This window comes from Pedococcus sp. P5_B7 (assembly GCF_054049895.1).
The window spans coordinates 1-56,732 of the sequence record NZ_JBFULM010000003.1; the positions used below are offsets into that span (position 1 = coordinate 1).

The 56,732-nt window shown below is 71.0% G+C and carries 47 protein-coding genes and 3 tRNA genes (1 of these 50 running past the window's edge); 21 read left to right on the top strand and 29 right to left on the bottom strand.

Annotation, left to right across the window (positions count from 1 at the left end; genetic code table 11):
* Positions 1-519, top strand: a 519-nt coding sequence (locus tag ACXJKD_RS09055; protein ID WP_457254179.1) for a phosphoenolpyruvate carboxykinase domain-containing protein, incomplete at its 5' end; no start/stop codon positions are given.
* An 81-nt stretch (positions 520-600) separates the two neighbouring features.
* Here the strand turns inward: ACXJKD_RS09055 and ACXJKD_RS09060 are convergent.
* Together ACXJKD_RS09060 and ACXJKD_RS09065 are read right to left on the bottom strand one after the other, a co-directional pair.
* Positions 601-1,395: a DinB family protein gene (locus ACXJKD_RS09060; RefSeq protein WP_457254180.1), complete on the bottom strand. Its 795-nt coding sequence runs from the start codon at positions 1,393-1,395 to the stop codon at positions 601-603.
* Positions 1,392-2,015 carry a mycothiol transferase gene (locus ACXJKD_RS09065; protein ID WP_457254181.1) on the bottom strand — a complete coding sequence of 208 codons (624 nt, stop codon included), beginning with the start codon at positions 2,013-2,015 and terminating at the stop codon, positions 1,392-1,394. The genes ACXJKD_RS09060 and ACXJKD_RS09065 overlap by 4 nt, the downstream gene beginning before the upstream one ends.
* A gap of 61 nt (positions 2,016-2,076) precedes the next feature.
* Here ACXJKD_RS09065 and ACXJKD_RS09070 point away from each other — a divergent pair, with 61 nt between their 5' ends.
* On the top strand, positions 2,077-3,033 hold the full coding sequence (locus tag ACXJKD_RS09070) for a helix-turn-helix transcriptional regulator (protein ID WP_457254182.1): 957 nt from the start codon (positions 2,077-2,079) through the stop codon (positions 3,031-3,033).
* A 51-nt stretch (positions 3,034-3,084) separates the two neighbouring features.
* The gene (locus ACXJKD_RS09075; protein WP_457254184.1) at positions 3,085-4,569 is read left to right on the top strand and encodes a hypothetical protein; all 1,485 of its coding nucleotides are present in this window, start codon (positions 3,085-3,087) and stop codon (positions 4,567-4,569) included.
* 160 nt (positions 4,570-4,729) lie between these two features.
* Here ACXJKD_RS09075 and ACXJKD_RS09080 read toward each other — a convergent pair whose 3' ends face one another.
* Genes ACXJKD_RS09080 through ACXJKD_RS09095 form a run of 4 tightly spaced genes read right to left on the bottom strand, consistent with a single transcriptional unit; the run spans position 4,730 to position 8,095 of the window.
* Positions 4,730-5,137: a universal stress protein gene (locus ACXJKD_RS09080; protein WP_457254186.1), complete on the bottom strand. Its 408-nt coding sequence runs from the start codon at positions 5,135-5,137 to the stop codon at positions 4,730-4,732.
* The gene (locus ACXJKD_RS09085) at positions 5,134-5,967 is read right to left on the bottom strand and encodes an ATP-binding cassette domain-containing protein (RefSeq protein ID WP_457254187.1); all 834 of its coding nucleotides are present in this window, start codon (positions 5,965-5,967) and stop codon (positions 5,134-5,136) included. The genes ACXJKD_RS09080 and ACXJKD_RS09085 overlap by 4 nt, the downstream gene beginning before the upstream one ends.
* The gene (locus ACXJKD_RS09090) at positions 5,964-6,986 is read right to left on the bottom strand and encodes an ABC transporter permease (RefSeq protein WP_457254188.1); all 1,023 of its coding nucleotides are present in this window, start codon (positions 6,984-6,986) and stop codon (positions 5,964-5,966) included. The genes ACXJKD_RS09085 and ACXJKD_RS09090 overlap by 4 nt, the downstream gene beginning before the upstream one ends.
* 2 nt (positions 6,987-6,988) lie before the next feature.
* Positions 6,989-8,095, bottom strand: coding sequence for a substrate-binding domain-containing protein (locus ACXJKD_RS09095; RefSeq protein WP_457254189.1), 1,107 nt, complete (start codon positions 8,093-8,095; stop codon positions 6,989-6,991).
* 156 nt (positions 8,096-8,251) lie between these two features.
* Between ACXJKD_RS09095 and ACXJKD_RS09100 the strand changes: the two genes are divergently transcribed.
* Positions 8,252-9,244 carry a LacI family DNA-binding transcriptional regulator gene (locus ACXJKD_RS09100; protein ID WP_457254190.1) on the top strand — a complete coding sequence of 331 codons (993 nt, stop codon included), beginning with the start codon at positions 8,252-8,254 and terminating at the stop codon, positions 9,242-9,244.
* 2 nt (positions 9,245-9,246) lie between these two features.
* Here the strand turns inward: ACXJKD_RS09100 and ACXJKD_RS09105 are convergent, their stop codons facing one another.
* A complete protein-coding gene (locus ACXJKD_RS09105) occupies positions 9,247-9,432 on the bottom strand; it encodes a hypothetical protein (protein ID WP_457254191.1) in 186 nt (61 codons plus the stop codon).
* Positions 9,429-9,923 carry a hypothetical protein gene (locus ACXJKD_RS09110; protein ID WP_457254192.1) on the bottom strand — a complete coding sequence of 165 codons (495 nt, stop codon included), beginning with the start codon at positions 9,921-9,923 and terminating at the stop codon, positions 9,429-9,431. Before ACXJKD_RS09110 ends, ACXJKD_RS09105 begins: the two co-directional genes overlap by 4 nt.
* Before the next feature lie 169 nt (positions 9,924-10,092).
* Between ACXJKD_RS09110 and ACXJKD_RS09115 the strand changes: the two genes are divergently transcribed.
* The 4 genes from ACXJKD_RS09115 (at position 10,093) to ACXJKD_RS09130 (ending at position 15,740) form a co-directional block, all read left to right on the top strand.
* Entirely contained in the window at positions 10,093-10,827 is a 735-nt protein-coding gene (locus ACXJKD_RS09115) for a response regulator transcription factor (protein WP_457254193.1), read from the top strand.
* Complete coding sequence (locus ACXJKD_RS09120; RefSeq protein ID WP_457254194.1) at positions 10,824-12,290, top strand: HAMP domain-containing sensor histidine kinase; 1,467 nt, start codon at positions 10,824-10,826, stop codon at positions 12,288-12,290. Before ACXJKD_RS09115 ends, ACXJKD_RS09120 begins: the two co-directional genes overlap by 4 nt.
* 88 nt (positions 12,291-12,378) lie before the next feature.
* Complete coding sequence (locus ACXJKD_RS09125) at positions 12,379-14,451, top strand: ArnT family glycosyltransferase (RefSeq protein WP_457254195.1); 2,073 nt, start codon at positions 12,379-12,381, stop codon at positions 14,449-14,451.
* Positions 14,452-14,462: 11 nt separating this feature from the next.
* Positions 14,463-15,740 carry a glycosyltransferase gene (locus ACXJKD_RS09130; RefSeq protein WP_457254196.1) on the top strand — a complete coding sequence of 426 codons (1,278 nt, stop codon included), beginning with the start codon at positions 14,463-14,465 and terminating at the stop codon, positions 15,738-15,740.
* Here ACXJKD_RS09130 and ACXJKD_RS09135 read toward each other — a convergent pair.
* From ACXJKD_RS09135 to ACXJKD_RS09145, 3 genes are all read right to left on the bottom strand, one after another.
* A complete protein-coding gene (locus tag ACXJKD_RS09135; RefSeq protein WP_457254197.1) occupies positions 15,635-16,231 on the bottom strand; it encodes a hypothetical protein in 597 nt (198 codons plus the stop codon). The genes ACXJKD_RS09130 and ACXJKD_RS09135 overlap by 106 nt on opposite strands.
* Positions 16,232-16,403: 172 nt before the next feature.
* Positions 16,404-16,496, bottom strand: a tRNA-Ser gene (locus tag ACXJKD_RS09140).
* A 102-nt stretch (positions 16,497-16,598) separates the two neighbouring features.
* Positions 16,599-18,194, bottom strand: a complete 1,596-nt coding sequence (locus ACXJKD_RS09145) for an LCP family protein (RefSeq protein ID WP_457254198.1) — start codon at positions 18,192-18,194, stop codon at positions 16,599-16,601.
* Between the two features lie 191 nt (positions 18,195-18,385).
* Here ACXJKD_RS09145 and ACXJKD_RS09150 point away from each other — a divergent pair, with 191 nt between their 5' ends.
* Positions 18,386-20,311 (top strand): penicillin-binding transpeptidase domain-containing protein, encoded by a 1,926-nt coding sequence (locus ACXJKD_RS09150; RefSeq protein ID WP_457254199.1) that lies wholly within the window; start codon positions 18,386-18,388, stop codon positions 20,309-20,311.
* 163 nt (positions 20,312-20,474) lie between these two features.
* On the opposite strand, the gene ACXJKD_RS09155 is transcribed toward ACXJKD_RS09150, so the two are convergent.
* Positions 20,475-20,678 carry a cold-shock protein gene (locus tag ACXJKD_RS09155; protein ID WP_056882965.1) on the bottom strand — a complete coding sequence of 68 codons (204 nt, stop codon included), beginning with the start codon at positions 20,676-20,678 and terminating at the stop codon, positions 20,475-20,477.
* Positions 20,679-21,165: 487 nt separating this feature from the next.
* Here ACXJKD_RS09155 and ACXJKD_RS09160 point away from each other — a divergent pair, with 487 nt between their 5' ends.
* Positions 21,166-24,102, top strand: coding sequence for an HYR domain-containing protein (locus tag ACXJKD_RS09160; protein ID WP_457254200.1), 2,937 nt, complete (start codon positions 21,166-21,168; stop codon positions 24,100-24,102).
* A gap of 93 nt (positions 24,103-24,195) precedes the next feature.
* Here the strand turns inward: ACXJKD_RS09160 and folP are convergent, their stop codons facing one another.
* Entirely contained in the window at positions 24,196-25,113 is a 918-nt protein-coding gene (folP, locus tag ACXJKD_RS09165) for a dihydropteroate synthase (protein WP_457254201.1), read from the bottom strand.
* A 108-nt stretch (positions 25,114-25,221) separates the two neighbouring features.
* Between folP and ACXJKD_RS09170 the strand changes: the two genes are divergently transcribed.
* Complete coding sequence (locus ACXJKD_RS09170) at positions 25,222-26,007, top strand: hypothetical protein (RefSeq protein WP_457254202.1); 786 nt, start codon at positions 25,222-25,224, stop codon at positions 26,005-26,007.
* 83 nt (positions 26,008-26,090) lie between these two features.
* On the opposite strand, the gene ACXJKD_RS09175 is transcribed toward ACXJKD_RS09170, so the two are convergent.
* From ACXJKD_RS09175 to ACXJKD_RS09185, 3 genes are read right to left on the bottom strand one after another with little or no spacing between them, the layout of a single operon-like run.
* Positions 26,091-27,473, bottom strand: a complete 1,383-nt coding sequence (locus ACXJKD_RS09175) for an NAD(P)/FAD-dependent oxidoreductase (RefSeq protein ID WP_457254203.1) — start codon at positions 27,471-27,473, stop codon at positions 26,091-26,093.
* Positions 27,474-27,478: 5 nt separating this feature from the next.
* The gene (locus ACXJKD_RS09180) at positions 27,479-28,861 is read right to left on the bottom strand and encodes an aminotransferase class III-fold pyridoxal phosphate-dependent enzyme (protein ID WP_457254204.1); all 1,383 of its coding nucleotides are present in this window, start codon (positions 28,859-28,861) and stop codon (positions 27,479-27,481) included.
* A 48-nt stretch (positions 28,862-28,909) separates the two neighbouring features.
* Positions 28,910-30,400 carry a CoA-acylating methylmalonate-semialdehyde dehydrogenase gene (locus tag ACXJKD_RS09185; RefSeq protein ID WP_457254206.1) on the bottom strand — a complete coding sequence of 497 codons (1,491 nt, stop codon included), beginning with the start codon at positions 30,398-30,400 and terminating at the stop codon, positions 28,910-28,912.
* A gap of 60 nt (positions 30,401-30,460) precedes the next feature.
* Here ACXJKD_RS09185 and ACXJKD_RS09190 point away from each other — a divergent pair, with 60 nt between their 5' ends.
* The 7 genes from ACXJKD_RS09190 to ACXJKD_RS09220 all read left to right on the top strand — a co-directional run bounded on the left by ACXJKD_RS09190 (position 30,461) and on the right by ACXJKD_RS09220 (position 38,565).
* Positions 30,461-31,822: an aminotransferase class I/II-fold pyridoxal phosphate-dependent enzyme gene (locus tag ACXJKD_RS09190; RefSeq protein ID WP_457254207.1), complete on the top strand. Its 1,362-nt coding sequence runs from the start codon at positions 30,461-30,463 to the stop codon at positions 31,820-31,822.
* A gap of 335 nt (positions 31,823-32,157) precedes the next feature.
* Positions 32,158-32,245, top strand: a tRNA-Ser gene (locus ACXJKD_RS09195).
* A gap of 208 nt (positions 32,246-32,453) precedes the next feature.
* Complete coding sequence (locus ACXJKD_RS09200; protein ID WP_457254208.1) at positions 32,454-32,786, top strand: YtxH domain-containing protein; 333 nt, start codon at positions 32,454-32,456, stop codon at positions 32,784-32,786.
* Between the two features lie 499 nt (positions 32,787-33,285).
* Complete coding sequence (locus ACXJKD_RS09205; RefSeq protein WP_457254209.1) at positions 33,286-34,908, top strand: S8 family serine peptidase; 1,623 nt, start codon at positions 33,286-33,288, stop codon at positions 34,906-34,908.
* On the top strand, positions 34,908-35,501 hold the full coding sequence (locus ACXJKD_RS09210) for an RNA polymerase sigma factor (RefSeq protein WP_457254210.1): 594 nt from the start codon (positions 34,908-34,910) through the stop codon (positions 35,499-35,501). Before ACXJKD_RS09205 ends, ACXJKD_RS09210 begins: the two co-directional genes overlap by 1 nt.
* Complete coding sequence (locus ACXJKD_RS09215) at positions 35,498-35,998, top strand: hypothetical protein (protein ID WP_457254211.1); 501 nt, start codon at positions 35,498-35,500, stop codon at positions 35,996-35,998. The genes ACXJKD_RS09210 and ACXJKD_RS09215 overlap by 4 nt, the downstream gene beginning before the upstream one ends.
* Before the next feature lie 146 nt (positions 35,999-36,144).
* Positions 36,145-38,565 (top strand): CHAT domain-containing protein, encoded by a 2,421-nt coding sequence (locus tag ACXJKD_RS09220; protein ID WP_457254212.1) that lies wholly within the window; start codon positions 36,145-36,147, stop codon positions 38,563-38,565.
* On the opposite strand, the gene cysE is transcribed toward ACXJKD_RS09220, so the two are convergent.
* Together cysE and cysK are read right to left on the bottom strand one after the other, a co-directional pair.
* Positions 38,526-39,125 (bottom strand): serine O-acetyltransferase, encoded by a 600-nt coding sequence (gene cysE, locus ACXJKD_RS09225; RefSeq protein ID WP_457254213.1) that lies wholly within the window; start codon positions 39,123-39,125, stop codon positions 38,526-38,528. The genes ACXJKD_RS09220 and cysE overlap by 40 nt on opposite strands.
* Before the next feature lie 44 nt (positions 39,126-39,169).
* Positions 39,170-40,096, bottom strand: a complete 927-nt coding sequence (gene cysK, locus ACXJKD_RS09230) for a cysteine synthase A (protein WP_457254214.1) — start codon at positions 40,094-40,096, stop codon at positions 39,170-39,172.
* Between the two features lie 285 nt (positions 40,097-40,381).
* Between cysK and ACXJKD_RS09235 the strand changes: the two genes are divergently transcribed.
* Positions 40,382-42,727, top strand: a complete 2,346-nt coding sequence (locus ACXJKD_RS09235) for a (Fe-S)-binding protein (protein ID WP_457254215.1) — start codon at positions 40,382-40,384, stop codon at positions 42,725-42,727.
* Here the strand turns inward: ACXJKD_RS09235 and ACXJKD_RS09240 are convergent.
* The 6 genes from ACXJKD_RS09240 to ACXJKD_RS09265 all read right to left on the bottom strand — a co-directional run bounded on the left by ACXJKD_RS09240 (position 42,724) and on the right by ACXJKD_RS09265 (position 49,752).
* Positions 42,724-43,485, bottom strand: coding sequence for a lysophospholipid acyltransferase family protein (locus ACXJKD_RS09240; RefSeq protein WP_457254217.1), 762 nt, complete (start codon positions 43,483-43,485; stop codon positions 42,724-42,726). The two genes, ACXJKD_RS09235 and ACXJKD_RS09240, sit on opposite strands and share 4 nt — an antisense overlap.
* 37 nt (positions 43,486-43,522) lie before the next feature.
* Complete coding sequence (locus ACXJKD_RS09245; RefSeq protein ID WP_457254218.1) at positions 43,523-45,955, bottom strand: LuxR C-terminal-related transcriptional regulator; 2,433 nt, start codon at positions 45,953-45,955, stop codon at positions 43,523-43,525.
* Between the two features lie 296 nt (positions 45,956-46,251).
* Positions 46,252-47,181, bottom strand: a complete 930-nt coding sequence (locus ACXJKD_RS09250; RefSeq protein ID WP_457254219.1) for an ABC transporter substrate-binding protein — start codon at positions 47,179-47,181, stop codon at positions 46,252-46,254.
* 20 nt (positions 47,182-47,201) lie between these two features.
* Positions 47,202-47,993: an ABC transporter permease gene (locus ACXJKD_RS09255; protein ID WP_457254220.1), complete on the bottom strand. Its 792-nt coding sequence runs from the start codon at positions 47,991-47,993 to the stop codon at positions 47,202-47,204.
* Positions 47,990-48,637, bottom strand: coding sequence for an ABC transporter permease (locus tag ACXJKD_RS09260; RefSeq protein ID WP_457254221.1), 648 nt, complete (start codon positions 48,635-48,637; stop codon positions 47,990-47,992). The genes ACXJKD_RS09255 and ACXJKD_RS09260 overlap by 4 nt, the downstream gene beginning before the upstream one ends.
* Positions 48,634-49,752, bottom strand: a complete 1,119-nt coding sequence (locus ACXJKD_RS09265) for an ATP-binding cassette domain-containing protein (protein WP_457254222.1) — start codon at positions 49,750-49,752, stop codon at positions 48,634-48,636. The genes ACXJKD_RS09260 and ACXJKD_RS09265 overlap by 4 nt, the downstream gene beginning before the upstream one ends.
* Here ACXJKD_RS09265 and ACXJKD_RS09270 point away from each other — a divergent pair.
* Positions 49,751-51,268 carry an aromatic amino acid ammonia-lyase gene (locus ACXJKD_RS09270; protein ID WP_457254223.1) on the top strand — a complete coding sequence of 506 codons (1,518 nt, stop codon included), beginning with the start codon at positions 49,751-49,753 and terminating at the stop codon, positions 51,266-51,268. The two genes, ACXJKD_RS09265 and ACXJKD_RS09270, sit on opposite strands and share 2 nt — an antisense overlap.
* A 31-nt stretch (positions 51,269-51,299) precedes the next feature.
* On the opposite strand, the gene ACXJKD_RS09275 is transcribed toward ACXJKD_RS09270, so the two are convergent.
* The 4 genes from ACXJKD_RS09275 to dcd all read right to left on the bottom strand — a co-directional run bounded on the left by ACXJKD_RS09275 (position 51,300) and on the right by dcd (position 54,264).
* Positions 51,300-51,881 carry a dienelactone hydrolase family protein gene (locus ACXJKD_RS09275; RefSeq protein WP_457254224.1) on the bottom strand — a complete coding sequence of 194 codons (582 nt, stop codon included), beginning with the start codon at positions 51,879-51,881 and terminating at the stop codon, positions 51,300-51,302.
* Positions 51,882-51,935: 54 nt separating this feature from the next.
* Positions 51,936-52,577, bottom strand: coding sequence for an alpha/beta hydrolase family protein (locus ACXJKD_RS09280; RefSeq protein ID WP_457254226.1), 642 nt, complete (start codon positions 52,575-52,577; stop codon positions 51,936-51,938).
* A gap of 89 nt (positions 52,578-52,666) precedes the next feature.
* A complete protein-coding gene (locus tag ACXJKD_RS09285; protein WP_457254227.1) occupies positions 52,667-53,617 on the bottom strand; it encodes an aldo/keto reductase in 951 nt (316 codons plus the stop codon).
* A gap of 71 nt (positions 53,618-53,688) precedes the next feature.
* Positions 53,689-54,264, bottom strand: coding sequence for a dCTP deaminase (gene dcd, locus ACXJKD_RS09290; RefSeq protein WP_457254228.1), 576 nt, complete (start codon positions 54,262-54,264; stop codon positions 53,689-53,691).
* Between the two features lie 115 nt (positions 54,265-54,379).
* On the opposite strand from dcd, the gene ACXJKD_RS09295 reads away from it, so the two are divergent.
* Positions 54,380-54,453: transfer RNA gene (locus ACXJKD_RS09295), tRNA-Gly, on the top strand.
* 76 nt (positions 54,454-54,529) lie between these two features.
* On the opposite strand, the gene ACXJKD_RS09300 is transcribed toward ACXJKD_RS09295, so the two are convergent.
* Positions 54,530-56,732 carry the 3' portion of an Ig-like domain repeat protein gene (locus ACXJKD_RS09300; protein WP_457254229.1) on the bottom strand. It continues 926 nt past the right edge of the window, so the window shows 2,203 of its 3,129 coding nt (coding positions 927-3,129); the start codon falls outside the window, past its right edge — the gene reads right to left on this strand; the stop codon is at positions 54,530-54,532.

A 56,732-nucleotide genomic window follows, 5' to 3' on the forward strand; every position in this document is an offset into this window, starting at 1 on the left:
GGCACCTTCATGGGCGCCACGCTCTCGTCCGAGACCACCGCCGCCGCGACCGGCGCGGTGGGCGTCGTCCGCCGCGACCCGATGGCGATGCTGCCGTTCATCGGCTACAACGCCGGCGACTACTTCCAGCACTGGGTCAACCTCGGCAAGGACGCCGACGCGTCCAAGCTGCCGAAGATCTTCTACGTCAACTGGTTCCGTCGCGACGAGGACGGTGGCTTCCTGTGGCCGGGCTTCGGCGAGAACAGCCGCGTCCTCAAGTGGGCCATCGAGCGCATCGAGGGCAAGGCCGCCGCGGTCGAGACCCCGATCGGCCACGTGCCGACCCCCGAGTCGCTCGACACCGACGGCCTCGAGATGAGCGACGCCGAGCTCGAGCAGGCCCTCGCCGTCGACGCCGACGAGTGGAAGGCCGAGATCCCACAGATCGAGGAGTGGTTCGCCAAGTTCGGCGACACCCTTCCGACCCAGCTCCAGGTCGAGCTCGACGGCCTCAAGGCCCGCCTCGGCGTCGAGTGACGGTGAGCTAGCCCGTATGCCGCCCGCGCGGCATACGTCGAAAGGCCCGGAACCCCTGTGGTTCCGGGCCTTTCGCGTCGGTCAGGCTGACCCGCGAGCCTCGAGGACGGCGAGGTCCCGGATGGCGTACTGGTGGTGGTACCACTCCTCGTTGACGATGCAGCCCACGACGTCGGCGACGAGGAAGTCCCGCGACTCGGGGTAGCCGGGCTCGGCCACCGCGGCCGTCCGGCTCTCGACCTGGTCGTCGGTCAGCCCGTCGACGACCTCGCGCATCGTGGCCATCCGGTCACGACGCAGCTCGAGCACCTCGTCGAGCGACGGACGTGCCGTCTGGTCTCGGGGCACCGACGGGATGTCGGCCATGTCGTCGTGGGGCAGGTCGAGCGGGCTCCACGGCGAGGGATCACCCAGCAGGGCCCGACGGATCCACGCGTCGGTCGCGAAGACCAGGTGGCGCTGCGTCTCGATGAACGACCACTCACCGTCGACCCGTTCGTGGAGCCGCTCCGGGTCCAGGCGACGGGCCCGCTCGATCGTCTCGGACCACCGTCGCTCGAGGATGTCCCAGGCCTCCTGGAACTCCGCCGGCGTCCGCGGCCGCATCTTGGCGCGGTCCGGCTCCCGACGGTCGAGCTCGGACTCGACGAAGTCGGTGACGTCGACGCCGTTGACGGTGAGGCGCTCCACCTCACCCGTGATGTCGACGTCGACGACCTGCGAGCCGGTGATCCTCGCGCCCTTGAGGGCGACGTTCTTGAACCGTGCGCCGACCAGGTAGGTGTCGTCGAAGACGGCGTCGGTGAAGTCGAACCGGCGGAAGGTCTCGCCACGGTGGGTCGCGTCGAACCCGGGGTGCTCGTCGTGGTCGCTCATCGGGCGGGCCAGGTCCACGCGCCCGACACCGGCTGCCACCCGGGCGGCGGGTCCTCGCCGACCCGGCCGTCGACCGCCTCGCGGAGCAGGTCGGCGTGACCGGTGTGGCGGCCGTACTCCTCGACCATGTCGAGCAGCAGCCGTCGGAGGTTGGCGTGGTTGCCGTGCTCATCCTTCGCCTCGACCATGTGGTCGAGGCCCACGGCCAAGCCCGCATCGTGCAGGGCCTCGGCGACCCTGGCCCGCGACCGCCCGACCGCTGCGTCGTAGAGGGCGTAGAGCTTCTCGGGGGAATCCTGCGCCGCGGAGGCGAACTCCCAGTCATCGTCGTCATCCCACCCGTTGTCGTCCCACACGGCCTCCATCGGGGCGCCGCTCAGCTTGACCGTGAACTTGTGGTCCTCTGCGACAGCGAGGTGCTTGAGCAGCCCGCCGAGGGTCAGCGAGGACGCGCCGATCCGCGTGGTCAGACCGGTCGCGTCGAGGCCGTCGGCCTTGTAGCGGAAGGTCGCGCGCAGCCGTTCGAGCGCGCCGAGCACGGCCTCGGTCTCGTTGCCGGCCAGCGGGGGCTCCCAGGGGGCGTCGGTGACGGGGTCACTCGAGCTGTCTGTCGTAGCCATGTCTGCACGCTAGGGCTTGTTCCGGACGTTTGGCTTCCGCATGTCGTCCTACGCTGTCGCCATGCCGCCCACCGACACGAGCCCGACCGCTCGCGCGCTGCTGGCGCTCGAGCTCATCCAAGGCAGCCCCGGCATCAGCGCGGGCCGGCTGGCCGACCGCCTCGGGGTCACCGAGCGGGCCGCCCGACGCTACGTCGCGATCCTGCGCGAGGCCGGCATCCCTCTGGAGTCCCAGCGCGGCCCCTACGGCGGCTACCGCGTCGGGCGGGGGCTGCGGCTCCCGCCGTTGATGTTCGAGGCATCCGAGGCGCTGGCCCTCGTCATGGCCGTGCTCGACGGCCACCACGAGGCCGCGGACCCCGCCGACCCGGCCGGCAGCGCGCTGGGCAAGATCATCCGCGCGCTCCCCCAGCCCGTCGCCGCGCAGGCCGAAGCCGTCCGACGCGCCGCCGCACCGGCCCCCGACCGCGCCGCCGCCCGACCGAACCCGCAGACCACCACCGCCCTCGTCCAGGCGAGCATCGACCGCTCCCGCGTCCGCATCGGCTACCGCACCGAGGCAGGGCGTGAGTGGTCTCAGGAGGTCGACCCGTGGGCCGTGGTGGTGCGCCACGGCCGGTGGTACCTGCTGTGCTGGAGCCACGCCGCGAGCGCCCGTCGCGCGTTCCGCATCGACCGGGTCTCCGCGGTCGACCCACTCGCCGAACGGTTCGAGCCCCCGGCGGGCCTCGACCCCGTCGCCGAGCTCGAGACCCATCTGTCGGCCGGGTGGGAGTACGCCACCGACGTCGTCGTGCAGGCGCCCGTCGAGGCGGTGACGCGGCTGCTGCCGCGCGGGCTCGGCCGGCTCGAGGAGGGGCCCGAGGGCACCACCCGGTTGGTCGGCAGCACCAGCGCCCCTGACTGGTATGCCGCCCAGCTGGCTGCGCTCCCCGTCCCCTTCCGCGTCGTGAACGGCCCCGAGCTGCGCTCGGCCGTGGAGCAGATCGCGCGTCGCCTGTCTGACGCCGCGAGCTGACGCCCCCGGCGGCTCGTCGCGCTGCGATGCCACACGGCATACTCGCGGAGCATGGCGCAGAGCGACTCCCACCAACCGCACGGCGTGGTCTTCCCCGAGGTCGACGGCAAGCGCAGCACCTCCGCGCTCGGACGCGCGGTCGTGGCGGACGCGCTCCGGCCGGTCGACCCGGTCGGGGCCCAGGCTGCTGAGCGGGAGACCAACTGGCGGCAGGGCTACCTGACGCACTTCAGGCGGATGGTCGAGGCCGGCCTGCTGCGGGACGGCGAGGCGGCGGTCGACGTCGCCCGCGCGGGTCTCGACTCGCTGCACGGGCGGATGCGCGCCACGACTGCCGACGGCGAGGTGGCGCTCGACGAGGCGTTCACCGCCGGTGGCGGCACACCCCTGGGGACCGCCACGGTGCGGGGCACCGGAGCGCGGGCGACCGAGCTCAGCCTCCCGCTGCACGGCCAGCGCCTGCGCGGCGACGCCCTCCGACGGCAGCTCGACGACTGGACCACCCGGGGCATCATCGAGCCGTCCGCCGCCGAGGCGGTCCGCACCGTGCTGGCCAACCCCGACTGGCTCGACCTCAGCGACCAGCGGGTCGTCGTGCTCGGCGCCGGCGCGGAGATGGGCCCGCTGCGCTCGATCCTGTCGTGGGGTGGGCACGTCGTGGGGGTCGACCTGCCCCGCCCCGACATCTGGAAGCGCGTGCTCGACGTCGCCGCCGCGAGCGCCGGCACCCTCCACATGCCGGTGGCCGCGGACGCACCGTGGTCGGCCGGCGACCTCGCCGCCCACGCCGGCGCCGACCTGCTGCACGGGCTCCCGGCCGTCGCCGACTGGCTGACCGAGGTCGAGGGACCGCTCGTCCTCGGCAACTACGTGTATGCCGACGGGGCGACGAACGTGCGCGTCTCCACCGCCGTGGACGCCCTCAGCGTCGAGCTGATGAGGCGGCGGGCCGACGTGGCGCTCGCCTTCCTGGCCACCCCGACGGACGTCTTCGCGGTGCCGGGTGAGGCGGTCGAGCACTCCACCCGCAGCTACCGCGGCCCGTCGACGCCGATGCGGCTGGTGCGACCGGCGCTGCGGACGGTGAGCGGCGGGCGCCTGCTGCGACGCAACTACGCGCCGGGCACCGACCCCGGTCTCAACGACAGCCTGGTGCCGCAACAGGGGCCCAACTACGCGCTGGCCAAGCGGCTGCAACGCTGGCGGGCCACCGTCGCTCGCCGCGACGGCCGCACCGTGTCGCTCAACGTCGCCCCGCCCACCCGCACCCGCTCGGTGGTCAAGAACCGCGCCCTCGCGAGCGCGTACGCCGGTGCGCACCGGTTCGGCATCGAGGTCTTCGAGCCGGCCACGAGCAACACCCTGATGGCCGCCCTCCTCGTCCACGACCTGCGCACTGCACCGCACGCACCCACGACGCCGTGGCGCGAGGAAGCGGATGGCGCGGTGCACGGCGGGCTGTGGCGCACGGCCTACGACCCGCGCAGCGCGCTCGGCATCGCCGTCGTCCTGGGCCTGGGCTCGGCGCGCACCTGAACCCCGCCTCCCCCGCCTCCCCCGCCTCCCCTCCTAACCTTTGCTAGCAAGGTTCCTCGTTGAGGACGTCGGCAGACGGACGAGCGGCGCCCCTCCTTGTCGGAGGGACGCCGCTCGCGTGGGGGCTGGCCCGGTCAGGGGGTCCGGGTCAGGGTCTTGGTCAGCCGGCCTTTGCCGCCTTCACGGCGAGCACCGGGCAGTGCGCGTCGAGCAGCACCTGTTGCGAGGTGCTGCCGAGGAAGAGCTTCCCGACGGGGGTCCGACGTCGGACCCCGATCACGATGAGCCGCGCATCCCTCTCCTCGGCGACCCGCAGGATCGCCTCGGCGGGCGCCAGCTCGTCGGTCGACTGGACCACCTCGTGGGCGATCCCCGCGCCGCTGAGCTCGACATCGATCGCGTCGATGTCCGCGGGGCTCGCGAACGTCGAGCCCGCGAAGTTGCCGCTCTGGCCGGTGTTGACCACGACGAGCGTAGAGCCGTCGATCACGACCTCGTCCTTGGCCTTTTCGAAGGCGGCGATGCCCTCGGGCGTCGGGATGTAGCCCACGACGACCACGCCGCTCACGACGAACCGTCCACGCGCTTGGCACCGGTCATGATGGCCACGCCCTCACCCATGTCGTGCGTCTGCGGGGTGATGACACCGGCCCGGCCACCGAGCCGCTGGATGTGGATGCGGTCGGCGACCTCCCAGACGTGCGGCATGTTGTGGCTGATCAGGATGACCGACAGGCCACGGTCGCGCAGCTGCTTGACCATGTCGAGCACCATCCCGGACTCCTTGACGCCCAGGGCGGCGGTCGGCTCGTCGAGGACGACGACCTTGCTCCCGAACGCCGCCGCGCGGGCGACGGCCACGGCCTGGCGCTGGCCACCCGAGAGGGTCTCCACCGCCTGGCTCATGTTCTGGATGGTCTGGATGCCCAGGCTCTGCACCGACTGGCCGGCCCGCTTCTCCATGCCGTTCTTGTCGAGCATCCGCAGCACCGACCCGAGCAGGCCCTTGCGGCGCTCCTCGCGGGCGAGGTAGAGGTTGCTCGCGATGTCGAGGGCGGGGATGACGGCCAGCTGCTGGTAGACCGTCTCGATGCCCGCCTCGCGGGCGTCCTGCGGCTTCTTGAAGTGGACCGGCTGCCCGTTCAGCGTGATGTCGCCGGAGTCGGGGACGTACGCCCCGGTCAGGCACTTGATCAGTGTCGACTTGCCGGCACCGTTGTCGCCGATGACCGCGAGGACCTCTCCGGGGTAGAGGTCGAGGTCGACCCCGTCGAGGCCGACGACGCGGCCGAACGTGATGACGAGCTTGCGGGCCGAGAGGACGGGATCCTGGGCATAGATGCCCTCCTTGCCCGACGGGATGCCACCGTGGGCGACCTCCAGCGTGCTGGTGCTCATGCCTTCACCTTCCTGATCCACTGGTCGATGCCGACGGCCACGATGACGAGGACGCCTGTCGCCATGACGCGCCACTGCTGGTTGACGCCCATCTGGGACAGACCGAAGGCGAACGTCTGGACGATGAGGGCACCGATGAGGGTGCCGATGAGGCGACCCCGGCCACCGAAGAGGCTGGTGCCGCCGATGACGACCGCGGTGATGCTGGCCAGGTTGGCGTCGGGTGCCGCGTTGGGGGTGGCGGCTCCGGCTCGTCCGATGAGGATCCAGCCGGCGATGCCGTAGACCAGGCCGGCCACCGTGTAGACGGCGAGCAGGATCCGCTTGCTCGGCACACCCGAGAGGCGGGCCGACTCGGCGTCGTCACCGACCGCGTAGACGTAGCGTCCCCACGCGGTCTGCGAGAGCACGAACCCCATCACGGCGTAGATGAGGATGACCACCACGATGCCCCAGGTGAGCCGGAACTGGCCGATCGCGAACCCCTCGCCCAGGAAGTTGAGCAGCCGTGGCAGGTGGTCGGCCTGGATGCTCTCACCGCCGGAGTAGAGCAACGCAACGGCCGTGAAGATGCTCAGCGTGCCGAGGGTGACGATGAACGGCGGGAGGTTGATCCGCGTCACGAGCAGGCCGTTGAGGAAGCCGGCTCCCGTCGCGAGGACGACCCCGATCGCCAGCGCCAGGACGGCCGGCATGCCGCCGTCCTTGGCGAGCGTGGCTGTCACCATCATCGAGAGCACCATGATCGCGCCGACCGACAGGTCGATGCCGGCCGTCAGGATGACCAGCGTCTGGCCCACCGCGAGCGCCGCCACCACTGCCGTCTGCTGGAGCAGGATGCCCATCGAGTTGGCGGTCAGGAACGTGGGCGTCGCGATGAAGAACACCAGGAACGTCACGAGCAGCAGGAAGAGCGGGCTCAGCCACGGCTTGCCGTGCAGCTGGTGCTGCACGCGCTGGAGGGGGGACTGCTGCCGCCGAGCGAACTCGGCGGCAGCAGAGGTGACCTGGGTCGACATGGTCAGTTGCCCCAGCAGATCTTGGCGCCCTCGTCAGAGGTGATGCTGTCGACACCGTCAGCCTTCTTGTCGGTGACGAGCGCGACGCCGGTGTCGAAGAAGTCGAGGCCGGGGGAGACCTGCGGCTTCTCGCCACCGCGGGCGATCTTGGCGATGGCCTCCATACCCAGCGTGGCCATCTTCAGCGGGTACTGCTGGGCCGTGGCACCGATCACGCCGCTCTTGACACTGCCGACGCCGGCGCAGCCACCGTCGACCGAGACGATCAGCGCGGTCTTGCCGGCCGCCTTGAGGGCCGCGTTGGCACCGACCGCGGTCGGCTCGTTGATCGTGTAGACCACGTTGATGTTCGGGTTCTTGGCCAGGCACTTCTCCATGGCCGAGCGCCCACCGTCCTCGGCGCCCTGTCCGGCCTCGTTGCAGGCGATCGTGTAGTCGCCGCCCTTGCCGCCGGAGTACTTGCCGGTCTTGGCCTCGTCGCCGTTCTTCTTGCCGTCGGCCACGTCGATGCCCATGCCCTCGAGGAAGCCCTGGTCACGGTTGTAGTCGACCGAGACGATCTTGTCGTCGAACAGGTCGAGCAGCGCGATGACCGCAGGCTTGCCGTCGAGCTGCGCCGCGGCCCACTGGCCGTCGAGCTTGCCGGCGTTGCGGTTGTTGGTCGCGAAGGTGATGTCGACGGTGTCGGCCGGGTCGGGCGGGGTGTCGAGGGCGATGACGAACAGCTTGGCGTCGCGCGCCTTCTTCATGGCGGCGTTGACGCCGGTGCTCATCGGCGTGATGAGGATGCCCTTGTCGCCGCGGGCGATGGCGTCCTCGATCGCCGTGATCTGGCCCTGGTCGTCACCCTCCTGCTTGCCGGACGCGACCGTCAGCTTGACGTTGTTCTTGGCGGCGTCGGCCTTGGCGCCCTTCTGCATGGCGACGAAGAACGGGTTCGTGGAGTCCTTGGTGATGAGCGTGACGCCGACGGCGGCCTCACCGCCGCCACCTCCGCCGGTGTCGGCGCCGCCACGGTTGCACGCGCCGAGGGCGAGGGCAGTCGAGGCGGCGAGGGTGACCGCAAGGGTGCGGCGGAAGGTGGGGGTCTGCAGAGTGCTGTGACGCATGGTGTCTCCCATCTCGTGCGGCGCCGGTGCCGCGTGACAACGTTGTCAAGAGCGTTTCTAGTCTTCAGTTGTGCTTTTGTCAACAGTTCCTGTACAACTGCAGACGTGATCGTGACATCGTTGTCAAAGGGAGATACTCGACGTCCCCGTGCCACCATGCGCGAAGTGGCGGCTCTCGCGGGCGTGAGCCTCAAGACGGTGTCACGCGTCGTCAACCGCGAGTCCGGCGTCTCGGCCGACGTCGTGACGAGGGTGGAACGGGCCGTCGCCCAGCTCGGCTACCGGCACAACCTCGCAGCGAGCAACCTGCGCCGCGGACACGGCAAGACGGCCATGGTCGGCGCGCTCCTGCAGGACGTCAGCAACTCGTTCTCGTCCAGCCTCCTGCGCAGCCTCGAGGACGAGGCCCGCGACCGCGACGTGGTCATCGTGGCGTCGAGCCTCGATGAGGAGCCCGAGCGCGAGCGCGCGCTGGTCGAGGGCCTGGTGCGCCGACGGGTCGACGGCCTGCTCCTCATGCCCGCGACCGATCGTCACGACTACCTCGCCGACGACCTGCGCAGCGGTCTGCCCATCGTGTTCGTGGACCGCACCCCCAACGGCATCGACACCGACTCTGTCACGATCGACAACGCCCGTGGCTCGCGGCTCGCGGTCTACCACCTGGTCGCCCATGGACACCGGCGGATCGCGTTCCTCGGCGACCTGCCGACCATCCAGACGGCGCGCACCCGGCACGAGGGCTTCGAGGCCGCGATGCGCGCGCGACACATCCCGCTCGACCCGTCGAGGATCATCACGTCGCTGCGCTCGGCGGAGGACGCGGAGGCTGCTGTCCACCGGCTCCTCGACAGCACCGAGCCCCCGACCGCGATCTTCGCTGCGCGAAACTCGTTGGCAGTCGGCACGATTCGAGCACTGCACAGGCTCGGCAAGGCAGGTCAGATCGCCCTGGTCGGTTTCGACGACTTCCCGTTGGCTGACATCGTCGACCCGCCGCTGACCGTGATCCGACAGAACGTCGGCGCGATCGGGGCCGAGGTGGCCCAGCGCCTCTTCGCCCGGATCGACGGCGACACCTCACCCCCTCGTCACGTGGTGCTGGCTCCCGAGCTGGTCGAGCGCGGCTCGGGCGAGATCCGCCCCTGACGTCAGAGCCGCTGGCTGAGCTGGCGCTGCGAGGCCGAGGGCCGCACCGACCCACAGACCGGCACCATGCTGAAGTCCTTGCGCGCCAACGGTTCCACGTTCCGGTATGCCGTGCTCGCGGCCGTCGTGGTCCGCCGTCGCACCCAGCGCGCCACGGCACTGCCCGGCAGGACGGCCACGTGGATCATGGCGTGCCCGCGTTCGGGTCAGTGGACGCCTGCTGCACCGAGCCCGAGCCGCCCTGGCCGGGACCCTGCGGCAGCTGGGTGCCCTGCTGGGTGCCCTGCTGAGTGCCCTGCTGAGTGCCCTGCTGGGGGAAGCCGCCCGGCTGGCGCCCTCCCGGCCCGAAGCCACCCTGCTGGACCGGGCCGCCGCTCTGGGTGGTTCCTGGCGGGATCGCGGCAGCGGCGGCCACCGCGCCCATCGAGGAGAAGCCGATGGCGAGCGCCGCGGCGATCGCGGTCTTGCGACCACTCCAGGTGGGCGGGTTGAGGGCAGGTGCGGTGTCCGGTGCTCCAGGCGACTCGACCGGCTCGGCGTCGGCCGGGCCGGCCACGGCGGGCGCGGGGGGCGCGGGGGCGGTGGGCGCCACGGCCGGCTCCCGCGCGGCATACGGGAGGGTCTGGGTCTGCGCCCACACGAGCTGCGGGGCGGTGTCGTCGGTGCGCGGGGTCGTCATCGGTTCTCCAACGTCGATGGGAAGGTGGTCGGATCCGACTCTCGGTAGCGACGCTGTGGCGATGCTGTGGAACGGGTATCGGACGGCTGAGCATCCGGCACAGAGGGCTCACAGGATTCGCACAGGAGATCCGAGGGCGCCGCACATCGTTCCGGTGTTTCCTAGGACCATGAACACGAAGCAGTCAGCCTCCGCCAAGCTCCAGCGCCTCGACGGCTCCCCCGTCCGCGTCCTCGTCGTGGACGACGAGAACAACCTCACCGAGCTGCTGGGGATGGCGCTGCGCTACGAGGGCTGGGAGGTCCGCACGGCGGCCACCGGTGTCGCGGCGGTCCGGGCAGCCCGGGAGTTCCAGCCCGATGCGGTCGCCCTCGACATGATGCTCCCCGACTTCGACGGACTCGAGGTGCTGCGCCGGATGCGTGGCGACAACCCGAACGTGCCCGTGCTCTTCCTGACGGCCAAGGACGCCGTGGAGGACCGCGTGGCCGGCCTGACCGCGGGCGGCGACGACTACGTCACCAAGCCGTTCAGCCTGGAGGAGGTGGTGGCTCGGCTGCGCGCCCTGATGCGCCGCACCGCCGTCGTCACCGACGAGTCCGACTCCGTGCTGGTGGTGGGTGACCTCAGCATGGACGAGGACAGCCACGAGGTGACCCGGGCCGGCGAGCCGATCAACCTCACGGCCACCGAGTTCGAGCTGCTCCGCTACCTGATGCGCAACCCCAAGCGGGTGCTCTCCAAGGCACAGATCCTCGACCGCGTGTGGAACTACGACTTCGGCGGCCAGGCCAACGTCGTCGAGCTCTACATCTCCTACCTGCGCAAGAAGATCGACGCGGGTCGCGAGCCGATGATCCACACCATGCGTGGCGTCGGGTACGTCCTCAAGCCCGCAGCATGAGCCCTGCCGCCGCGGTCGGCTCTGCTCGATCGAGCCTCAACCCGGCCACCTGGACCCTGAGCAGGAAGCTGGTCGCCACGGTGGTCGGGCTGTTCCTCGCCATCACCCTCGCCACGTCGTCCCTGACCGTGGTGCTGCTGCACGACTTCCTCGTCGGCCGTCTCGACCAGGACCTCCAGTCGACCCTCGTCCGGGCCGGCGGTCCCCGCTCCAACGACGGGCGGGGACCCGGCCCCGGCGGAGGAGGCCCCCTCCCCGGCGGCGGCGGCCAATCCCTCACCCTGGTGGTCCGGGACAGCCTCGTCAGCGTCAACCGGGTCGAGCACGACGAGACGACCGGCACGCTGACCACTGCGCAGGTCAGCGCCCTGCTGGCCGCCGGCATCGGCACGAACCCGAAGACGGTCGAGATCGAGGGGCTGGGCACCTACCGCTTGGCGTCGGCCCACGAGAGTGATGGCGACACGGTCATCTCGGGGCTGCCCACGGGCGGCGTCACCGCGACCATCAACCAGGTCATCACGCTGATGGTGGGTGGCACCGTCATCGGCTTCATCCTGGTGTCGGCCGGCGGGCTGTGGCTGGTGCGGCGCAACCTGGCTCCCCTCCAACGGGTCGCCCACACCGCGACCAAGGTCTCCAACCTCAAGCTCGACTCCGGCGACGTCGCCCTCGCCGAGCGGCTCGCCGACACCGACACCGACCCCCGCACCGAGGTCGGCCAGGTCGGCCTCGCGCTCAACAACATGCTCGACAACGTCGAGGGCGCGCTGCAGGCACGGCACGACAGCGAGCAGCGGGTGCGACAGTTCGTCGCCGACGCGTCGCACGAGCTGCGCACTCCCCTCGCCTCCATCCGCGGGTATGCCGAGCTGTCCCGGCGCGAGCGCGAGCCGGTGCCCGCGTCGGTCACGCACGCGCTGTCGCGCGTCGAGTCCGAGGCGTTGCGCATGCAGGGACTCGTCGAGGACCTCCTGCTGCTGGCCCGGCTGGACGCCGGCCGACCCCTGGACCGCGAGCCCGTCGACCTGTCGCTCCTCGCGATGGACGCGGTGAGCGACGCCCACGCCGCCTCCCCCGACCACCGCTGGGAGCTCGACCTGCCCGACCAGCCCGTCGAGGTGACCGGCGACTCGGCTCGTCTGCACCAGGTCGTCGCGAACCTCCTGGCCAACGCGCGCACCCACACCCCTGCGGGCACCCGCGTGATCATGTCGGTCAAGCCCGACGGGCAGTGGATCAGGCTCAGCGTGTCGGACGATGGCCCCGGCGTGCCGGAGGCGTTGCAGCGCAACGTCTTCCAACGCTTCACCCGAGGCGACGACTCGCGCAACCGGGCGTCCGGCTCGAGCGGCCTCGGGCTCTCGATCGTCGACGCCGTCGCCAAGTCGCACGGCGGCAACGTCGAGCTGTCCTCGAGCCCCGGCGACACCACCTTCACGGTCGCCCTACCTCGAGGCTGAGTCGGGCGGTCCGCAACCAGGCCGGACTCATCACCGGGACTCAGGAGCACCACAGGGCTCGCACAGGGCCCGGCCCGACCGTAGGGGCATGGACACGATGACCCTCCACCGCGACGCCGCCGGCCAGCCCGAGCTGCCCGCGCGCCCCACCACCCCCGTGCAGGCTGGCCCGGCCGAGCCGACGACGCCGCGTTGGATCCAGCGCCTCTGGCGCGGCCCCGACAGCGACCCGTCCTGGGCCCGCCCTGCACTCCTCGGCCTGCCCCTCGCGACGGCCCTCTTCTACTTCGCCAACCTCACCTCGAACGGCTACGCGAACTCGTTCTACTCCGCCGCGGTGCAGGCCGGCAGCGACAGCTGGAGGGCGTTCTTCTTCGGCTCGTCTGACGCGGGCAACTCGATCACCGTCGACAAGCCGCCCGCCTCGTTGTGGGTGATGGCCCTGTCGGTGCGGGTGCTCGGGCTCAGCTCCTTCAGCATCCTCATGCCCGAGGTGCTGATGGGCGTTGCCACGGTCGGCGTCGTCTACGCGACGGTGAAGCGCCACTTCGGCGCTGCCGCCGGGCTCATCGGTGGCGCGGTCATGGCGCTGACGCCGGTGGCCGTCCTGATGTTCCGGTTCAACAACCCCGACGCGCTGCTCGTCCTCCTCATGGCGCTCGGGGCCTGGGCCACGATGAAGTCGATCGAGCAGGGCTCGGCCAAGTGGTTCGCCATCGTCGGCGTCTTCATCGGCCTCGGCTTCCTGACCAAGGCGCTGCAGGTCCTCCTCGTCGTCCCGGCCTTCGGCCTCGCCTACGTCCTGTTCGCCGACACCACCCTCCGCCGTCGCATCACCGGTGCCCTCATCGGGAGCGCGGCCATGGTCCTGTCCGCGGCCTGGTGGGTGGCGATCGTCGAGCTCATCCCCGCGAGCCTGCGCCCCTACATCGGCGGGTCGCAGGACAACTCGTTCCTGTCGCTCACCTTCGGCTACAACGGCCTCGGCCGGATCAGCGGCAACGAGACCGGGTCGGTCGGCGGCGGCAACGGCTGGGGCGCGACCGGCCTGGGGCGCATGTTCAGCTCGTCCATCGGCGGCCAGATCTCCTGGCTCATCCCGTCGGCCCTCATCCTCCTGGCCATCGGCCTCTACCTGCGGGGCCGGGCCCCGCGCACGGATGCCCGCCGCGCGGCATACGTGGTCTGGGGCGGTTGGCTGCTCGTCACGATGGTGACGTTCTCGCTGATGGCCGGCATCTTCCACGAGTACTACACGGTCGCCCTCGCGCCCGCCATCGCCGCCCTGGTCGGCATGGGTGCCGCGGAGGCCTGGGAGCATCGACACAGCTCGGTCGGGTCGATCGCCCTCGCAGTGGCGACCGCCGCGGCCGCCACCTGGTCGTTCATCCTGCTCTCGCGGACCGACTGGCAGGGCTGGCTGCGGATCTTCGTCCTCGCGCTCGGCCTCGCCAGCGCCCTCCTGCTCCTCGCCATCACGCAGCTGCACCGCCGGTTCGTGCCGGTGGTGATCGCCGGTGCCCTCGTGGCGGCGCTCGCCGGGCCGGCCGCCTACAGCGTCCAGACCGTCGGCACCGCGCACACCGGGTCGATCGTCACGGCGGGTCCGGCGGTGGCCGGCGGCCGAGGCGGCGGTATGCCGGGCGGTGGCCCGGGCGGCTTGGGTGCACCTCCGCAGGGCATCACCGGCGGGCCACAGGCCGGCACCGGCACGACGGGTGGCACGCGCGCCGGTGGCATGGGCGGCCTGCTCAGCGCCTCGACGCCGAACACCGAGGTCGTCTCGGCCCTCTCGGCCGGCGCCAGCTCCTACCGCTGGGTCGCCGCCGCCATCGGGTCGCAGAACGCGGCCGGCCTGCAGCTCGGGACCGGCCTGCCGGTGATGGCCATCGGTGGCTTCAACGGCAGTGACCCAAGCCCGACCCTGGCGCAGTTCCAGCAGTACGTCGCCGACGGCGACGTCCACTACTTCGCCAGTGGGGGGTCCGGCGGTGGCCGCGGTGGCGGGCTGGGCAGCTCGGGCACCGGCACGCAGATCTCGGAGTGGGTGGCGGCCAACTTCACCCAGGTCAGTATCGGCGGATCCACCTTCTACGACCTGACTCAGCCGTTGGCCTCCAGCGCTGGTTCAGCGACCACCAGCACCACGCAGACCACCTGAGGAGAGCCGAGATGACCGCCCCCGTGCTCGACGTCGTCATCCCCGTCCACAACGAGCAGCACACGGTCGCCGCCAGCGTCCGCCGGCTGCACGCCCACCTGGCCGAGACGTTCCCCTACCCGTACCGGATCACGGTGGCGGACAACGCCAGCACCGACGCGACGGTCGCCGTCGCGTCGGGGCTCGCGGCGGAGCTCCCGGGCGTGGCCCTGGCGCGTCTGGCGGAGAAGGGACGGGGGCGCGCGCTCAAGCAGGTGTGGCTCGCCTCCGACGCACCGATCCTCGCCTACATGGACGTCGACCTGTCCACCGACCTCGACGCCCTGTGGCCGCTGGTCGCGCCACTCATGTCGGGGCACTCCGACCTGGCCATCGGGTCACGCCTGGCCCGGGGCTCACGGGTCGTCCGGGGAGCCAAGCGCGAGGTGATCTCGCGCTGCTACAACCTCGTCCTCAAGGCTGCGCTCGGGGCCGGGTTCACCGATGCCCAGTGCGGGTTCAAGGCGATCAGGGGCGACGTGGCAGCCGAGTTGCTGCCGCTGGTCGAGGACCCCACGTGGTTCTTCGACACCGAGCTGCTCGTGCTCGCCCAACGCTCGGGCCTGCGCATCCACGAAGTGCCCGTGGACTGGTTCGACGACCCCGACTCGCGGGTCGACGTCGTCACCACGGCGCTCGACGACCTGCGCGGCGTGCTCAGGCTGCGCCGGGGCCTGGCGTCCGGACGACTTCCCGTCGCGGACATCGCCGCACGGATCGGCCGCCACGACCCGTCCGCCGGGACGTGGCGGCAGGTCAGCCGGTTCGCGGCGGTGGGACTCGTGTCGACGGTCATCCACCTCGGCTTGTTCGCGTCGCTCGCGTCGGTGGCGTCCTCGACCCAGACGGCCAACCTGGTCGCCCTGCTCGTGGCGACCGTCGCCAACACCGCCCTCAACCGACGGTGGACCTTCGGCATCCGCGGCGCCGGTCGGCTCCGGTCACAGCTGCAGGGGATGGCCGTCTTCGGCATCACCTGGCTGATGACCGCGGGCGCGCTGGCGCTCCTGCACGCAGCGGTCAGTGCGCCGTCGACCGCCGTGGCGACCTTCGTCGTCGGCGCTGCGACGGCCGCCTCGACGGTCGTGCGGTTCGTGGCGATGCGGTCGTGGATCTTCCGCCGGGAGCCGCGGTCCCCGCAGGGTCAGTACTCGGTGACGATGAACGAGCCCGCGTCGTCCTCGAACACCACGATGCCGGTCCAGTCGAAGCCGTCCACGGAGCCGTGGCAGACGGTGACCAGCCCCTGACCGACCTGGGAGCGCTCGGGACACACGATCTCGTCGACGGACCCGCCGTCGTCCTCGATCGCGGCGACGAGCGAGTCCTGGAGAGCCGAGTAGCTCGCGCCCTTGTCGACGACGGTCACCTCGCCGGTGAGGACGTAGCCACCGCCGGACATGACCGGCCCGACGAAGAAGAACGCGGCCATCGCCACGACAGCCAGCAAGGCGAGCCCACTCATCACGAGCGCCGTGACCGCCAGCCCGTTGCCGCCCTTGGGAGCCGGCGTGAACGGTGCGTACTGCCCGGGCCCGGGTCCCTGCGCGGCATACCCCGTCTGGTGGACCGGTGCCCACGCCTGGGGGTTGGGCGGCTGGGACTGCGGTGGGTAGTCCGGCTGGGGCTGGTACGCCGGCTGGGACTGGTACGCCGGCTGGGACTGGTACGCCGGCTGGGACTGGGGCTCCGGCTGGGACTGGTGGCCGGGCGGGCCGAACGGGTTGGACGGGTACGACATGACGCTCCTTGGCTCGGTCGCCCACAGGATGCCCGAGCCCGGCGGATCTCGCCTGCGGATCGCGGCAAACGGGGCCGGACGCACGGGCGTTCACTTCGAACGGTCGACGGACTCCCCGTCGGGCACACCCGAAGCAAGGCCCGACGAAAAGCGTGTCGGGCCTTGCTTCGGGTGGCGGAGACGGAGGGATTTGAACCCTCGATGGGCGATAAACCCAAACCGCATTAGCAGTGCGGCGCCATAGACCGGACTAGGCGACGTCTCCTCGCCCGGTCGATGGAGCAACCGAGCCCGCACAGGGTATCTGCACCCCCTCGACGGGAGCAAAGCGACCCTGTGCGGAAGCCGCTGGGCTGCGCTGGCTAGGTCAGCTGCAGATGTCCTGGTCTGCGGTGCGCGCCTTGATGGTCTCGCTCGGGCCGGTGCTCGGCGTGGCAGACACCGTCGGCTTGGGGAGCGGTTGGGTGCCGAGGCGGTTGGGGATCTCGACGGCCTTGGGCGAGCCGACACCCATGCTCAGCTCGAGCGTCGTGCTCAGGCTGTCGTCCTCGCGCAGCTGCGCCCCCGGGTAGACGGCCGCGACGGTGCGCGCCGCTTCCTTCTGCCCCGGGCCGTAGCGGACCACGACACCGTCGGTGCTCTTGTTGCCGGTGATGTACGACGAGACGTTGAAACCCTGCACCTGGAGCTCCGCGGCTGACTGCTTGGCCAGCCCCGCGATGCCCGAGTCGTTGCTGACCCGCACGTTGATCCGGTCCGGGGAGACGGTCAGCGCGGGCCCGGTCGTGGTGGGCGACCCGGTGGCCGTGGTGGTGCTCGAGGGCACCTTCGTACCGGGCAGCGGCTTGTCCGTGCGGAGCGCCTTCCAGATGGTGTCGGCGCTGGAGGTCCACTGGACGCGGTTCGGGTCGGGGGCGTAGGCCTCGGTCGGGAGCTTCACGAACCGGATCTGGTCGGTGCCGATCCTCTGCACGCTCTGCGCGATGTCCTTCATCTCACCGACGTTCAAGCCGTTGTCGGTCGTCATCGCCGAGGTGGTGGCGTTGAGGAAGCGGAAGAGCTTGTCGGGGCGCAGCAGCAGCGACGACTTGGTCGCCTCCTGGATCACCGACGACAGGAACGCCTGCTGGCGGTCGATCCGACCCAGGTCCGACCCGTCACCGATGTTGTGGCGCAACCGCACGTAGGCCAGCGCGTTCTTGCCGTTGACCCTGCTCTTGCCTGCCGGGAGGTCGAGGAAGCTCTGGCGGTCCTTGACCGCCTCGGGGAGGCAGACCGTCACGCCCCCGAGGGCGTCGACCATGCTCTGGAACCCGCGGAAGTCGATCACGACGAAGTGGTCGATGAAGACGCCCGTGAGTCCCTCGAACGTGCGGATGGTGCAGGCCGGCCCGCCGAGCGTGAAGTTCTGGTTCCACTGCCGGACGACGCCGTTCTCGACCTTGTCGTTCTTGTTCTTGCAGTCGCGCGGCGCCATCGTCATCGAGTCACGCGGGATCGACACGACGATCGCCGACTTGCGGTCGGCGGAGAGGTGGACGATGAGGTTGGTGTCGGAGCGGCTGCCTGCCATGCCGTACTCGGTCTGTCCCTTGCCGAGGTTGGTGCCCTCACGGCTGTCCGAACCCATCACGAAGATGTTCAGCGGGGCCAGGTTGGTCTGCGCGTCCGTGGTGGCCTGCGGCTTCGGACGGTCACCGAGCGCACTGCTGATGTCGAGGCGGTGGATGTTGCCGTTGAGCTTGACGTAGGCGGCGACGCCGAGGACGAGAGACACCACGAGGAGGCCGGCGACGCCGAAGGCAGCGCGACGCAGCCACGGGTGACGATGGTGCTTGGCGGTGTGGCGGTCGGACCGACGCCGGGGGACGTCGGTGGTGCTGCGCGTGCCGTCGGCGGGGGCACCCGTGCTCTGGCCGGGGATGTCGTCGCCGGGCGCAGAGCCGTTGGTGGGCTCGCTCACGTATACCTCTCTGATTCCTGAAAAGGCCACCCCTGCAGGTGGCCGGGCGACGAATCGCCCCCGTGAGTGTACGGGCGCTTCCTGAGTGTTCGGCCTTCTGCGTCCTGTCCCCCAGACGCCACACCAGCCCGCTGGGTTGTCCAGGGGTGACAAATGGGACGAAGCAGCAACAGGTGAGGTTGGATGGACGCATGAGGCAACGCGCAGTCGTGGGGGGAATCACCGCCGTCGTCCTGGTCGCAGCAGCGGCCGGGGCTGGTCTGTGGTGGCGGCACACCGAGGCGGAGAAGGCGCTCGACGCCGCCGCCAAGGAGGAGGTGGCGGCCTTCGCCACGTCGTGGGCGGGGCGCTCGTTCACCAAGCCGGGCATCCTCTTCACCGGCACCACCAGCGACGTCGTCCAGGCGGAGTTCACCAAGGCCACCGCCGGTCTGGGCACCGGCCCGGTCAAGGTCACCGCCGACGGGGTGCGGCGCACCGGCGACCGCGCGACGGCCACGGCGCACGTCTCGTGGACCCTGGCCGGGGGCGTCGTCTGGTCGTACGACGTGCCGGTCACCGCCGAGCGCGCCGCGACCGGCGGACGCCGCTGGGCGATCACCCTGCCGAAGGACCACTCGCAGTGGCACCCGCAGCTCAAGACCGGCGCCACCCTGACCGCCAACCGCACGTGGGGCGAGCGCGGCACCCTGCGCGACCGTGACGGGCAGGCCCTGACCCCGATCGGGAAGGTCTACCCGGTGCAGATCGACCCGTCCCGGGCGACCGCCGCCACCGTGCGCGAGCTCGAGCAGATCGTCGACGAGCCGGCCGGGTCGCTCGTGGCCAAGCTGGCCGCCGCGACGAAGGCCGGCAGCAAGGCTCCGATCCCCGTCATCACCTACCGCCAGTCCGACTTCGACGAGCGCAAGGCCGCCCTCGACGCGCTCAAGGGCGTGATCTACCCCGCCCGCGAGCAGCCGCTGGCCAAGACGCGCACCTTCGGCCAGCCGTTGCTCGGCTCCTTCGGCGCCGTGAGCGCCGAGCTGATCGCCAAGTCCAAGGGCCGGTATGCCGCGGGCGACTACGCCGGGGTCAGTGGCCTCCAGGGGCAGTACGACGCGGTGCTCGGTGGCACCGCGGGAGTGCAGGTCACCTCGAGCGCCGAGCCGGACACGGCCTTGTTCGCCAAGGACGCCGTGCCCGGCAAGGACGTGTCGACCACCCTCTCCCCCAGGGTGCAGGACGCCGCCGAGAACGCGATCGCCTCGACCGGCGACGTCCCCTCGGCGCTCGTCGCGGTCGACGTGAAGACCGGTGACGTCCTGGCCTCGGCCAACTCCCCGGCCCTCGGGTTCGACCGGGCCATGACCGGTCACTACCCGCCCGGGTCGGCGTTCAAGATCGCCACGACCTACTCGCTCCTGAGCTCGGGCAAGGTCACGCCGGGGACCTCGGTCACGTGCCCCAAGACCTTCGTGGTCGACGGCAGGTCCTACAAGAACTTCGAGGGCGAGTCACTCGGGACCCCCGACTTCACCACCGACTTCGCGCACTCCTGCAACACCGCCTTCGTGCAGCTGTCGACCAAGCTGGGCAACGACGACCTGGCCAAGGCCGCGGCGACCCTCGGCCTCACGGGGTGGGCCAAGACCCTCGGTGTCGCCAACGCGTTCGACGCGAGCATCCCCGACAACAACGGCAAGACCGACAAGGCGGCGGCCGCCATCGGACAGGGTCGCAACGTCACGTCGCCGCTGGCCCTGGCGGTCCTCGCCGCCAACGTCGCGCGTGGGTCGACCATCGCCCCCGCCCTCGTCACGGACCCGGCCGTCGACGGTGCCGACCGGACCGCCAAGCCCCTCGACGCGAAGGTCGTGGGCCAGCTCCGGACGCTGATGGGTGAGGTCGTGAGCAGTGGCACCGCGACGGTGCTCAAGGGGACGCCCGGCGGCATCGTCCGCGGCAAGACCGGCACCGCGGAGTTCGGCGCCAAGAACCCGCCGGAGACGCACGCGTGGTTCGTCGGCTACCAGGGCGACGTCGCGTTCGCGGTGCTCGTCGAGAAGGGCGCCAGCGGTGGCAGCGTCGCCGCGCCGGTGGCCAAGGACTTCCTCACCGCCCTCGCCGCCGGCTAGCCCCAGCGTCGCAGATTCATGCAAAAGGCGAGTTAGCGCCGGGCGACGCGGCGCTAACTCGCCTTTTGCATGGGATGGCGCCACGCGGCATACCGGGACGCGACAAGGCCCCCACCGGTGGTGGGGGCCTTGTCGGAAGACTGTGGGTTGAGCAGTCCTCGGGTCAGATCGGGCGAACGGCGTCAGCCTGGGGACCCTTGGGTCCCTGGGTGACCTCGAACTCCACGCGCTGCGCCTCGTCCAACGAGCGGTAGCCCGAGGACTCGATCGCCGAGTAGTGGACGAACACGTCCGGGCCGCCGCCGTCCTGGGCGATGAAGCCGAAGCCCTTCTCAGCGTTGAACCACTTAACGGTTCCCTGTGCCATGGGGTAACTCTTTCTTTTGTAGCCATTGGGAATCCGCACTTCGCGGAACCCAGGCTGCCGTACACACCCCCACGGACGAGACATGCCCGCCCTCAGACCAACTGCCACCTAAGAAGGCGAATGCCCGCTCTGATGGTGCTAGGGCGGGCACTTCGTCGACCTTGCGAGGAACTGCTTGATGCAACCCTGAGAAACGCTAGCACGCAGGATGGGGACCGCGTGAGGTCCTCCGAGGTCAAATTCTCGTCAGATCACCAACTCACGCTACCTCCCCAACTCACGCTCAGCCGGGGCGCTTCCACGGCCAGCTGCATCCAAACCGAGGCCTCGGAAAGCCACCTCAACGAACGTGTCAGCCGTTTGGACTTATTGTGGTTCGGGGGTATTTGCGCAGGTCAGCGGTGGTGCCATCGTTCGATCACTACTCGCGCTCTGCTTCGTTCGTTCTTGGGGGACGTCCATGTCACTGTCTGCACCATCACGTCTGATGGCGGTCTTCGCTGCCGCCAGCCTCACCTTCTTCTCGGCCGGGTCGGCCCACGCCGACGTGGTCACGCCCGATGGCGATACGGTCGCCTCGGCCACAACCGATCTCGTCGCCACCGCGTGCACGCTCCCGGTCACCAGGTCGGGCCTCGTCGAGGTGAAGCGCACTGGCGGGTCGAACACGTCCCACTACCTGCCCGGGGAGACGCTGACCATCGCGATCACCGACGGCAGCAGCCAGGTCACGACCACCCTCGTAGGCGACCCCGTGGTCGTCCCCGACGGGTTCACCGCCAACGGCGCGAGGCAGGCATTCACCTTCCCCGTCAGCACCACCATCTCCTCCGGGGCGGCGACCGGCAACACGACGGTGTCGGTCAAGGTCACGTCCAACGCCTACCCGGCCGGCGACACCGGCACGTTCGGGGTCTCCTGGAACTGCGCGAGCAACCTCGCACCCGTGATGACGCTGGCCGGTGTCACGGCAGGCGGCAGCTACGAGTTCGGTTCCGCGCCGACGCCGACCTGCACGTGGACGGACGACCACGACGGCTCGGGCAGCGTCACGCCCTCCGTGACGGCCCTGAGCGGACCTCGCGCTTCCGCCGGGCTCGGCAGCCGGACGGTCTCCTGCTCCTACACCGACGCCGGCGGCCTGCTCGGCACCGCGACGGCGACCTACTCCATCGTCGACACCACCGCACCGTCGCTCTCCACGGTCTCCAACGTGACCGTCGACGCGGTCGACTCAGCCGGCGCTCCGGTCACCTACACCTCGCCCACGGCGACCGACGCCGTCGACGGCAGCCGCCCGGTCTCCTGCCTGCCTGCCTCGGGTTCCACCTTCCCGATCGGCAGCACGACCGTCACCTGCTCGGCCACTGACCTGAGCGCCCACTCGGCCAGCACCACCTTCAGTGTCTCGGTGGCCGACCACACGGTCCCCGTCGTCACCGTGCCCTCCGACGTGACGGTCGGCGCCACCAGCCCCGCCGGTGCAGCGCACTCCTTCACCGCGACTGCGACGGACAACGTCGACGGCTCACTGCCGGTGAGCTGCACCCCTGCATCGGGCAGCACCTTCCCGTTCGGCGCGACGACTGTCACGTGCACGGCCAAGGACGCGGCCGGCAACACCGGCACGGGTTCGTTCGTCATCACGGTGCAGGACAAGACTGCCCCCAAGGTGACCGTGCACGAGCCTGAGGCGGTCGAGGCCACCGGGCCGTCCGGCGCCCAGGTCGACTGGACCGCGGCCACTGCCCTCGACGACGTCGACGGCGACCGCGCGGTCGACTGCGACCACAACTCCGGGGACACCTACCCGGTGGGTGAAACCACGGTGAAGTGCACCTCCAAGGACACCCACGGCAACACGGGGTCGGCGACCTTCACCGTCACGGTCGAGGACACCACGGCTCCGGCCCTCACAGTGCCGGCCAACATCATCGCCGAGGCCACCAGCCCGGCGGGTGCCGTCGTCGACTGGTCGACCTCCGCCAGCGACATCGTCGATGGAACCGTAGCGGTGGAGTGCGACCCCGCCTCGGGCACCCAGTTCGCACTCGACACGCCCACCACGGTGAGCTGCTCGGCCACGGACGCCCACGGCAACACGGCCGCGGATTCCTTCAAGGTCGACGTCAAGGACACGACGGCGCCCGAGCTGCCCACCCTCAAGTCGGTCACCGACGAGGCCACCGGCCCAGACGGTGCCACCGTCACGTATGCGGTCGGTCTCGCGTCCGACCTCGTGGACGGCGACGTCAGCGTCGTCTGTGCACCGGCCAGCGGCTCGCTCTTCGCCCTCGGTGACACGAGGGTCGACTGCTCCGCGACCGACATCCGCGGCAACCCCGGCACGGGCCACTTCACCGTGACCGTGGAGGACACGACGCCGCCGGTGTTCAACGACGTCTCCGTCGAGACCGAAGAGGCCACCGGGCCGAACGGTGCGCCGGTGTCCTTCGAGGCGACGGCCACCGACCTCGTCGACGCGTCGCCAGACGTCGTCTGCGACCCGGCATCCGGTTCGGTCTTCGCCCTGGGCGCGACCCAGGTGACCTGCACTGCGAAGGACTTCTCCGGCAACTCGGTCGACAAGACGTTCACGGTCAACGTCGCCGACACGACTGCCCCGGTGGTCGGGGCGGTGGCCAGCCAGACGATCGAGGCCACCTCGGCCGCTGGCGCGGCACACAGCTGGGTGGTCCCGACCGCGACGGACCTCGTAGACGGCACGCGACCGGTGACCTGCGACCAGGCACAGGGTTCCACCTTCCCCCTGGGTGACACCGTCGTCACCTGCTCGGCGACGGACCTGAGCGGCAACACCGGCACAGCCGAGTTCACCGTCACCGTGGCCGACCGCACCGGACCCAGCTTCGGCAGCGTCTCGAACCGCACCGCCACGGCGACGTCCGCCGCCGGCGCGGTCGTCACCTATCCGAAGCCGCAGGCCACCGACCTGGTCGACGGGGCCACCGCGGTGACCTGCACCCCGCCGAGCGGCAGCACCTTCCCGCTCGGGACGACCAACGTCAACTGCACGTCGACCGACCACGCGGGCAACACGAGTGCCGTGTCCTTCACGGTCACGGTGTCGGTCGGCTGGAGCGGCGTGCTGGCGCCGGTCACCGAGGGTGGGACCTACAAGCAGGGCAGCACCATCCCGGTGAAGTTCGCGCTGACCGGCGCTTCGGCCGGCGTCACGAACCTGCAGTCCACTCTGTGGATCCGCAAGGTCTCCGCACCGGCAGCCGGCACCACGCCGGTGGCGGTGTCGACCTCGGCGGCCACCACCGGGAACCTGTTCAGGTACACCGATGGGCAGTACCTGTTCAACCTCAACACCAAGCCGCTCCAGGTCGGCACGTACGAGCTGCGGATCGACCTCGGTGACGGAGTGCCGCACACGGTGACCATCACCCTGCGGTGAGCTGAGGAACGTGGCGACGGCCGGAAAGCCAGGGGGCTTCCGGCCGTCGTCGCATCCCCAGCGGGTCCGAGAGGGTCCGTGGGCCGGCGCGTACTACGTACCGCGTACGGCGCGGACCGGCGCGCGGTCGCCGCGGATGACCGCGACCATGTCGACCACCCGACGGGTGGCGCGCACGTCGTGGGCCCGGAACACCGTGGCACCCAGCCAGGCGGCCACGGCGGTCGCGGCCAGCGTGCCCTCGAGCCGGTCATCGGCCTCGAGCCCGAGCGACTCACCCACGAAGTCCTTGCGGGACAACGCCTGCAGGATCGGGAAGCCCAGCTCCGCCACCTCCGCGGTGTGCCGGAGCACCTCCAGGGAGTGCACGGTCGTCTTGCCGAAGTCGAGCGTGGGGTCGATGAGGATGCGGTCCTGGGGTATGCCGGCCTGCCGGGCCGCGGACGCACCGTCGGCGAGCGTGCGGAGCACGTCACGGACGACGTCGAGCGGGTCGGTCCCGTAGGTCACCTTGACGGGATCGGTGCGCGGCGGGAGGCCACCGGTGTGGGAGCAGACGACCCCGGCCCCGATCTTCGCCGCGACGTGGACGAGCTCGGGATCGTGGCCGGCCCAGGTGTCGTTGACGAGGTCGAGGCCGTGCCGCCCCGCCTCCTGCGCCACCTCGGACCGCCACGTGTCGAGGCTGAGTGCGAGGTCGGGGTAGGCCGCCCGGGCGTGGGCCAGGAAGGGGATGACGCGGTCGATCTCCTCCTGCGGTCCGACCACCTCGCCCTGCTGCCCGGCGCGCACCCCGCCGATGTCGACGATGTCAGCACCGGCCGCCACCGCGACCTCGAGGGCGCGCTTGGCCGACTCGAGGTCGGCATGGCGGTTGCCGGCGAAGAAGGAGTCACTGGTGCGGTTGATGATCCCCATGACCGCGGGGCTCGACGCGTCGAACGTCCGGCCGCGCAGACGCAGGGGTGGCGTCCGCGGTAGGTCGAGGGGGCGCGGCTCGGGGAGGCTCACCCAGCCATCCTCGCACCCGGGTCGGGCGGGCAGAGACCACCCGTTCGGACCACGCCTTCTGCGCTCGGTACTCAGGCGCGAACCCGGGCGGATGCACCACCATGAGCCATGGCCACCCCCACGACGCCCGCCGCGCCCACGACACCCACGACGCCCACGACGGCACCGATCCGCCGCTGGATCGTCCGCGTCACCATCGGCTCGTTCTCGCTCGCCGCCCTCCTCGGCATCATCGCCCTCCTCGGCGGTGGTGACTTCGGAGAGACGGAGGGCCAGGTCCTGCTCACCACCCTGCTGGTGGGCGTGGTCAGCATCGCGGTGCTCTGCTACCTCACGACCGCGGGCCGGAGGTCGCAGCCCGTCGGGGTCGCGGGGGGTGTGGTCGTCCTCGTCCCGCTCGTGACCGGGCTCCTGCTGATCTGGCTCGACTCGCACGACGGGCTCGACGAGGCCTGGGTCAAGACCTTCGCGATCGGGGCGATCGTGGCCGCCACCCTCGCCCAGACCTGCCTGCTGCTCGCACCCGGCGAGAAGGCCAACACCCTGGCTCGACGGATGCTGCTCGGCACCATCGGCCTCGCCGCCCTCCTGGCCCTGATGACCAGCATGCTGGTGCTCGGCGTCGACCCCGGTGAGGACACCTTCTACCGCGCGGTCGGCATCGTCGCCATCCTCGACGTCCTGGGCACGGTGGTGGGAGCGGCCCTGATGAAGTTCGGGCCCGGCTCGACCGACGACCACGGCTCCTCCGCCACGACCCTCGACGTGCCGCCGGACCTGGCGGCCGCGCTTGCCGAGCGGGCCGCTGCGACCGGCCGGTCCCGCGACGAGCTCGCGGTCGAGATCCTGCGCAGCCACCTCGACGCGACGCAACGCCAGGACTCGCCGCTCTAGCCCGACTTGTTTCGCACCGTCCTCACCAGACCTGCCCAGCGGCCCCCTCGGCGACCACCAGATCGCAACAGGTGAGTCGTGCCCTAGGAGTCGAAGCCGAGGCCGGCCCGGTCGAGGGCGCGCAGCCACAGGTTGCGCCGGCCCTCGTGCCGGTCGGCACTCGCGAGCGCCCAGCGGGTCAGCTGGATCCCGGTGTAGGCCAATGGTTCCGGCGGGAACGGCAGCGGCTTCTCGCGCACCATCGCCAGCCGGGTCCGCTCAGTCTCCGCGCCGCTCAGCAGGTCGAGCATGACCTGGGCGCCGAAGCGGGTCGCGCCGACACCCAAGCCGGTGAACCCCGTCGCGTAGGCGACCCGACCGCGGTGGGCGGTGCCGTAGAAGGCACAGAACCGCGTGGAGGTGTCGATGGCCCCGCCCCACTGGTGGCTGAAGCGCAGTCCCTCGAGCTGGGGGAAGGTCTCGAAGAAGTGGGTGGCCAGCCGGTCGAACGTCGCGGGCCGCTGGTCGAGGCCCGACTCGAGGCGCCGCCCGTAGTGGTAGATCGCGTCGTAGCCGCCCCAGAGGATCCGGTTGTCGGTGGAGAGGCGGTAGTAGTGGAACTGGTTGGCCATGTCGCCCACCCCGGCCCGGCTGGCCCAGCCCAGCGAGGCGAGCTGGTCGTCGGTCAGCGGCTCGGTCATGAGGGCGTAGTCGTAGACCGGCACCGTGTGCAGTCTGGTGCGCTTGAGCAACGAAGGAAAAGCGTTGGTGCCCAACGCGACTCGCGCTCCGCGGACCACGGGACCGTCCGCCGTGGCGACGTCGACACCCGACCCGGCGGTCGACAGACCCGTGACGCGCACGCCCTCGGCGATGCGGACGCCGAGGGACTCGGCCGCGCGGGCGAGCCCCCACGCGAGCCGGGCCGGGTCGACGATCGCGGTCTCGTCCGGCTGGTAGAGGCCGGCGAGGTAGGTCGGCGAGTCGAGGTGGGCACGCACCGCGTCGCGGTCGAGCAGCTCGCCCTCCGACTCCTCCGCCAGCCACTCCACCTGGTGCGGCTGTGTCGCCACGGTCAGCTCGCCGGTGCGCCGGAAGTCGCACTCGATCCCGTACGTGCGCACGGTCGCCTCGATGCCGTCGAGGTTCGCCAGCCCCAAGCGGTGCAACGCGGCATACTCCTGCGGCCACCGCGCGAGGCCGTTGGCTTCACCGTGCGTCAGGCTCGCGGAGCAGAAGCCGCCGTTGCGGCCGGAGGCCGCCCACCCCACCGATCCCGCCTCGAGGACGAGCACGTCGAGCGACGGGTCGGCCTCCTTGGCCAGCAGGGCAGTCCAGAGCCCGGAGTACCCGGCGCCGACGACCACCAGGTCGGCGCAGAGGCCATCGGCGGTGAGGCCTTCGAGGCCCGGGCGGCGCGGCGGTCGGTCGGGCTGGTCGAGCCAGTAGACCGCCGGCGCGGCCTCGGCCAGCGCGGGATGACCCACCGGCGTCAGGCGTCGCTGCCGGTGTAGAAGGCGTCCGCGACGCTGAGGGCCTCGTCGAGGATCGCCAGCCCCTCGCGCACCTCGTCGGCCGCCGTCGTGCACGGCGGCACGACGTGGGTGCGGTTGAAGTGGATGAACGGCCAGAGCCCGCGCTCCCTGCAGGCGGCTCCGAAGTCGTTCATCGGCTTGGCATCGGCCCCACCGGCGTTGAACGGCACGAGGGGCTCACGGGTCGCGCGGTCGCGGACCAGCTCGAGCGCCCAGAAGGCCCCGAGCCCCCGCACCTCACCGACGCTGGGGTGGCGCTCGGCCAGGTCACGCAGGCCGGGTCCGATGACGTCGGCGCCGAGCGAGCGCGCGTGCTCGACGATGCCCTCCTCCTTGAAGATGGTGATGGAGGCGACGGCGGAGGCGCAGGCGAGCGGGTGGCCGGAGTAGGTCAGCCCGCCCGGGAACGGCCGCTGGTCGAAGGTCTGGGCGATCCGCTCGGAGATGATCACGCCGCCGAGGGGCACGTAGCCGCTGTTGACCCCCTTGGCGAAGGTGATGAGGTCGGGGGCGATACCCCAGTGGTCGACCGCGAACCACTCACCGCAGCGGGCGAACCCGGCCATCACCTCGTCGGCGATCATCACGATCCCGAACTCGTCACACAGGTCACGGACCCCCTGGAGGTAGCCCGGCGGCGGCACGAGGATGCCGTTGGTGCCGACCACGGTCTCGAGGATGATGGCCGCGATGGTCTGCGGGCCCTCGACGGTGATGAGGTCGCGCAGGTGCTGCAGCGCGCGGACCCCTTCCTCCTGCTCGTCCTGCGCGTGGAAGGCCGAGCGGTAGGGGTACGGACCCCAGTAGCGCACGATGCCCGGCATCCCCGGCTCGGACGGCCAGCGACGCGGATCGCCAGTCAGGGCAATGGCTCCCGCGGTCGCGCCGTGATAGCTGCGGTAGGCCGCCATGACCTTGTGGCGGCCCGTGTGCAGGCGCGCCATGCGCAGGGCGTTCTCGGTCGCCTCGGCACCACCGTTGGTGAAGAACACCCGGTTGAGGTCGCCCGGGGCGAGCTCGCTGATGAGGCGGGCCGCCTCGGAGCGCGCGTCGTTGGCGAAGGCCGGGCTGATGGTGGTCAGCCGCCCCGCCTGGTCCTGGATGGCCGCGACCAGCTTGGGGTGCTGGTAGCCGATGTTGACGTTGACGAGCTGGCTGGAGAAGTCGAGGTAGCGCTTGCCCGAGTAGTCGGTGAAGTACGAACCGAGCGCGTCAGCGATCGGCAGCGGGTCGATCAGGCCCTGCGCCGACCAGGAGTGGAAGACGTGGGCCCGGTCGTCACGGCGCACCTGCTCCTCGGAGGCGGGGGCGGAGATGGCGGCTGGCAGCGTGTCGGTCATCGAGAGTCCTTGGTATGCCGGGTGTTCCGGACAGTCTGGCGGCTTGCGTCAGCGGGTGCGCGGGAAGCCGAGGTCGACGCTGGAGGTCGCCGGGTCGGGCCAGCGCTGCGTGACGACCTTGCCCCGGGTGTAGAAGTTGATGCCCTCCGGGCCGTACATGTGGGTGTCGCCGAAGAGGGAGTCCTTCCAGCCACCGAAGGAGTAGTAGGCCACCGGCACCGGGATCGGCACGTTGATGCCGACCATGCCGACCTCGACGTCGCACTGGAACTGCCGGGCGACCCCACCGTCTCGGGTGAAGATCGCGGTGCCGTTCGCGTACTGGTTCGAGTTGATGAGGGCGATCCCGGCCTCGTAGGTGTCGACGCGGACCACCGACAGCACCGGGCCGAAGATCTCGTCGGTGTAGACGGTCATCTCGGGGGTGACGTGGTCGAGCAGCGTGGTCCCGAGGAAGAAGCCCTCCTGGGGGTGCTCGCCGGTCCGTCCGTCGACGACGACTGCCGCACCGGCGGACTCGCCGGCGTCGACGTAGCCGGCGACCTTGTCGCGGTGCTCCTCGGTGATCAGCGGACCCATGTCGGAGTCGGGGTCGGCCCCGTCGCCGACGGTGAGCTTGGGCAGGCGCGCAGCGATGGCGTCGACCAGCGGCTGGGCGATGTCGCCGACCGCGACGGCCACCGACAGCGCCATGCAGCGCTCGCCCGCAGAGCCGTAGGCGGCGGAGACGACCGCGTCGGCCGCCATGTCGATGTCGGCGTCGGGCAGGACCAGGGCGTGGTTCTTGGCGCCACCGAGAGCCTGCACCCGCTTGCCGTTCGCGGTGCCGCGCTCGTAGATGTACCTGGCGATCGGCGTCGACCCGACGAAGCTCACGGCAGCGATGGCGGGGTGGTCGAGGATCGCGTCGACGGCCACCTTGTCGCCGTGGACGACGGTGAAGACGCCGTCGGGCAGACCGGCCTCCTTCCACAGCTGCGCGAGGAAGAGCGCCGCGGACGGGTCCTTCTCACTGGGCTTGAGGATGAAGGCGTTGCCGCAGGCAATGGCGTTCGCGCACATCCACAGCGGCACCATGGCGGGGAAGTTGAAGGGCGTGATGCCGGCGACGACGCCGAGCGGCTGACGGATGTTGTAGACGTCGACCCCGGTCGCCGCCTGCTCGCTGAACCCACCCTTGAGGAGGTTCGGCACCCCGGTCGCGAACTCGACGTTCTCGAGGCCGCGGGCGATCTCGCCAGCGGCGTCGGAGAGCACCTTGCCGTGCTCGGCGGTGATGATCGCGGCGAGCTCGGGGGTGCGCTCGTGGAGCAGCTCGCGGAACGCGAAGAGGACGGCAGAGCGGCGCGAGAGCGAGGTGTGCCGCCACTCGCGGGCCGCGTCGGCCGCGACCTGCACCGCCGCGCCCACCTCCTCGACCGAGGCCAGGTCGACCTCGGCGGTGACCACCCCGGTGGCGGGGTTGTACACCGGGGCCGAGCGCCCGGAGCTGCCCTCGTGGGGGCGGCCGTCGATCCAGTGGGAGATGCGCGTCGTCATGCCCCAACCATACGGACCACTCGCTGGTAACACAATGTCCGTATTGCTATGGTACAAAACATGACCGCAGTCCTGTCCGCCCTCGAGCACCGCCTCGACCACCCCACCGCCAAGGGCCTGGCCCATGCCGTCTCGGCGGCGATCCGGGACGGCGAGCTGGTGGCGGGCGACCGGCTGCCGCCGATCAGGACGGTCGCCGCGCAGCTCGCGCTGTCGCCCACCACGGTGAGCGCGGCCTGGGCGCTGCTCGCGCGGTCGGGCGCCGTCCACGCCGACGGGCGCCGCGGCACCACGATCCTCGACCAGGGCGGGGCCACCGGAGGGCGCTACCGCCAGGCCCTGCGCCACGAGTCGGTGTTCACCCTCGACCTGTCCACCGGAGTGCCCGACCCCGCGCTCCTGCCCTCCCTCGGCGCGGTGCTCGCGCAGCTCACCTCGGCGCCGACCACCGGCAGCTACCTCGACGACCCGGTGCTCCCGGCTCTCGCCGACACGCTTCGCCAGGACTGGCCGTATCCCGCAGCCAACCTCGCCGTCGTCGACGGGGCGATGGACGCGATGGACCTCATCGTGCGGACGACGCTGCGGTTCGGTGACCGCGTCGTCGTGGAGGACCCCGGGTTCCCGCCGCTGGTCGACCTGCTCGAGTCCGTCGGCGTGCAGCTGGTCGGCTTGCCGCTCGACGACGAGGGGCTCGAGCTCGGCGCCCTGAAGCAAGCCCTCCGCGAGCCGGCGGCTGCCGTCTTCCTCCAGCCACGAGCCCAGAACCCGGTCGGCGTCACGATGACCACCGCACGGGCCCAGGCGATCGCAGCCCTGCTCGACGGCACGGAGACCCTGGTGGTGGAGGACGACTCGGCCGCGGGGCTGTCGTCGGAGGCGCTCGTGAGCCTGGGTCGCTGGCGACCCGAGCACACGGCATACATCCGGTCGTTCTCGAAGTCGCACGGACCGGACCTGCGGCTCGCGGCGCTCAGCGCGCCGGCGGCCCTGCACCGAGCGCTGACCGCCCGTCGAGAGCTGGGGCAGGGTTGGTCGAGCCGGCTGCTCCAGCAGGTGCTCCTCGGGCTGCTGACCAGCGAGACCGCCCGCACCGAGGTGGCCCGGGCGTCCCTCACGTATGCCGCGCGGCGGGCGCACGTGGTCGACGCACTGGCCGCGCGGGGCGTCGCGGTGCCGGGGACCGAGGGGATCAACATCTGGGTGCCGGTGCAGGACGAGACCGCCGCGGTCGTGCGGCTCGCGAGTCGCGGGATCGGGGTGGCCGCCGGAGCGCCGTTCCGGCTGGGCGCTGCCGAGGTCGGGAGCACGGGGGGCCACGTGCGGGTCACCGTCGGAGCCGCGACCGGGGACCTCGACGCGGTCGCGGACGCCTTGGCCGACGCGGCGCTGGCCGGCGGGCGCCAGGGCCGCGCGCGCTGACGCCTCCGGTCCGAGGTCCGGACGGCGCGAAGGGCCTGGACGGCGCGAAGGCCGGGCTGCAGGGTTGCCCGGCCTTCGGCCCGCCGCCCGAAAGCGGACGCTCATCTCCCCCCACCGCGAACGCTAGTCGCGAGGCCGTGACTTCAGGATCCTTCAATTCGCGTATGAGTGGCGTCGAATTGGTTGGGTCGCGGCGCGAATTATGCTGTGATTCAACACATTTCGGACCGTACTCGTTTCTGCGACCACCCGCTTCGTGGCGTGTCGTCGTCCTCCCTCCACGGTACTCGCTCACGGCGGGATGGGAAGGTCTGGAATAGTTGGCGCGCACACCGGGCGGGTTCGCATAGTGGCCTAGTGCAGTCGCCTTGAAAGCGACCAGAGGGCAACCTCTCGTGGGTTCAAATCCCACACCCGCCGCCAACCCCAGCCCCCCTTTATCGGGTTTAGGGACTTGGTTGCGCTTCACCCGAGAACGGTTCTCGGGTGAAGCGCAACCTTCCTGCTAAACCCGATAAAGGGGGCGGAGGCGCAGGGGCTGGGGCTCACGAGAGATCCCTCGGCGGGCCGCTGACCAGCACGTTTGTGGGTCATGGGTTAGGGTCGAAGACCCGACCAAAGGATCCGAACCATGGCAAAGCTCTCGTTCCTCGCCGGTCTCGCTGCGGGCTACGTGCTCGGGGCCAAGGCCGGCCAGAAGCGCTACCAGCAGATCAAGAGCCAGGCCGACCGCGTGTGGGGCAGCGACCCCGTGCAGACGCGGGTCGACACCGTGAAGCAGGCGGTCAAGGAGCAGGCGCCCGTCGTCGCGGCCAAGCTCGGCGACGTCGCCAAGACCGCCGGCGCGAACGCCAAGGAGCGGTTCACGGGTGAGGAGCTCCCCGAGACGCTCCACCGTGGCACCGACGGGCGGCTGCACGCCGACACCACCGGGTTCGGTCCGGGACCCGGCAAGCTCCCCTGACCGCACGCAGCGAAACGGCACGGCATACGAGGTCTGTATGCCGTGCCGTTCCTGTGTTGCTGGGCTCAACGGCGTCGCCGAGAAGGTCCGGCCTGGCGCGTGCTGGAAACCCCTGACCAGCACCTTCCTCGACCTGACCTACCCGGCGACGCGCCCCGAGGGGCTGGACGGCAGCACGCCCCCACGACCTGCCGTCCGGTCCGCTGGCACCCCTGTGCCCAGCGGCCCTCCATCCGCCTGATCCGTCGCCCCCTGCGACGGATCCTGCATGACATGAGGCTTTCCTTTCGTTGTGCCCACCTTGTCCCCCGACCAGGTCTGACAGTGGACAAGAGCCGGGGGGCGGGACCCTGATACATCCGCGTCGAAAGTTTTTTCGGACCAGATTCTCGGGGCTGTCCCGGTATCACCCGACCCGTCGGCTTCTCCTGTCAGATGAAGCGATCCCTCACTACGCTGAACACTGCACTGCGTGGTCGGCACCACCTCAGGAGAATCAATGGCCGCATCGACTCCCCCGCCGCCGTCAGGGCCGGGGCCCACGCCCTCGGTCGCGATCCCGCGCTCGGCGGCACGGCGCCTCGACGTGCGCGTGCTCGACCCCGCGAAGGCGGTGCGCCTCGACGGCGACGACGCCCTGGAGCCGACCTTGTATGCCGGCAACCGGCTGCTCGTGCGTGGACTCGGCTCGCGCTCGGCGCAGGGCCCGATCAGCGCGCTGTCCGCGATCGCCGAGCGGCTCGGCTACTCGGTGGAGACCCGCCGAGACGACCGGTTCGAGGCGTTGGTGGAGCAGTACGAGCTGGGCGAGCAGGTCGACGCGGCGGTCTCGACGACGGTCGAGTTCCGGCCGCTCCCGAACCGGCCGGTCGTCGCTCCCGACGCCTGGCTGATCCTGCAGACCTTGCGCGCCGAGGACCCTGACTCGGCCAAGGCCGTGAGCCTCAGCCACATCGTCACGGCGGCCGGCTACGGCTCGGGCGTGGGTTACGGCTCGGGGGTCGGTTACGGCTCCGGCGTGGGGTACGGCTCGGGCGTGGGCTACGGGTCCGGGGTCGGCTACGGCTCCGGGGTCGGCTACGGCTCGGGTGTGGGTGACGACGAGCTGCCCGGCGGCCCCTCGGCGAGGATCCCGGTGGTCTGGGCCGCACCGGTCCCCGTGCCCACCCAGAAGTCCGGCCCGGTCGTGGCGCTGCTCGACACCGGGCTGGGTGAGCACCCGTGGTTCGCCGACCGCGTCATCCGTGACGTGGAGGTCGACGGGCTGCCGATCGGCCTTCGGTTCACGGCCGACGACAACCCCGAGCTGACCGGGTGCACCCTCGACCGCGTCAACGGGGTGCTCGACCCGCTGGCCGGCCACGGCACGTTCATCGCGGGGGTCGTGCGCCAGCGCTGCCCCGACGCCTTCCTGATGGTCGTCCCGGTCATGCACGGCGACGGCGTGACCGACGAGGCCTTCCTCGTGGAGACGCTCTCCCTGCTCTACGTGCGCCAGCTGCTGGCGCACTCCGGCCAGGGCAAGGGGCCGGCCATCGACGTGCTGTCGCTCTCGCTGGGCTACTACCACGAGACCCCGGGGGCCTTCGACGACGAACCGGCTTTCTCCAGCGTGCTGCGGGCGCTCGCCAGCACCGGGGTGGCGGTAGTTGCAGCCGCCGGCAACGGTGGCACCAACCAGGAGTTCTACCCCGCGGCGTTCGCGATCGCGGGCGGCTACGACCACCCGATCACGAGCGTCGGGTCGCACAACCCCGATGGCCACACGGTGTCGATCTACTCCAACACCGGGTCCTGGGTGACGGCCTACCGCTGCGGCACGGCAGTCGTCAGCACGATGCCGACCACCTTCAACGGGAGCCTGCGGCCCGTGATCGCCCAGCCCACCGGGCCCGACCCGGCCCGCGGCTCGTGCGATCCTGACAACTACAGGAGCGGGTTCGGGCTGTGGAGCGGCACCTCGTTCGCGGCACCGGCGTATGCCGGGGACGTCGCAGCGACCCTGGTGCAGCTCGAGTGTCCCGAGGACGCTGACGCGAAGACGAGGCTCGAGGTACTGGGCAAGGCTCGGGCCACCGTCGAGCGCAACGCCCAGACCACCGTCGAGGAGGGGGAGCGGTGATGCACGCAGATGGAGGCACCCGCAGCCTCGCCGAGCTGGCTGCCAGCGCGTTCAGCGACTACCGCGACGGCCGTCCCGAGGGGATGTCGGAGCTGGTCGACAGCACGACCTCGCTGCTGTGGTACACCGCTCGCGCCCAGGGACTCTCGACCGCGCAGGCGGAGGACGTCGTCCAGAACACGTGGTTGTCGCTCGTGCAGCACGCGTCGGGGATCAGCGACCCCCGTGGCGTCCTCAAGTGGCTGCTCACCACCACCCGCCGCGAGGCGTGGGCGGTGTCGAAGAAGTCCCGCCGCGAGGACGTGCGCGAGGACATCGGCGACGCGCTGCCCGAGATCCCGACCACGGGTGACGAGCCAGCCGACGCCGTGGTGCGCAGCCAGGAGCAGGGACTGCTCTGGCGCCACTTCAAGGACCTGCCCGAACGCTGCCAGCAGCTGCTCCGGGTGATCGCCCTCGCCGAACGGCCCGACTACGTCCAGGTGGCCGATGCGCTGGGCATGCCGGTCGGGAGCATCGGGCCGACCCGTGGTCGGTGCCTTGCCAAGCTCAAACTGGCCCTCCTCGGCGACCCCGGGTGGGCGACGTCATGACCGCCGAACGCGACCTCAACGCCCTCGCGGCAGAGCCCATCGACGAGCAGGACCTGCGGACGCTGGCGACCCTCCGGTCCATCCTCCAGGCCAGCGACCCCGTGCCGAGTGACCTGGCCGAGCGCGCCAAGTTCGCGATGTCGGTCGCGGCGCTCGAGGCCGAGATCGCCGAGATCACCACGACGACGGCCGAGCTGGCCGGGGTGCGCTCGACCGACTACGACCGGGCCGGCACGATCACCTTCTCCAGCGAGCAGCTCAGCGCGATGATCACCATCGAGCTGGTCGAGGGGACCAACGCCAGGCTGAGCGGGTGGGTGACCACCGGACCGACGCACATCGAGCTGCGCGAACGGTCGCGCACCCAGGAGACCACGACGGACGACGCGGGTCGGTTCACCTTCACCTCGGTGCAGCGCGGGCTCGTCCACCTCGTCATGCGTCGGCTCGACGACCCCCAGAGCCGACCGGTCATCACGCCAGCTATCGAGATCTGAGGTACGACATCGAGGTTGCTGACCACCAGGTCGCCGAGCTCCTGGCCCGAGCGCGGAACCTCAATGAGATCGGCCGGTTCCGCGATGCCGAGCGCTCGCTCCGTCGCGCCCTGACCCTCTCGGACGGCCTCGCCGACGACGACCGGGTGCCGACCCGAGCCCGGCTCCTCATCACCCTCGCCTGGCCGACCCTGGCGTTGCACGGGCTCGACCAGGCGCTGGAGATGCTCCGGGAGTCACGGGCCCAGACCGACTCGCCCCGCCTCCGGGCGCTGAGCTGGATCCAGGAGGCGGTCGTGCACGTCTCCTGCCAGGACTGGCGCTCGGCCCTGGCTGCCCTCGACAAGGTCGGGGACGGGCACTCCCTGCTGACGCCCGGCGAGGAGGTGGCCTCCCGCATCAACGGCGGACTGGCCCACCTCTCCCTGCTCGAGCTGGCCCCGGCCCGCGCCGACCTCGAATCTGCCCTGCGGGTCAGCGTCGAGCACGGGCTCGCGGAGCAGGAGTTCAAGGTCCGCCACAACCTGGGCTGCCTCGAGTACTACGCGGGTCGGCTCCCCCAGGCGATCGAGCTGATGCGCGAGGCCGACGAGATGTCGGTGCCGGTCGGGCGGGTGCGGGCGCAGCACGACCTCGCCCTCGTGCTGCTCGAGGTCGGGCTGCTCGACCAGGCCCGCGAGACGCTCACCCGTGCGCTCGACGAGACCCGACGCGACCGCCACCGCCTCGAGGAGGCCGACCTGCGGCTCGACCTCGCGTCGACGGCGATGCTGCGTGACGACCTGTCGACGGCGCGCGAGCACCTCGATGCCGCCGTCGCGGCCTTCCGCGCCCGCGGTGCCACCGAACGCCAGCGCAGCGCAGCCCTGCTGCGCGCCTCGGTGTCCCTCGCCGAGGGAGCGGTGCCGCGCGGCCTCAACCGCACCCTCGCGCCGTGGCTCGACGTCGCCCGGCCGGTCACGCCCGACGAGCGCCTCGCCGCGCGGGTCCACGTCGAGGCGCTGCTGCTGAGAGGACAGGTCGACGAGGCCGGGTATGCCGTGCAGAGACTGAGCGGCCGGGTGCGCCAAGGCTTCGCCGCCGACATGCACGACCGACTCCTGGTCGCGAAAGTCGCTGCGGCCCAAGGAAACACGGTCAAGTCGCGGCGGGCAGTCCGTGCCGCGATGCACCGGCTCACCGAGCGCCAGGCACCGAGCCAGAGCGTCGAGATCCGGTCGGCCCTCGCGCTGCACGGACGGCGGCTGGCCGACTTCGACGTCAACGACGCCCTGGCGAGCGGCTCTGCGCCCCGGGTCTTCGACGCCGTCGAACGCTGGCGGGCGGTGTCCCACCGCCTGCCCCTGCTCTCGGCGCCCCAGGACCAGCGGTCGGCGGAGCTGCTGGCCGAGCTGCGCCAGGCCCGTCGCGAGGGCGTCTCCCCCGGTCAGGAGGGCGCCCGCCAGCGCGCCCGCGCGGCGCGCCTCGAGTGGGAGGTCAGCCGCCTCGACTGGACCCGCGTGGCCCAGGACGACGTCGCGGCGGCGGGTGCACCGCTCGGCCACGGCACGACCCGCGACCTGCTCCGCGCCCGTGGGGAGCAGGCCCTCGTGTGGGTGGCCCAGGAGGGGGAGGAGTACGTCCTGGTCGTCACCGAGCAGGGCAGCCGGCTCCGCCACGTCGGCCCTGCCGCGGAGGTCGCGGCCCTGGCCGACCGGCTCACCCGCGACCTGCGGGCGCACGCCTTCGCGAGCACCAACCCGGCGATGGAGGCTGCCGTGGGGCGCGCGGTCGCCGGCTCCGTGGGGGCCCTCGACCAGCGGCTGCTCTCTGACCTCCGTCTGGGCGACGGTCCGGTGGTCGTGGTCCCCGGCCGCACCCTGATGGCGGTCCCGTGGGGCATGCTGCCCAGCCTCGCCGGCCGACCGGTCACGGTGGCCACCTCGGTGACCCGGTGGGCCACTCCGCTGCTCTCCCCCGGCCCGCAGACGACAGGTGCACTCGCCGTCACGACGCTGACCGGCCCTCGGTTGCTCCGGGCCGGCGCCGAGTCGGCGGCGGTCGCCGAGACGTGGCGGTCGGTCGGGGCCGACTCCCAGGGACACTCCGCGGCGACGGCTCAGTCGGTGCGTGACGCCCTGGTCAGCGGAGGCGTGGTGCACATCGCGGCGCACGGCACCCACGAGCCGCAGAGCCCGTGGTTCTCCTCGCTGCACATGGCCGACGGCCCGGTCTTCGCCCACGAGCTCCCGCGTCCGGCCACCGCGCCCCACGTCGTGCTCTCGGCCTGCGACGTCGGCCGGCTCGACCCCCGGCCCGGCGACGAACCGCTCGGCCTCACCGCCGCACTGCTGGCGCTCGGGGTGCGTAGCGTGGTCGCCCCGGTCGCACCGGTGTCGGACGTGGTGGCGGAGCAGGCGATGGTGGCCTACCACCACCGGCTCGCCTCAGGCCGGACCGCCTCCGAGGCGCTCGCTGAGACCCTCGCAGAGCACCCGGCCGCAGGGGCCTTCTGCCTCTTCGGCACGGACTGGCGACCCGACCCCTCTCAGATCCAGAGGGCCGGGTCCTTGAACATCGCCTCGTAGGGGTCCTCGTGGCCGTGCGGGAACCGCACCGTCGCGGGGATCCCGGTCGCGATGGCTCCGGCCGGGATGTCCTTGACCACCACGGAGTTCGCCCCGATCTGCACGTCGTTGCCGATGTGCACCGGGCCGAGGATGCGCGCGCCCGCGCCGATCGTCACGCGCGAGCCCACCGTGGGGTGTCGCTTGACCCGCTGCATCGACCGGCCGCCGAGGGTGACCCCGTGGTAGAGCATCACGTCGTCGCCGACCTCGGCCGTCTCGCCGATCACGACACCCATGCCGTGGTCGATGAAGAACCGGTGCCCGATCACCGCGCCGGGGTGGATCTCGACGCCGGTCACCGAGCGCACGAAGGTCATCACGACCCGCGCGACCGGCTTGGTCCACCCGCCGCGCAACCACAGCCGGTGGGCGAACCGGTAGGCCCAGATCGCGTGCAGTCCCGGGGCGTTCAGTGCCACGTCGACCCGGGAGGTCGCCGCCGGGTCGCGCGCGATCGCGGCGTCGAGGTCGTCGACGATGCGGTTGCGTGCGCGCCTGGCGTAGAGAGCGAGGGTCATCGGGTTCCGTTGCAGCAGAAGGGTTGTCGCCGGGTCAGTCGAGCTCAGTCGAGCAGGTCGGAGAAGAGGATCGTCGAGAGGTAGCGCTCACCGAACGACGGGATGATGACGACGATCGTCTTGCCGGCGTTCTCGGGACGGGTCGCCACCTGGTTGGCCGCCGCGAGCGCGGCGCCCGACGAGATGCCGACCAGCAGGCCCTCCTCCTTGGCAGCCCGCTTGGCCCACTCGACCGCCGTCTCGGCGTTGATGTCGATGACCTCGTCGTAGACGTCGCGGTCGAGGATCTCCGGGACGAAGTTGGCCCCGATGCCCTGGATCTTGTGGGGTCCGGGCTGGCCGCCGTTGAGGATCGGCGACTCTTCGGGCTCGACGGCGATGATCTGCACGCCGGGCTTGCGGGACTTCAGGACCTGGCCGACGCCGGTGATCGTGCCACCGGTGCCGATACCAGCGATGACGATATCGACCTGGCCGTCGGTGTCCTTCCAGATCTCCTCCGCGGTCGTCTTGCGGTGGATCTCCGGGTTGGCCTCGTTGGCGAACTGCTTGGCCAGGATGCCACCACGCTCGGCCGCGACCTCCTCCGACTTGGCCACCGCACCCTTCATGCCCAGGACACCCTCGGTGAGGATGAGCTCGGCGCCGTAGGCCCGCAGCAGCGCGCGTCGCTCCTTCGACATGGTCTCCGGCATGGTGAGCACGACGTTGTAGCCGCGGGCTGCTCCGACCATCGCGAGCGCGATGCCGGTGTTGCCGGACGTGGCCTCGACGATGGTGCCACCGGGCTTCAGCGCCCCCGCCGCCTCGGCGGCGTCGATGATCGAGACGCCGATGCGGTCCTTGACCGAGGAGGCCGGGTTGTAGAACTCGAGCTTCCCGGCGACGATCGCGTCGCTGTCGATCAGCCGGTTGATCCGCACCAGCGGGGTGTTGCCGATGAGCTTGGTGACGTCGTCATAGATGGGCATGCGAGCTTCCTTGCGTCGGTATGCCGCGGGCGAACCGTGGCGCGCGGTCGTGGGCTGTCGTCGGGTTCAGCGAACCCGACGTTATGCATATTCCAACAGATCGTTATGTGTGTTGGCAACGAGCGCCCGGTGGGCGGGCAACGGGCGCCAAGTAGGCGGGCACGGATCGCGCACCGGGCGGGCGCCGACCGGGCACTCGGGGCCGGCCGCGCGGCATACAGATCGTCTTTGACGCACCTCACACAGACGCTGAGCAGGCGCTTACTGGCCAGTAGAGTGACGGCCATGTCTGTGCTCCAGATCGTCGCGCTCGTCGTGTGCCTCGCCGTCGCCCTCACGGGCATTGCGTTGTTCGCGAGGGTGATCCGGCAGTTCCTCGCCGTCTTCCGCCTCGGCCAGCCCGATGCCACCCGCACCGGTGACAAGGGGGCGCGGACCGTCACGCTGCTGCGCGAGTTCCTCGGGCACACGCGGATGTCGCGGCTGCCGGTCGTCGCGGTGGCGCACTGGTTCACGATGATCAGCTTCGGGGTGCTGTTCTTCACCCTGCTCAACGCGTTCGGCCAGCTCGTCAAGGCCGACTTCACGCTGCCGGTCATCGGGCACTTCTTCCTCTACGAGTGGGTCACCGAGTTCTTCGCCTGGACCGGGCTCGTGGGCATCGTCACGCTGATGGTCATCCGGCAGAAGAACCACCCGCGCTCGGCCGCCGGAGAGGGTGGTCGGCGCTCGCGGTTCTTCGGGTCGACGTTCTGGCAGGCCTACTACGTCGAGCTGACCATCCTCGGCGTCACGATCTGCATCATCAGCCTGCGAGCGCTGGAGTACGCGCTCGACTTCAACGGCGGCACCACCGGCTTCTCCGGGAAGGGTCACGCCGACGCCCTGCACTACCCGCTGACCGGGTGGCTCGGGGCGATGTTCAAGGGCTGGTCGGTGTCCCGCCTCGAGGACGTCATCGTGGTCGTCGCGGCGGTGAAGATCCTCATCTCGTTCGCGTGGATGATCACCATCTCGCTCCAGCCGACGATGGGCGTCGCCTGGCACCGCTTCCTCGCGTTCTTCAACATCTTCCTCAAGCGCCACGCCGACGGCCGCACCTCGCTCGGCGAGCTCCAGCCGCTGATGGTGGGTGGGGCTCCAGTGGACTTCGAGAACATCGAGGACCTCGACGAGGACGCGGCGCTCGGCGTGGGCAAGGTCGAGGACTTCACCTGGAAGGGCCTGCTCGACTTCACCACCTGCACCGAGTGCGGACGCTGCCAGAGCCAGTGCCCGGCCTGGAACACCGACAAGCCGCTGTCGCCCAAGATGCTCGTGATGGCCCTGCGCGACCACGCGCACGCCAAGGCGCCGTGGTTGCTCGCCACCGAGTCCGAGCGCGAGGGCCTGGGCGAGGATGCGGCCAAGCTTGCTGAGGTGCCGCTCATCGGGGACACCGGCTACGACATCAGAAACCCGCTCGGGGCCTACAACCCGCACGGACCCGACGCCGTCATCGACCAGGACGTCCTGTGGTCCTGCACCACCTGTGGCGCGTGTGTCGAGCAGTGCCCGGTGGACATCGAGCACGTCGACGCCATCGTCGACATGCGTCGCTACCAGAACCTCATCGAGAGCGCGTTCCCGAACGAGCTCAACGGCCTGTTCAAGAACCTCGAGAACAAGGGCAACCCGTGGGGCATGGCCGCGCGCGCCCGGCTCGACTGGGCCAAGGACCTGGCGTTCCCGGTGAAGATCCTCGGCCAGGACGTCGACTCCGCCGACGACGTCGACTACCTCTTCTGGGTCGGCTGCGCCGGCGCCTATGAGGACCGCGCCAAGAAGACCACCCGCGCGGTCGCGGAGCTGCTCGACCAGGCCGGGGTGTCGTTCGCGATCCTCGGCGACGGCGAGTCCTGCACCGGCGACTCCGCCCGCCGGGCCGGCAACGAGTTCCTCTTCCAGATGCTCGCCCAGCAGAACGTCGAGACCCTCAACGAGGTCGGCGCCACCAAGATCGTCGTCACCTGCGCACACTGCTTCAACACCATCAAGAACGAGTACCCGCAGCTCGGCGGCAAGTACGAGGTGGTCCACCACACCCAGCTCCTCAACCGGCTCGTCCGGGAGAAGAAGCTCGTCCCGGTCGCCCGACCAGCCGACGTGCCCGGCAAGTCCTCGAACAAGGACGTCGCCTCCACCGCCGAGACGGTGACCTACCACGACCCCTGCTACCTCGGCCGGCACAACGGCGTCTACGCCCCGCCGCGCGAGCTGATCGGCGCCCTGCCCGGCGTCGAGCTGCGCGAGATGGAGCGCACCAAGGAGAAGTCGTTCTGCTGCGGCGCCGGCGGGGCCCGGATGTGGATGGAGGAGAAGCTCGGCACACGGATCAACACCAACCGCACCGAGGAGGCCATCGGCACCGGCGCCGAGCGGATCGCGATCGGCTGCCCGTTCTGCCGCGTGATGATGTCCGACGGCCTCACCGCTGCCCAGTCCGAAGGCAAGGGTGCGGACGTCGAGGTCGTCGACGTCGCACAGATGCTGCTCGCCGCGGTCAAGCGTCGCGACGACGGCCAGCCCACCGAGCCCGAGACCGTCGAGCCCGAGCCCACTCCAGACCCCGAGCCCCAGCCCGTCGCCTAGCGGGGGGTGTCGGCGCGGCTGACGGCCGCGTCGTCGAGCACGCGGGCGTCGGCCGGCGTCGGGGCGGCCCCTCCGCGACCGGCCGGCCACCACCACGCGCGGGCCGGGTCAGCCGGTGGCTGCGGGTAGCGGGCGACCAGCTCGTCGACCATGACGCTGAGCCGGTCGTGGAGCCGCTCGGTGAGGGCGTCGGCATCCTCGCCCGGCAGCGGGACGATGGGTGCGCCGACGACGACCTCGATGGCCGTGCCGCGCCGCAGTGAGTAGCGGCCGTCGACGGTGAAGATCCGGTGGATGCCCCAGTGCGCGACCGGGACGAGCGGTGCACCGGTGGCCAGCGCCAGGTAGGCGGCTCCGCGACGGAAGTCCTCGACGCCCTTCACGACGAAGGCCCGACCGATGGTCGCCTCGGGATAGACCCCCACCACCTCGCCGGACTGCAGCGCGCGCAGGGCCTGTCGGGCGGCGAGCTCCCCGTGCGCCCGGTCGACGGGGAGGTGGGCCATGCCACGCATTACCGGACCCGACAGGCGGGAGCGGAAGACCGACTCCTTGGCCATGAACCGCACCAGCCGTCTGCGCTGCACCGCCGCGAGCCCGACGAACATGAAGTCGAGGAAGCTGCTGTGGTTCGCCACCACGACCACCGGCCCGGTCGAGGGCAGGTGCTCGGTGCCCGACACCCGGATCCGCAGCCCGAGCGCCCGGAACATGACGCGGCACAGCCGGATGACGATGCGGTAGGTGAGGTCGGGCACGAGGGTCATTCGTCGCCGCGCCCCCACTGGTTGTCGCTCAGGCGATCTCGACCATCAGCGCGGCGAGCTTGGCGCGCGACGCGATCTCCAGCTTGCGGAAGATGTGGCTCAGGTGGGCGTCGACCGTGCGCGGCGACACGAACAGCTGCTCGGCGATCTGGCGGCTGGTCAGCCCTTCGGCGACCAGCTCGGCGACGGCGCGCTCGGCCCGGGTCAGCACCCGCAAGGGGGTCGGCGCCAGCTCGGCCGAGTCCTGGCTGCCGACCAGGCCGGTCACCGCCGCCACCCCGGTGCTGGTGAGCTGGCCGGCCGACACCCAGCCTGCCGGGCAGTCCTTCGGCGACCCCGCGGCATACGGCACCCCCGGGCGCCCACGCCCGACCGCGCGGCGACTCGCGCGCAGTGCCTCCGCGGCGCCCGCGATGGACCGGTATGCCGCCGTGCCCGACTCCGCGGCGATCGCCGCCAACCCGTCGAGGGCGTCGGCGGCGCGCAACGGAAGGGGCACCTCGACGGACCGGCGCAGCACCGAGAGGTAGGAGGGTCGTGCCTGGGCGGGCTCGCCGAGCGCCATGAGGGCATCGGCGACCAGCAGCCTGGCCTCGACGGCGTCGCGGCCGAGCTTGCTGCTGTCGGCGAGCACGACGATGTCAGCGGCGCGACCGGCGGCGCGGGTGGCGTCGCCCTCCGCCAGCAGCTGGCGCGCGTCCTGGAGCTGGACGACGAGGCGCACCGCCCACGGCAGGGTCTCGGTGTCGACCTTGAGCCCCGGTCCACCGGCGACCATGCGGTGCACCGTGTCGGCCAGCAGGGCGATGCGGTCCTCGCGGATCTCCTCGGCCTGGGTGCGGGCGAAGGTCGCCAGCGAGGCGGCCTCGACGAGGCGGCCCTGCTCCCAGGCGATCTTGGCCTGGAGGGTGCGAGCCGACAGCGCGATCCAGAGCTCGTCGGCCGGGGGCGAGTCGACGATGAGGGTGGCGAGCTCCTCGGCTTCGGCGAAGTCACCGGCCGAGACGCAGACGTCCATCAGGGTGCGTCGCACCTGGCGGATGACGTAGGGGTCGCCGCCCCCGAGGTCGAGGGTGCGCTCGGCATCGCGGCGGGCCGAGAGGAGGTCGCCCGCGTCGAGGTGCATCTCGGCGCGGATCGCGGCGTTGCGGGCCAGCTCGAGGTCGCGCGTCGCGCTGTCGAGGGCGGAGGCGTGCTCCTCGGCGCGATCGAGGAGGCGAAGCCCTTCGTAGGTGCCACGCACCTCTGAGGCGCAGATACCGGCCCGGCGGGCGAGCTGCGAACCGATGATCGGCGGACCGTCTCCGCTGGCGAGCGCGGCCTCCATCATGTCGAGCGCCTCGCGGGGCCGCATCGCGGCGGACAGCGAAGGGAAGGCCCGGTTGGCGATGGCGTAGCCGCGCGGTCTGGTCGCGTCGACGGCGCAGGCCTGGCGGACCGTGGAGTCGACGAGGGCGAGCTGGCTGAGGAACGGCTCGTCGGCCGACCCTGCGTTCACCGCCTTGGGCACCACGCGGTCGGCCCAGGTGAGCAACCCGTCGAGGGCCCTCGCCGCGTCGTCGGTCTCGCGGGCGAGCCGTCGTCCGGCCTCGCGCATCGGGGGCAGCAGGTCGAACCGTCCGTCGGGCTGCACCTCGACCAGGCTGCGGCGGGCCAGGGCGGCCGCGAGCTGGACCGCCTGCGGGCGCCCGACGCCGCACACGTCGGCCAACACGTCGAGACCGACCGGGCGACCGATGACGGCCAGCCGGCGGAAGCACTCCTGCTGCGCCGGGTCGAGCAGGTCGTAGGACGCGCGGACGGCGTCGGCGAGGGTGTTGGTCGGCGAGACGTCGCTGACCCCGACGAGCGCGATCTGGACGGCCAGCTGTTCGATGAGCGAGGGCAGCCCACCGCTGGCGCGCAGGAGTCCGCGCAGGATGCGGTCGTGCTGGTCGAGGTCGACCGAGTGACCGCCCGCGGCCGCGACCCGGGCGAGCAGCAGCTCGATGGCCGGCCCCTCCAGGGGTTGGCGGGCCGAGGGCACGGGGAGCGGGGACAGCCGGAGCACCTGCTCGTGCGGTCGCCCCGAGACGGTGGTCGCCGTGCACAGGAGGCGCCAGTCCTCGGCGTCCTCGATGAGGTCGTTGAGCAGCTCGCCGAGCCCTTCGATGGCGTCCACGCCGTCGAGCACGACCAGGGTCGTGCGTCCGTCGAGCGCCCGCTTGAGGGCCAGCGTGGGCGAGTCACCCGGGGCGACCTCGGCGTCGAGCGCGTCGAGGCAGGCGGTGACGAGCGAGTCGACGTGCGCGTGCTGGTGCCCGGTGACCCAGGCGACGGCACCTTCACCGCTGACGGTGTGCCGGGCGACCAGCGTCTTCCCGCACCCCGGGGCGCCGGTCAGCGTCACCCACCGGTTGCTGCTGAGCAGGAGCCGAAGGCGTTCGAGGACGTCATCACGACCCACGCACGGAGTCAGCACCCCGACAGGCTATCCCGTACGTCAGGGGGAATATCGGTGGTTTCACCGATGCCTGCCCAGGCCCCACTCCGCCACTCTGGTGGCAACGGAGATCACTGGGTCCGAGGTCACGTGAGGCGCGGAGGGGCGCTTCCCGAGATTGCGGAACGGGGATTGGCAGACCGGGGGGTCATGCCGAAAGGCCGGGTGCGGGTCCGGGGGGACACCGCACCCGGCCTTCATCCGTCTCCGGGGAGGATCGGGATCGATCGGTCAGGTCGGACTGGTCAGGCCCTGCTGGGCCTGACCCTGCTGGGTCAGGCGAGGCCGGCCTTGGTCAGGAAGTCCTTGGCCACGGTGTCGGGGTCCTTCTTGTCGACGACGACCTGCTTGAGCAGGTCGGACAGGGTGGCCGTGTCGAGCTTGCCCGAGACGGCGTTGAGGGCACCCTCGATGGTCGGGTTGCTCTTGCTCTTGGTGATGAGCGGCACGACGTTCTGCGCGGCATACATGCTCTTCGGGTCCTCGAGCGCGACGAGGCCGTTCGCCGCGATGCTCGGGTCGGTGGTGAACAGGTCACCGGCGTCGATCTGGCCGTTCTTCAGGGCAGCCAGCGTGAGCGGGCCGCCGGCATCGAGCGGGCGGAACGCCTTGAACGTTAGGCCGTAGATCTTCTTGAACCCGGGGATGCCGGTGTCGCGGGTCTTCCACTCCGGCGGTCCACCGACGGTGAGCTTGTCGGCCTTGCCGGCGAGGTCGGCGATCGACTTCACACCCAGCTCGTCAGCGCGCGACTTCTTCATGACGAGGGCGTCCTTGTCCTCGGCCGCCGACTTGTCGAGCACGGTGAGCGTGGCCGGGACGGAGGCCTTGAGCTCGGTGTAGACGGCCTCGGCGTCGGTGCCGGTCTGGCCCTTCTTGAAGTAGTCACGAAGCACGCCGGTGTACTCGGGGATGAGGTCGATCGACCCGTCCTGGAGCGCGGGGATGTAGGCCTCGCGGGCGCCGATGTTGAGCTTCTTCTCGACCTTGACGCCCTTGGCCTCGAGGGCCCCGGCGTAGATCTCGGCGAGCAGCGCGCTCTCGGGGAAGTCGGCCGAGCCGACCTTGATGGTGCTGCTGGCAGCGCCGCCCGAGCTCGAGCTGGAGGTGGTGGCAAGCGGGTCGCCACCGGAGTTGCCGCACGCCGCGGTGGCCATGAGGGCCGCCGCCGTGGCGATGGTCAGGGTGATCTTGGTGAGCTTCACGGTCCCGCTCCTGCCGTTGTTCAAGGGGTTTGAGCATCCACCGTACGTGGCGACGACGGAATGTCTACATCGAGGGGGGTATTACCTTGGTTACGGTTCGGTGACCGCCGCAGCGAGCCGCGCGCGGGTCCCGCGCCGCGACCCGTCAGCCCGGGCGAGACGACGTAGCGCTGCACCACCGCGAGCAGCAAGTCGACCACCAGGGCCAGGACGGCGACGAGCAAGGCGCCGCCGGCCATCTGGGGGTAGTCGCGGATCTTCTGGCCGTCGATGAGGAACCGCCCCAGCCCGCCGGTGCCGGCCACGGCGGCCAGGGTGGCGGTGGCGATCACCTGGAGGGTGGCCGAGCGGAACCCGGAGAGGATCAGCGGCAGGGCGTTGGGGACCTCGACCTTGCCGAGGACCTGCATGCCGGTCATGCCCATGCCCTTGGCCGCGTCGCGCGCCGCCGGGTCGACCCCCTCGACCCCGGCGTAGGCCCCCGCCATGAGGGGCGGGATCGCCAGCACGATGAGGACGATGAGGCTGGGCACGAGGAACGCCGAGTCGCCCTTGAGCTTGGGGAACAGCCACAAGACCATGAGGTAGAGCAGACCCAGGCTCGGGATCGCGCGGGCGGCGCCGGCGAGGTTGACGACGAAGAACCGGCCGCGACCGGTGTGGCCGATCGCCAGTCCCACCGGGATGGCGATGAGGCTGGCAAAGAACAGGGAGATCGCGGAGTACCAGAGGTGGGTGAGGGTCTGGCCCGGGATGCCGTCGGGACCCGACCAGTTGAGCGGGTCGGTGAGCCAGGTGATGACGCCGTTCATGCGCGGCCTCCCGTCGCCCGCTGCCACGGCGTGAGCAGTCGCGCCAGGAGGATGATGATGCCGTCGAAGAGCAGGGCGAGCACGACGCAGCCGATGATGCCGACGACCAGCGGGTCGTAGAAGTCGCGGTTGAACCCGTCACTGAAGAGCAGCCCGAGCTGCTGGACCCCGATGATCGTGCCGACGCTGACGATGCTGACATTGCTCACCGCGGCGACCCGCAGCCCCGCCGCGATCACGGGGACGGCGAGCGGGAGCTCGATCGCGAAGAACCGCTTGCCCCGGGTGTAGCCCATCGCGGTCGCGGCGTTCTGGACGTGGTCGGGGACAGCGCCCAGGCCGTCGGCGACGGTGCGCACCAGGAGGGCGAGGGTGTAGAGGGACAACGCGATCACGACGTTGACCGGGCTGAGGATGCCGTAGCCGGTGAAGAGCGGGAGCATGACGAACAGCGCGAGGCTGGGGATTGTGTAGAGCAGCCCGAACCCGGCCGTGAACGGGGCATAGAGCCACGAGTAGCGCCGCGCCAGCCAGCCGAGCGGGAGCGCGAGCAGCAACCCGACCACCAACGGGATGCCCGCGAGGTAGGCGTGGGTCCATGCCAGTCGCAGGACCTCGGGGACGTGGTCGAGGAACCAGGTCATGCCGCCGGCGCCCCGGGGTTGTCTGGGTTCGCCAGCTCTGGGCGGCTGGTCTCCTCGATGGCGGTGAGCACCTCGTGGGCCTTGACCGTGCCGACCAGCGCCCCGGTGTCGTCGACGATCACCCCTCGCCTGCTCGGGCTCGACAGCGCGGCGTCGAGCGCGGCGCGCAGCGGCCCGCTCGCCCGCGCGACGGTGCCGCCACGGTGGAGGGTCTCGCTGCGCACCTCGCCCTTCAGGCGAGCCGGCTCGACCCACCCCAGCGGGTGGTTGTCGTCGTCGACCACGAGCACCCAGTCGGCGTCGATGGCGTCGATCCGCTCCCCCATGGAGACGGTGCGCTCGGACGCGAGCGGGAGCCGAGGAGTCTGCTGGAACGACAGCGCGCGGTAGCCACGGTCGCGCCCGACGAAGTCTGCGACGAAGTCGTCGACCGGGTGCGAGAGCAGGTAGGCCGGTGCGGCGATCTGGGCGAGGTGGCCGCCGACCTTGAGCACGGCCACCTGGTCGCCCAGCTTGATGGCCTCGTCGATGTCGTGGGTGACGAAGATGATCGTCTTGCCGAGATCGCCCTGCAGGCGCAGGAACTCGTCCTGGAGCTGCTCGCGGACCACCGGGTCGACGGCGCTGAACGGCTCGTCCATGAGCATCACCGGCGGGTCGGCCGCGAGCGCGCGGGCCACCCCGACGCGCTGCTGCTGGCCGCCGGAGAGCTGGGCGGGGTAGCGCTTGGCGAAGGCCGGGTCGAGCCCGACCCGCTCGAGCAGCTCCATCGAGCGCTTGCGGGTCTCGGTCTTGTCCATGCCCAGCAGGCGCGGGACGGTCGAGACGTTGTCGAGGACCGTGCGGTGGGGGAAGAGGCCAGCGTGCTGGATGACGTAGCCGATGCCGCGGCGCAGCTCGGACTCCTTCATCCGCCCGGTGTCCTTGCCGTCGAGCGTGATGGTGCCCGAGGACGGCTGGATCATCCGGTTGATCATGCGCAGGGACGTCGTCTTGCCACAGCCGGACGGGCCGACCAGCACGGTGATCTTGCCACTGGGGGCCTCGAAGCTCAGGTCGTCGACAGCCACGGTGCCGTCCGGATACTTCTTGGTGACACCGTCGAAGGCGATCATGCGGATCAACCTAACCCAGCACACCGACAAGCGACACCGGCAGGCGATACTTGGCGACGTGACGCAACCGGTGCACCTCGACGGCCACAGCCTCGACCTCGACGCGCTGGAGCGGGCGGCTCGCGGAGCGCCCGTGACCATCGACCCGGCGGCCATGGCGGTGGCCCGGACCTCGCACCGCAATGCCGCTGAGGTCAGCAGGATCCGCCCGGTCTACGGCCGCACGACCGGAGTCGGGGCGGCCCGCGACGAGAGCACCGACTCCAAGGTCGACCACGGTCTGCGGCTGCTGCGCTCGCACGCTGCCGGGTGGGGTGAGGCGATGTCGCCGTCCGTCGTGCGGGCCGCGTTGGCGGTGCGGGCCAACCAGATCCTCGCCGGGGGATCGGGCGCGAACCCCGCGCTCGCGCAGGCGCTCGCTGACCTCGTCGGTGCGCCGGAGGGCGACCTGCCCGTGGTGCACCGCTACGGGTCGCTCGGCACCGGTGACCTCACCGCGCTCGCGGAGGTCGGCCTGGCGCTCATCGGCGAGCGTGAGCGGGCCGGCGGCGCCAAGCGTTCCGTCGTGCAGCTGACCTCGGCCGACGCCCTCCCGCTCATGTCGTCCAACGCGTTCGCGATCGCGGAGACCGCGCTGCACGCCGCGTCGCTGCACGAGCTGGCGCGCGCCGCCGACACCGTCTGTGCACTGAGTTTCGTTGCACTGCAAGGCAATCCAGAGGCGGTGAGTGAGACGGCCGCCGCCGCGACTCCCTTCCGCGGCGCCCAGGAGGTGATCCGAGTGCTGCGCGAGCTGCTCGACGGCCAGCCCGGCGAGCCGGCCCACCTCCAGGACTTCTTCGGGCTGCGCACCTGGCCGCAGGTGCATGGTCCCGTCCTCGACACCGTCCTCGACCTCAAGAGCGTCGTCGAGACCGCGGCCAACACGGCCTCGGAGAACCCGCTCTTCACCGGCACCGACGGCGCGCCCGAGGTGACGCACCACGGCGGGTTCCACGCGGCATACCTGGTGTTGGCGGTGGACACGACGTTGTTGGCCCTGACGCGTTCGGCGCAGGCGGTGCAGTCCCGGATCAGCCACACGCTGACCGACTCCGACAGCGGGCTACCGCTCTTCCTGTCGGACTCGACGATGGGGTCGTCGGGGGTGCTCATCGCGGAGTACGTGGCCGCCTCGGCGCTGTCCACGATCCGAGGCGTGGCGTCGACGCCGTCGAGCGTGCAGACGGCCGGGGTGTCGGCCGGGATCGAGGACGACGCGTCGTTCGCCGGGCAGGCGGCGTTGCGGCTCGGGGAGGCGACCGCCGCCTACCGACGGATGCTGGCCGTCGAGCTCGTGTGCACGGTGCGGGCGTTGAGGATGCGCGGCGTCGTGCCGGTGGGTGAGCTGGGCGAGGCGTTCGGGCGGTGCGAGGCGCTCCCCGCAGGCATCGAGGACCGCGACCTGTCACCCGAGCTCGAGATCGCCGAGCACATCGTCGAGCGGTATGCCGTGTCGACGCCCGAGGAGCGCTAGGCGCCTCCGCGCGACCCGCAGTCAGGACCCGTCAGGTCACGCGGTCGAGGAACTCGAGGACCCGGTCGGTGAGGACCGCGGCCTGCTCGGCGTCGTAGCTGGAGATGCTGTTGTCGGCGAAGAGGTGCGCCCTGCCGGGGTAGACGAAGAGCTCACCGTCGGCGGCCTCCTCGACCAGCGCGCGGGCGGCGTCGAGGTCACCCTCGCCCGCGAAGAACGGGTCCTCGTCCATGCCGTGCACCTGCACCGGCACCTCGTCGGGCCAGCCGTCGTCACTGAACTCCGACGGTGGCACGCACGACTCCATGAGCAGCGCGCCCTGGGCACCCGGACGGGTCTGGGCCAGCAGCTGGGCGGGCATCACGCCGAGCGAGAAGCCGGCCCAGACGACCTCGGCAGGCAGCGCCTCGCCCGCGGTCTTGCCGCGCTCGAGGATGGTGGCGAAGCCGACCTGCTTCAGGTAGGCGAGGCCCTCGTCGAGGGTCTCGAAGGTCTGGCCGTCGTAGAGGTCGGGGGTGTGCACCGTGTGGCCGGCGTCGCGGAGGGTCTCTGCGAAGTCGGTGATCCCCGTGGTCAGCCCCTGGGCGTGGTGGAACAGCACTACCTCGGCCATGTCGTCTCCCCTGTCACGTCTCGTCGGTGGGCCCCAGCTGAGCCCTTCCCGACACTATGGCGTGAGGGTCCGACAGGGCTGGTCGAGCAGGTGGCCGACGAGGAAGGCAGCGGCTTCGCGGTGCCAGCGCGGGGCCTGGCGGAGCATGGCGTGGCTCTCGCCCTTGACGGACTCGTAGCTGACCTCGGCCCCGAGCTCGGCCATCGCCGTGGCCATCGCCCGCGACGCGCGTGGGGAGGTCATGCGGTCGAGGGTGCCGTGCATGAAGAGGACGTGGAGGCCCGGGTGGGAGCGCGGCTGGTCCCTGGGCTCGACCCACGGGGCGAGCGCGGCAATGGCGTGGATCCGCTCGTCGTCGGCGAGGTGGAGTGCGACGCGGCCGCCCATCGAGTGGCCGAGCAGCCCGATCGGCACGCCGGGGTACTTCGCCTCGATCTGCTCCAGGGCCAGGCGGGTGTCGGCCAGGGGGCTCTGCTCGGCACCGTTCCAGCCGCGCACCGCATACCGGAGTGACGCCACGGCGATGGAGCCGGCGCCGGCCTCCGCGATGACCTTCGCGAACGGCGCCATACGCAGCACGGCTCCCTGCCAGGGCCGCACGGGTCGGCGGCTGCGCGACTTGCCACCGTGGAGGACGAGCACCACGGCACGCGGCTGGTCGACCTCCGCCGGCCAGAGCAGTCGGGGTGCGGACACCGGGGCCTCCTTCAGGTTTCGCGAGCTGTGTCAGTCGTTCGGAGCGGTGGCCCTGCTGGATGCCACGGCGCCCTGGGCCGGCGCCACGGTCACCAGGCGTCGTCGAGCGCCTTGCGCTGGTCGGCGGTGAGGGTGAGCCGCGCGGCGTCGAGGGCCTCGGCGAGCTGGGCGGGTCGGCTGGTGGCGACGATGGGGCGGATCGCCGGGCTGCCGCCGATCATCCAGGCGAGCACCACCGAGCTCTTGGTGACGCCCAGCTCCTGCGCCACGGCCGCGATCGCGGCCTTGCGCCGGTCGCTGCCGAGGTGGTCGAACGCCTCCTCCGGCTCGCGGTCGTCGCGGTCGTAGGACCCCTGCATCAGCGGGCTGTAGGCCCAGGCCTCCCACTGGGCGTTGGCCTCGAGGTAGTCGATCGTCTCGTCGGTAATCCAGCCCATCCGGTGGTCGTGGCTGTGGTCGCGCACCATCGGTCGGGGCTGGAGGTAGGAGTAGCGGAGCTGGAGGGTGTCGGCGGCCGGGAGCCCTTGCGCCTCGGCGTGGGAGCGGGCGCGTTCGGCCCGCCAGACGGGCCAGTTGGACAGGCCGATGCGGTCGATCCGGCCGGCCGCCGCGTGGGCGCCGAGGGTCTCGGCGACCTCCTCGGCCGGCACGTCGCGGTCGTCGCGGTGGGCGAAGAACAGGTCGACGCGGTCGAGGCCGAGGCGCTCGAGTGACGCCTCGAACTGCCGGTCGATCGCCGCCTTGGCCAGGCCGGTCGTGGGGCCGGGGAAGACACCGGGGGTGACGGGCTCGCAACCGGCCTTGGTGGCGATCTTCACGCGGTCACGCAGGCCCGGGCGCTGGGCGAGCCAGCGACCGATCAGGGCCTCGCTGTCACCGCCGGCGCCGGTGTCGCTGAGCCAGAACGCGTAGCAGTCGGCCGTGTCGATCCACATCCCACCGCCGTCGACGTACTGGTCGAGCAGGGCGAAGGAGGTCGGCTCGTCGATGCGGGTGCCGAACTCCATGGCGCCGAGGGCGATTCCCAGGTCGTGGCTCATGCCTCCACTCTGGTCCCCCACCGTCCGGGACGCACGCGCCGGGGTGCGCCCGCGGCATACCTCGGCTGCGGTCAGACCTCGGTGGTGTGGAAGTTCTTGAACGAACGGCTCGCGGTCGGGCCGCGCTGGCCCTGGTAGTGCGAGCCGTACTTGGCCGAGCCGTAAGGGTTCTCGACGGGCGAGCTCAGGCGGAAGAAGCAGAGCTGGCCGATCTTCATGCCCGGCCACAGCTTGATCGGCAGGGTGGCGACGTTGCTGAGCTCGAGGGTGACGTGGCCGGTGAAGCCGGGGTCCACGAAGCCGGCGGTCGCGTGGGTGAGCAGGCCGAGGCGGCCGAGGCTCGACTTGCCCTCGACGCGAGCCGCGACGTCATCGGGGAGCGTGACCGTCTCGTAGATCGACCCGAGCACGAACTCGCCGGGGTGCAGGATGAACGGCTCCCCCTTGTCGACCTCGACCAGCCGGGTGAGGTCGGGCTGGTCCTCAGCGGGGTCGATGAAGGGGTACTTGTGGTTGTCGAACAACCGGAAGTAGCGGTCCAGGCGCACGTCGATGCTCGACGGCTGGACCATCTCCGGGTCCCAGGGGTCGAGGACGACTCGTCCGTTGTCGATCTCGGCCTTGATGTCGCGGTCGCTCAGCAGCACGGTGAGAGACTAACGCGAGGGGTATGCCGGGGGCCGTCAGTCTCGTGCGCGCGTTCGGTTAGACTTCCTGCCGCACCGCCCCGTGGGCGGTGTTCGCTCCGCCTCAGTGGGGTGCGCCGGTGTAGCTCAATGGTAGAGCGCCAGCTTCCCAAGCTGGACACGCGAGTTCGATTCTCGTCACCGGCTCCACAGGAGAGGACCCCGACAGACTGTTCTGTCGGGGTCCTCTTCCTGTTGGTCAGTTGCCGAGGCGCTCCGACCTTGCCTAGCGGACGACCTCGACCTTCAGCACCTGGGTCCGGCCGCCGACCTGCATACCGATGTTCCAGTAACGCTGCTTCAGCATCGCGCTGCTGAAGGTCACGCCGAGTGCCCAGCGGTTCGGGCCGGTCTTGACGAACTTGTTGTCCAAACCGCGCGGCGCCCGGGGGTACGGCATCGCGTCGACATACCGCGGCTGACTCGTCGCGGCGGCCAGCATCGTGTAGGTGTGACCCGCCTTGACCCGGTACATGCCATTGCTGAAGGTCGCGCCCTGGATCACGAAGCTGCTCACCTTCGCCGTGAGCCGGGTCGTCGAGACGTTGCCAGCCTTGTCCATCGCGGTCGCGGTGTAGACCGCCGTGCCGCCGCTGACGCGCCAGCTGATGGTGCACGACCCAATGCCCGAGAGTCCGTCGCGAGCGGTGCATCTTCCGACCGGCGCGGCTGCAAAGTACGGCGTCTGGGTCGAGACTCCCGTGACCGCCACCGTCGGGCGCGTCTGGTCGAGGTTGATGCCGGTGACCGAAACGGTCGCTGCGCCACCGTCGACAGCAGTGATGGTGCGAGAGACCGACTGCGCCGCGCCGTTCCTGCTGAGCGTGACCGGTTGCGGGCAACTGGAGACCAGTGCGGCGCCGTTCGGGGTGCAGGTGAAGCTCACCGTGACCGCACTGCGGTACCAACCGCTCTTGCTCTTGGGCTGAGCGCTGGTGAGCGTCGCCGTGATCCCCGGGCTGCGACGGGTCGTGGTGGCCGACGAGGCAAGGAAGCGGGAGTCGCCCTGGTACTGGACGGCAACCTCGTCAGCCTTGTCGGTGGGGAGTGAGTAGCTCAGCGTTGCGACTCCTGCGGCGAGCGTCGCAGTCCCGATCGGCATGCCATCGACGGTGAACCTGACGGTGCCGCTCGGGGTACCCGAGCCGGGAGCTACCGGGGCGATGCTGGCCGTGATGCTGCCGGCTCGCACGGTGATGGTCGGTCGCGTCGCAGCCTGGTCGACGACCAGGGTCTGAGGCGTAGCGCTGGAAGGTGCGTACTTCGTGGCCGCGAGCGGCTCGAAGACCGCCCCGACCTGGTGTGCGCCGGGCGTGAGGATCCCCAGCGCGGGGCTGGTGGCCCGGCCGTTGTTCACGGTGACGGGTGCGCCGAGGTTGGTGCCGTCGACGGAGAACTGGATGCTCCCAGCCTGGCCTCCGCCCACAGTTGCCGTTGCGGTTGCGGTCTGGCCGAAGACCGCCACGGGCGGGCTGAGGGCGACAGAGAGCGAGGTCGGCGCGAGCGCGACGGTCACGGTCTGGCTCACTTCCGGAGCGGCGGCGTAGTCGGCATTGCCACTCTGGTCAGCGACGACGACGCAGCTGCCCGCCTGGTCGAACGACAGGGTCGTCCCGACGATCGAGCAGGCCGAGCCGGTCGTGGACGGTGCGACCGCGAAGGTGACCGGGCGGCCCGACGCGCCCCCCGTGGCGGTGAGGCTCTGCGTGCCCCCCACGGTCGCCGGAGAGGTGAGCGGGGCAAAGGTGATGGCCTGCGCGCCCTGGCCGACSGCGAYCGTCTGCTGTGCCTGAGGAGCGGACAGGTAGTCGGCGTTGCCGCCCTGGTCGGCGTCCACGACGCAGGTGCCGACGTGGTCGAARGTGACGGTCGAACCGCTGATCGAACACGTGGAGGTGCTGACGGCATCGATGGAGAAGGTCACCTCGTTGGCCGATCCGCCGCCGGTGGCCGCGACCGGGTAGGTGTCGCCCGGCACSGCAGCGCTSGGSGCCGCRGTGGTGAACGTGATGGCCTGCGCGCCCTGGCCGACGGCGATCGTCTGGCTACTGGTCGCATCGGGGGAGGCCCCGTTGCTCGCGCTGACCGTGAAGGTGGAGGCTCCGGCGCTGGTGGGGGTGCCGGAGAGCACTCCGGCGCTGGTCAGGGTGAGCCCTGCCGGAAGGACGCCGGAGGCCAGGGCGAAGGAGGGGTTGGGGTATCCGGACGCGGCGAACGCGTACGAATAGGCGGCCCCGACCGCGCCGGTGGTGGGTGCCGCTGCCGCGGTGAACTGCGGCGCGACTGTCTGGTAGGTGAACGCTCCGACCGCGGGGAGGGTGACTCCGCCTGCTGTGGTCACGCTGACCGGTTGCTTTCCGGAGGGGGGTGTCGTCGGCGCGGGAACAGTGGCCACGACCTGCGTGTCGCTCGAGGACGTCACCGACGCG

Excerpts from the sequence above, each read along its gene's own strand:
- ACXJKD_RS09060 (WP_457254180.1), bottom strand. The coding sequence starts at position 1,395 with ATGAGCGACCACGACGAGCACCCCGGGTTCGACGCGACCCACCGTGGC.
- ACXJKD_RS09065 (WP_457254181.1), bottom strand. The coding sequence starts at position 2,015 with ATGGCTACGACAGACAGCTCGAGTGACCCCGTCACCGACGCCCCCTGG.
- ACXJKD_RS09070 (WP_457254182.1), top strand. The coding sequence starts at position 2,077 with ATGCCGCCCACCGACACGAGCCCGACCGCTCGCGCGCTGCTGGCGCTC.
- ACXJKD_RS09075 (WP_457254184.1), top strand. The coding sequence starts at position 3,085 with ATGGCGCAGAGCGACTCCCACCAACCGCACGGCGTGGTCTTCCCCGAG.
- ACXJKD_RS09085 (WP_457254187.1), bottom strand. The coding sequence starts at position 5,967 with ATGAGCACCAGCACGCTGGAGGTCGCCCACGGTGGCATCCCGTCGGGC.
- ACXJKD_RS09090 (WP_457254188.1), bottom strand. The coding sequence starts at position 6,986 with ATGTCGACCCAGGTCACCTCTGCTGCCGCCGAGTTCGCTCGGCGGCAG.
- ACXJKD_RS09095 (WP_457254189.1), bottom strand. The coding sequence starts at position 8,095 with ATGCGTCACAGCACTCTGCAGACCCCCACCTTCCGCCGCACCCTTGCG.
- ACXJKD_RS09100 (WP_457254190.1), top strand. The coding sequence starts at position 8,252 with ATGCGCGAAGTGGCGGCTCTCGCGGGCGTGAGCCTCAAGACGGTGTCA.
- ACXJKD_RS09105 (WP_457254191.1), bottom strand. The coding sequence starts at position 9,432 with ATGATCCACGTGGCCGTCCTGCCGGGCAGTGCCGTGGCGCGCTGGGTG.
- ACXJKD_RS09110 (WP_457254192.1), bottom strand. The coding sequence starts at position 9,923 with ATGACGACCCCGCGCACCGACGACACCGCCCCGCAGCTCGTGTGGGCG.
- ACXJKD_RS09115 (WP_457254193.1), top strand. The coding sequence starts at position 10,093 with ATGAACACGAAGCAGTCAGCCTCCGCCAAGCTCCAGCGCCTCGACGGC.
- ACXJKD_RS09120 (WP_457254194.1), top strand. The coding sequence starts at position 10,824 with ATGAGCCCTGCCGCCGCGGTCGGCTCTGCTCGATCGAGCCTCAACCCG.
- ACXJKD_RS09125 (WP_457254195.1), top strand. The coding sequence starts at position 12,379 with ATGGACACGATGACCCTCCACCGCGACGCCGCCGGCCAGCCCGAGCTG.
- ACXJKD_RS09130 (WP_457254196.1), top strand. The coding sequence starts at position 14,463 with ATGACCGCCCCCGTGCTCGACGTCGTCATCCCCGTCCACAACGAGCAG.
- ACXJKD_RS09135 (WP_457254197.1), bottom strand. The coding sequence starts at position 16,231 with ATGTCGTACCCGTCCAACCCGTTCGGCCCGCCCGGCCACCAGTCCCAG.
- ACXJKD_RS09150 (WP_457254199.1), top strand. The coding sequence starts at position 18,386 with ATGAGGCAACGCGCAGTCGTGGGGGGAATCACCGCCGTCGTCCTGGTC.
- ACXJKD_RS09155 (WP_056882965.1), bottom strand. The coding sequence starts at position 20,678 with ATGGCACAGGGAACCGTTAAGTGGTTCAACGCTGAGAAGGGCTTCGGC.
- ACXJKD_RS09160 (WP_457254200.1), top strand. The coding sequence starts at position 21,166 with ATGGCGGTCTTCGCTGCCGCCAGCCTCACCTTCTTCTCGGCCGGGTCG.
- ACXJKD_RS09170 (WP_457254202.1), top strand. The coding sequence starts at position 25,222 with ATGGCCACCCCCACGACGCCCGCCGCGCCCACGACACCCACGACGCCC.
- ACXJKD_RS09180 (WP_457254204.1), bottom strand. The coding sequence starts at position 28,861 with ATGACCGACACGCTGCCAGCCGCCATCTCCGCCCCCGCCTCCGAGGAG.
- ACXJKD_RS09185 (WP_457254206.1), bottom strand. The coding sequence starts at position 30,400 with ATGACGACGCGCATCTCCCACTGGATCGACGGCCGCCCCCACGAGGGC.
- ACXJKD_RS09190 (WP_457254207.1), top strand. The coding sequence starts at position 30,461 with ATGACCGCAGTCCTGTCCGCCCTCGAGCACCGCCTCGACCACCCCACC.
- ACXJKD_RS09200 (WP_457254208.1), top strand. The coding sequence starts at position 32,454 with ATGGCAAAGCTCTCGTTCCTCGCCGGTCTCGCTGCGGGCTACGTGCTC.
- ACXJKD_RS09205 (WP_457254209.1), top strand. The coding sequence starts at position 33,286 with ATGGCCGCATCGACTCCCCCGCCGCCGTCAGGGCCGGGGCCCACGCCC.
- ACXJKD_RS09210 (WP_457254210.1), top strand. The coding sequence starts at position 34,908 with ATGCACGCAGATGGAGGCACCCGCAGCCTCGCCGAGCTGGCTGCCAGC.
- ACXJKD_RS09215 (WP_457254211.1), top strand. The coding sequence starts at position 35,498 with ATGACCGCCGAACGCGACCTCAACGCCCTCGCGGCAGAGCCCATCGAC.
- cysE (WP_457254213.1), bottom strand. The coding sequence starts at position 39,125 with ATGACCCTCGCTCTCTACGCCAGGCGCGCACGCAACCGCATCGTCGAC.
- cysK (WP_457254214.1), bottom strand. The coding sequence starts at position 40,096 with ATGCCCATCTATGACGACGTCACCAAGCTCATCGGCAACACCCCGCTG.
- ACXJKD_RS09235 (WP_457254215.1), top strand. The coding sequence starts at position 40,382 with ATGTCTGTGCTCCAGATCGTCGCGCTCGTCGTGTGCCTCGCCGTCGCC.
- ACXJKD_RS09255 (WP_457254220.1), bottom strand. The coding sequence starts at position 47,993 with ATGAACGGCGTCATCACCTGGCTCACCGACCCGCTCAACTGGTCGGGT.
- ACXJKD_RS09260 (WP_457254221.1), bottom strand. The coding sequence starts at position 48,637 with ATGACCTGGTTCCTCGACCACGTCCCCGAGGTCCTGCGACTGGCATGG.
- ACXJKD_RS09270 (WP_457254223.1), top strand. The coding sequence starts at position 49,751 with ATGCGGATCAACCTAACCCAGCACACCGACAAGCGACACCGGCAGGCG.
- ACXJKD_RS09265 (WP_457254222.1), bottom strand. The coding sequence starts at position 49,752 with ATGATCGCCTTCGACGGTGTCACCAAGAAGTATCCGGACGGCACCGTG.
- ACXJKD_RS09275 (WP_457254224.1), bottom strand. The coding sequence starts at position 51,881 with ATGGCCGAGGTAGTGCTGTTCCACCACGCCCAGGGGCTGACCACGGGG.
- ACXJKD_RS09285 (WP_457254227.1), bottom strand. The coding sequence starts at position 53,617 with ATGAGCCACGACCTGGGAATCGCCCTCGGCGCCATGGAGTTCGGCACC.